This window comes from Deinococcus budaensis (assembly GCF_014201885.1).
In the GTDB taxonomy this organism is placed as follows: domain Bacteria; phylum Deinococcota; class Deinococci; order Deinococcales; family Deinococcaceae; genus Deinococcus; species Deinococcus budaensis.
Genome location: NZ_JACHFN010000010.1, coordinates 1 through 56406, shown reverse-complemented (window position 1 = coordinate 56406; position 56406 = coordinate 1). Strand labels below are relative to the sequence as shown.

Below are 56406 nucleotides of genomic sequence, written 5' to 3'. Positions count from 1 at the left end.
CTCAGCCCCAGCCCCCGCCCCTCTTCCCCCACCACCGCCAGCGACCCACCCACCACCGCCCACACCTGCACCCCGTGCGCCCGCACCGACTGGCACGCGAAAGACGCCAATGCCGCCCCGAACGCCCGCACGGTCGGCGCGGCGCTCAGCTCGGGGGGAAAGGGAGGCAGGGTCATGGGGAGGAAAGGGAAACTGGGCCGATGTTAGAGCGTTTGTGGAGCTGGGAGGGAGGCGGCAAGCGTCGGGTCGCCGCAATAGAGAGGCTGACCCTTCCCATTGGCCCTGTGACGCCCGGCCCGCTCATCCCCTCGGCTCCGCAGCTCTGCGAATCAAGAGGGAAAAACAACAACGCCGTGGCCTGAGCTTTCCCAGAAACGGGCACAGCGGACGCCGCACAGGTGAGGGCGAGTAGAGGCCGCACCGCCTTGCCCACGCCTCAATCGCAAAGCGAGACGGTGGCCACGATGGGGCCGCACCGAGATCAAACATTCCAGCTGAATACGACGCCCACCAGCGCCGCCCATCTGTCCTTGCCGAGCGCAGCGCCTTGCTCCCCTGCCTGCCCCCTCTGGGGGGACTCGCAGAGCTGCTTGCAGAGGGGCTGGGGGTGGGGGCAAACCGCCATCAAGACCCCCTGCCCCACCACGGCCACTCTGCCCCCTCACAGCAGCTTCGGATCGATCCACCCCCGCTTGATCCCGTACAGCACCGCTTCCGTGCGGCTCCCCACCCCCAGCTTGGAAAAGATGTTGGCGAGGTGAACCTGCACCGTCCGCGGACTGATGTCCAGGTCGCGCGCGATCTCCTTGTTGGTGCGCCCGGTAGCGGCGATCCGCAAGACCTCCAGTTCACGCGGGCTGAGGGCGTCCTCGGGCGGGCTGGGCGTCTGCTGGGTGCTGAAGCGCTCCAGCACCTTGCGCGCGACCGCAGGATGCAGCGCGCTCTCTCCGGCCGCCACTGCCCGCACCGCGCCCAGCAGGTCATCTTCCGAGGTGTTTTTCAGCAGGTAGCCCGCTGCCCCCGCCTCCAGCAGCGCGAAGACGTAGGCGTCGTCGTCGTAGCTGGTCAGTACCAGCACGCCCACGCCGGGCAAGAAGGCCTTGATCGCCCGGGTCGCCTCGATGCCGTTCATGCCGGGCATCGACACGTCCATCAGGATCACGTCGGGAGTGAGCTGCCGGGCCTTGGCCACCGCGTCCTCGCCGCTGTCGGCCTCGCCGATCACGTGCAGGTCCGGCTCACCCTCTAGCAGCTCGCGGGTGCCCTTGCGGACCACCGGATGGTCGTCGACCAGCAGCAGCGTGATGGGCCGCGCGGCGGCATCGGGGCGGGGGTCGGCGTCGTGCATGGGGGCAGGATACCCGCCCCGGCGCCCCAAAAAAGCCGCCTCCCCTGTGGAAGGCGGCTCTGCGCGACCAGAAGGCGGGCAGGCTCAGTTCTTGCTGAGGTCCTTCCAGAGCGTGCCGGTGATGAACGAGGTCATCGGGTTGAAGGTGTCCTCGCTGATGCCCTGGAGGCTGTCGCGGTAGGCGACGATGCCGGGGTTGCTGGGCATCAGGATGTAGTAGGCCTGGTCGCGGGCGCGCTCGGCGATCTGGGTGTACAGCTCGTTGCGGCGCTCGCTGTCGGTGGTCGTGCGGGCTTCTTGCACCCAGCCGTCGATCTGCTCGTCTTCGAAGTTGGTGCGGGAGTGATAGTAGCCGTCACTGGAGTAGAAGGTGTGCACGAAGTTGTCGGGGTCGGCGTAGTCGGGCGCCCAGCCGGTGTTGATCATGATCTCGCGGCCCGCGTTGCCGTCCTCGAGAATCTGGCTCCACTGCTTGGCCTCGATATTGACCCGGAACTTGGGGTTCAGCGACTCGATGTTGCGCTTGAGCAGCTCCATCGCGGTCTGCTGGGGAATGCTGCCCGCGCGGTAGCTGGCGTTCACCGTGAAGCCGTTTTCCCACACTTGGCCGCCCCAGGCCCGCTGGAAGGCCTCGCGGGCCGCGTCGAGGTCGAACTTGGGCGCCTCCACCGCCTCGTTGTAGCCGGGGAAGGTCTCGGGCAGCAGGAAGTTGCGCGGCTCGCCCTTGCCGTCTTGCACTTCCTCGATGTAGGTCGCCACGTCAAAGGCCGACATGAAGCCCCGGCGCACGTCCACGTCGCTGAAGAAGTTGGCGGGAATGCCCTGGCCGTCGAGCTTGCCGCTGCCCAGGCGCCCCTCGCCCTTGATGGCCTGGTTCATGGTGAACCCGAAGGCGGTGGTGTCGGGCAGGTTGTCGAGAATCGCCACGCCGGGCTTGCCCCGCAGCTGCTCTTCGATGATGGGGCGCCCGCCCGTCTCGATGATGTCGGCGTCGCCGCGCAAGAACGCCTGCTGGCGGGCAGCCTGCTCGGGCACCAGCTGGAGCAGCACGTTTTCGATGTTGGCCTTGTCGCCCCAGTAGTCCGCAAAGGCTCCGGCACGCAGGTTGTTGGCGTCCCGGCTGACGAAGCGGTAGGCCCCGGTGCCGCTGGGGTTTTGCGACAGCGGGCTGTCGGTCAGGTCCTTGCCCACGGCCTCGCGCCAGGTCGCCTCGGTGCCGTCCCACTCGCCGATTTCCTTGGCGTGGGCGCTGTCCACCACACTCTGACCGGCGTAGGCCAGCTTGGAGAGAAACGCCGGGTCGGCCTGAGGCAGCGTGAACACCAGCGTCTCGCCGTCGCAGCGCACGGCGCTGCTGATCTTGTCCCAGGTGACCGAGTCGTCGTCGTTGGCGTTGGCCCCGGTGCCCAGCAGGCTCTCGGAGAGGAACCAGTTGCCGCTGTCACTGGTGTTCGTCACCAGGTTGCGGCGGAAGGTGTACTCGGCGTCGGCGCACTTGAACGCGTTGCCGGTGTGAAACTGCACGCCGTCGCGCAGGGTGAAGCGGTACTCGGTGCCCTCATTGGCGACGTTCCACTCGGTCGCCAGCAGCGGCCGGAGTTCGGTCAGGCTGTTGCCCTGGTAGGTCACCAGCGTCTCGTAAAGGTTTTCCACGACGGCGCCCGAGGCCGTGTCGTAGGAGGTGCCGGGGTCGAGCGTCGGGATGTCGGCGCTGCTCTGGTACACTAGCACCGAGCCGGCCGCAGGGCCGCTTCCCGCCGCCCCGGTCCCCTCGGCGCTGCCGGTGCCCCCAGCGGTGCCACCCCCAGCGGTGCCAGTGCCCCCGGCCGTTCCGGTGCCCTCGGTCGTGGCCGTGGTGCCGGAAGAGGTGTCGGTGTTCGTCTCGGCGCGGTCGTCACAGGCCGCCAGGGTCAGGGCCAGGGTGGTCAGGGCCAGCAGGCCCAGCGGGCGGCGGGGGCGGACATTGAGAATCGTCATGGTGACTCCTTGAGCGGTTGAACTGCTGCTTGGTGGTGCGCAGGCAAAAAGAACCCGGTGGAGTGGCGGAGGCGGCCCGGCACACCCCTGGCTGGGCGTCGCCGGAAGGTGACCCGCAGGAGCGGTCTGCGCCAGCGGGCGCCGCGGCCACCGCTCCACGCTGAGCCGCGACACGATAGCAGGCTAGAGTCGGCGGATGAGGGTTCTGCATACAAGACGATGAGGTCTATACACCATGTGCGGAGGCGTCTGCCGTGACGGCGGTGAAAAAGAGCAGCCGGGGCGGCGAGTGCTGCATCGCCAGGGCAGAAGTATGCAGGCCGGGTCCTCCTCCCGCCGCCCCGGCCGCGCGGCCCGGCGGGAGTGAGGGCCGCGAATGAAAGACCTCCCACACCGGCCTTGAGTGTGGCTGTGTAGGATTTCCTAATGACTTCGGACGCTTTTGCGGATTCTTTCGTGCTGCGCGGCACGGCGGCGGGCGGCACCCTGCGCTTTGTGGGCATTGACGCGGCGCAGATCGTGGAGGAAGCCCGCCTGCGCCACGGCCTCAGCAAGACGGCGACGGCGGCGCTGGGGCGGGCGCTGGCGGCCTCGGCGCTGCTGGCGGTGGTGCTGGGCAAGAAGCCGGACAGCCGCGTGACCCTGCGGGTGCAGGGCGGCGGCCCGGTGGGCTGGATCGTGGCCGAGGGCAGCGCGGACGGGCGGCTGCGCGGCTACGTGCGCGAACCCGGCGCCGACCTGCCGCTGCGCGAGGCGGACGGCAAACTCGACGTGAGCGGCATCGTGGGTGTGGACGGCGAGCTGGCGGTCACCCGGTTGCTGGACAACGGCGAACCCTATACCGGCAGCGTGCAGCTGGTCAGCGGCGAGATCGCCGAGGACGTGAGCACCTACCTGGGCGTCTCCGAGCAGATTCCCAACGCCGTGCTGCTGGGTGTGTACGAGGAAGGCGGGCGGGTCCACCGGGCGGGCGGGCTGCTGGTGCAGGCCATGCCCGGCGTGACGGACGCGGCGCTGGCGCGGCTGGAGGCCAACATCCGCGCGATGGGGCAGCTCACCGACCACCTGCGGCGGGGCAGCCTGCTCGAAGCCCTGCTGACCGCCACGGAGGGCCTCGACCCTGTGCTGGCGCCGGGCGCTCAGGCCGCCCGCTTTCAGTGCCGCTGCTCACGCCAAAAGGCCCTCGACAGCCTGAAATTCTTCGAGCAGGGCGAACGCCAGGACATGATCGAGACGGGCGGGCAGGAGATCGTCTGCCACTGGTGCGGCGAGCACTACCAGATCACCCCGGGCGAGATCGCGGGCCTCGACGCGGCGCGCGAACGCGCCCGGGCCTAGGGGCCTCGGCCCGCCTCGCCGCTGGGCGGCGCCCCGGCGACTGGGGACATGGCCCGGCACGGGGTGAGACCCCCTCGCCAAAAGGCGAGCGAGATGAAGAAACTTCGTAGGCACGCGGTGAAGGGGCGGCCCCCGTCCCCCCGGGCCGACCCGAATAATGCCCCCATGAACCAACCACTTCTCGGCGCGGCGCTGGTGCTGGTGGGGATGGGACTGGGGGCCACCCTGCTGCGGGATCAGGTGCCCTCCGCCTTCGCGCAGACGGTCCCGCCCGCCGCGCCCCTGGCCGCCCCGGGAAGGGCAGGCACGGCGGGAACCAGCGCCGTGCAGGCGGAAGCGCAGGCGCGGCTCCAGAACGAGCGCAACACGGTCGAGGTGGTGCGGCGCGCCGGGCCGGGGCTGGTGTTTATCACCACCCAGCAGCGGGTGCTGCTGCCCACGCCGTTTCCCGACCTGTTCGCGGCGCAGGTGCAGCAGGGCCTGGGCAGCGGCTTTTTCGTGAACGCGCAGGGAGACATCCTGACCAACTACCACGTCGTGGCGGGGCCGGGCGGCGAGGGCACCGCCGACCGCATCCTCGTCCGGGTGCTGGGCCAGGAGGAATCGGTGCCCGCCCGCGTGATCGGGGTCGCCCCGCAGTACGACCTCGCGCTGATTCGCCCCGAGGGGCTGCGCCCGGCGCTGATCCGGCCGATTCCGCTGGGCGACAGCGGCAGCGGCGCGCTGGCCGCCGGGCAAAAGGCCATTGCGATGGGGGCGCCCTTTGGCCTGGATTTCAGCGTGTCGGAGGGCATCGTCAGCAGCGCGCGGCGGCAGGTGCCCATCGGGTTTTCGCAAAGCCCGATCGGCGAGGGCATCACCCAGAACGCGGTCCAGACCGACGCGGCGATCAACCCCGGCAACTCGGGCGGGCCTTTGCTGGACTCCTCGGGCCGGGTCATCGGCGTCAACACCCAGATCTACTCGCCCAGCGGCGCGGTGACTGGGGGGGCGCAGAGCGCGGGCGTCGGCTTCGCCATTCCCGTCAACACGGCCCGGAGCCTGTTGCCCCGGCTGCAACGGGCACAGGGCGGCGTGGTCACGGCCCCCCGGGTGGGCCTCGTCCCCGGACTGATCGTGGAGGGCCGGGGCCAGACCGCCGCCGCCGGCTTGAGCGCGCTGATCGGCGAGGTCAAACGCGACCTGGGCCTGCCCCCGGCCGGGCTGCTGGTCGGCCGGGTCGTGCCGGACTCCCCCGCCGCCCGGGCGGGCCTGCGCGGCGGCGGGCGGGCGCAGGCCATCGCGGGCGGGTGGCTGGTGCTGGGCGGCGACGTGATCGTGGGGGCGGACGGCGAGCCGGTGGACACCCTCGAAGACCTCCAGGCCGCTCTGCTCGACAAGGAGCCGGGCGACCGCGTGACCCTGCGGGCGCTGCGGGGCGGCCAGCTGCTCGACGTGCCGGTTACGCTGGATGCAGCTTCCTTCCAGTAACGGGCGGCCCGGGCCGGGGGGCCGCGGCGCTGCGGGCGCCTGGGGCAACCTCCAGCCCGGCGACCGCGCGTGGCTCATGGGCCTGGCGGCGCGGGCAGCGCCGGGAGCGCGGGTGGCCCTGGTGGGCGGCGCGGTCCGTGACGCCTTGCTGGGAGCAGCGCCCCTCGACCTCGACGTGGTGGTGGAGGGCCAAGACGCCGGGGCGCTGGCCGCCGCCTCGGGGCTGCCGCACCTGATCCATCCCGCCTTCGGCAACGCGACCGTGACCCTGCCGGACGGGCGGCGTGCCGACCTGGTGCGGGCGCGGCGCGAGAGCTACCCGGTGCCGGGGCAAAACCCCTGGCCCGTCCCCGGCACCCTGGCCGACGACCTCGCCCGGCGCGACTTCGGGCTGAACGCGCTGGCCCTGGAAGTCGGGCCGGGCGGCCCCGGAGCGCTGCTGGAGGTTCCCGGCGGGCTGGCCGACCTGGAGGCGCGCACCCTGCGGCCCCTGCACCCGCGTTCGCTGCACGAGGACGCCAGCCGCCTGGTCCGGGCGGCCCGGTTGGCGGCCCGGCTGGACCTGAGCGCCCACCCCGAGCTGCGGCGGCAGGTGCCCGCCGCCCTGGCGATGGCCGGGCGCACGCCCCGCCTGCACGCCGAGCTGCGCCTGCTGCTGCACGAACCCCGTCCGGGCCGGGCCGCCCGGAGGCTGGAGGGCTGGGGGGCGGGAGCGCTGCTGCCCGCTGGAGCGCTCCCGCGCCTCGAAGCGCTGGACGCCCGGCAGGACGCGGGACTGCCGGTGCCCCCCCAGATTTACGCCGCCGCGCTGCTCTCGGCCGCCCCCGACCCCGCCGCGCTCGCCGGTCGCCTGGGTCTGGGCGAGAAGGCTGCCGCGCTGCTCGCCCGCGCGCTGGGCGACGGTCCCGCCTCCCCCGGCAGCCCGGAAGGCGTGCTGCGCGGCCTGCTGCGGCCCCGCGCCTACCCGGCCCTGACTGGACGGGACGTGCTCGCCCTGGGCGTGCCGCCCGGCCCGGCGGTGGGGGCGGCGCTGGCCCACCTCGCGGCGCGGCGGCGATCCGGCGAGGTCCGCTCGCCGGAGGAGGAACGGGCAGCGCTGGCGGCCTACCTGTGCGGCGCGGACCTGGGGCCGTGAGGGGGCATCCGGTGAGCGGCGCGGGTACTCCGTAGAATGCTGCCCATATGCTTCTCAGTCTGCTGAGTACCAACCCCCTCGCGTTCGTGATTATCGCGCTCGCGCTGGCGCTGTCGCTGACCGTTCACGAGTTTGCGCACGCCTACACCGCCGACCGCCTCGGGGACCCCACGCCCCGGCGCTTCGGGCGCGTCACCCTCAACCCCGGCAAGCACCTCGACCCCTTCGGCACGCTGCTGCTGCTGATCGCGGGATTCGGCTTCGCGCGGCCGGTGCCGATCAATCCGAACAACCTGGGGCGCTGGGGCACCATGTGGGTGTCGGCCGCCGGACCGCTGAGCAATATCCTCATCGCGCTGCTGTGCGCTGGCCTCCTCGTCCTGCTGAAACCGGCCGCCGTTCTCGGGAGCATCCTGCTGACGGTGCTGAGCGTCAACATCGTGCTGGCCGTCTTCAACCTGATCCCGATTCCGCTGCTCGACGGCAGCCGCATCATCGGCGCGCTCATTCCCTCGCTGGGCCGCAGCCTGGCTCAGTTCGAGGCCCAGCCATTCAGCTTCGTGATCGTGATGCTCTTTATCCTGCTTGCCCAGGGACCCATCGGGAACATCATCCGCACCGTGCAGGGCTGGGTGCTGGGCGCGGTGGGGGCGTAGGCCAGGCGCCGCAACAGCGGAAACCAAACAGGCAGAGGCCCCCCACCTTCTCAGGGCGGGGGCCTCTGCCTGTTGCGAGGAGAGTGAGGTCAGTCTTTCAGCCCCGACTTCTTGTGAAGGTTGCGGGCGATTTCCATGATCTCGTCCATGGAGTACTCGGGCGAGAACTCGGCCGAGTCGTGGCCGCCGTCCACCGTTTCCCCGCCGGCCGGCAGCTCGTCGGTCACGTAGACCTCCTGGCCGTCGTCGGGGTGCGGCCCCTTCCAGATCTTGCCCAGGTCGGTGTAGTCGCTGGGACTCATGCGGTAGAGCCGCAGGTGAATGCCCTGGTCCATCAGCCGCTTGGATTCGGGGATCTTTTCGGTGGCGATGTGCGGCACCGGCAGCATCTTGGTCATCTCCACGCCGGTCAGGGTTTCCAGCGCCTTGGCGTAGGCGACCTGATGCACGCCGCCGCGCACCAGCAGGTAGCCGGTCAGGGCCTTGGCGACCGGGTCGGACACCGACTCGTACACCCGCAGTTTCTGCTGCCGCGCGCCGCTTTCCAGGAAGAAGTTGTGCAGCAGGTCCAGCACGAGGTTCCCGCTGGAAAACACGTTGTCGCCCGTCCAGGGGATGTTGCGCGAGTCCTGGACCATCGCGCCCGGCCCGCCCGCGATGAAGTTCTGGGCGTTGCGCATGTGGATGGAAAAGTCGAGCGGCGTGGTGGTGGGGTCGGCCGGGTCCTCGCGGCCCTTCACGTCCGGCCCGGCCAGCAGCGCGTTGATGGTCGCCGCGACCAGTTCGATGTGGCCCAGCTCCTCGGTGGCGATGGTGGAGATCAGGTCGTAATACGGCTTGAGTTCCTTTTTGCCCCGGAAGTTGAACGACTGCATGGTGTAGTTCATCAGGGTGGACATCTCCCCGAAGCGTCCGCCGAACAGCTCCTGCACGGTGGCGGCAGCGTTGGGGTTGCGCTCTTCGGGAAGAGGCAGGTCGAACTGTAGCTTGTCGATACGCAGGTACATGGTGACACCTCCGGCGGGGAGGACCGGCGCTGAAGGGGGACCGGGCTGCGGGTAGCGTACGGCCGCGCCGCCCCCCGGCACGTCAGGAATCCCTAAAGGAAAGGGACCCTTGACGCTCCGGCGGCCCCCCCGGCCCTAGCGCAGGTGAAACATCATCGTCAGGTGCGCGCCCGTGCCGCCCAGCACAAAGAGGTGCCAGATCTCGTGGAACCCGAACGTCCCCGGACGCGGGTTCCAGCGCCGGGTGCCGTAGACCACCGCGCCGACCGAGTACAGCACGCCGCCCGCCGCCAGCCAGAAGATCGCCGCCGGGGGCAGGTTGCGCGCGAGTTGCGGCAAAAAGGCCAGCGCCAGCCAGCCCATCCCCAGATACAGCAGCGTGCTCACCCAGCGCGGCAGGCGCATGGTGAGCAGCTTGAGCAGGATGCCGGCCCCGGCGATCCCCCAGATCAGGCCCAGCACCCCCGTCTGCCAGCGGCCCTCCAGCCCGAAATACGCGACCGGGGTGTAGCTGCCCGCGATCAGGAGAAAGATGCCCGCGTGATCGAGCTTACGCAGCCACAGCAGTCCGCGCTCGCCGGGACGAAAGGAGTGGTAGCTGGCCGACGCCGCGTACAGCCCCACCATGCTCAGCCCGAACACCACGAAGGGCCACAGCGCCAGCCCGCGCGCCCCCGCCCACCCCAGCAGCGGCCCCAGCGCGACCAGCGCGGCGATCACCCCGCCCCAGTGGGTCAGGGCGTTGACCGGTTCGCGCGGGGCCGAGAGCAGACGCTTCATGCCTCCCAGGGTAGAGGGTAGCGGAACGTGGAAGAGGGGGTTGGAACCCGGTCCGCGCGCCAGCCCGCCTCTCCCGTGCCCCCCGCGCCCCTACTTCCCGCCGTAGTTGGGCGCCTCCTGCGTGATGGTGACCCCGTGGGGGTGGCTCTCGATCAGGCTGGCCCCGGTGATGCGGACAAACTGGGCCTCGCGGCGCAGGGTATCCAGGTCGGGCGCGCCGCAGTAGCCCATGCTGCTGCGCAGGCCGCCGACAAACTGGTACAGCACCTCGCCCGCCGTGCCCCGGTAGGCGATGATCCCCTCGATGCCCTCGGGCACGAACTTACGGCTGCCCGTCTGGAAGTAGCGGTCGCTCGATCCCTGGTCCATCGCGCCCAGCGACCCCATACCCCGGTAGCTCTTGTAGCGGCGCCCGTCGCGCAGCACGACCTCGCCGGGGGCCTCGTCGGTTCCGGCGAGCATGGACCCCATCATCACCGCGCTCGCCCCCGCCGCGATGGCCTTGGGCACGTCGCCCGTCTGCTTGATGCCCCCGTCCGCGATCACCGGGATTCCGGCTTCCAGCGCGGCGGCCGAGGCCTCGAAGATCGCGGTGATCTGCGGCACGCCGACCCCCGTGACGACGCGGGTGGTGCAGATGGAGTTGTGGACAACCGCGTTGTCGGCGATGAAGCTGTGGGTCGGGCAATCCACCTCGATGTCGTAGACGGGCAGGCTGAGACCGAGTTCCCGCCGTGAGAGCGGCTTGACTGCCCCGTACTCGGGAAGTTGCCGGGCGGCGTGCGAGACATTCAGCCGGGCGCGGTAGGAGTCGAGAAGGTCGCCCTTCACGCCCTGAAGGCCACCCGGGTTGCCCGGCTCGACGGACATGTTCGGCAGACTGCCGTCGGTCAGGTGGCACAGCAGCCCGAACAGCTCCAGCAACTCGCGCGAGGAGTTCACGAAGCACTGGCGGCCATCGGCATCGATGTACCCGTCACTGTCGATCAGGCCGTCTTTCAGGCCGCGCAGGTACTCTCCGTTCCCCGCCAGATAAGCCTGAGGCAAGTTCTTGTGCTGACGCTTGCCAAACTGCGCCAGGAGCCGTGCCCACGGCAGCGAGGACAGACGCAGGTGGAGAACGTTTCCCACACGCTGCCGCGCCAGAGTCTGACCCGTGACCCCTGCAACCGCCGCGCTCAGCTTGTCGGCGATCTCCCCTTCCTCATGGGAAAAGTACCAGTCCACACGCCCGATTTCCGACCCCACGCGGGTCTCACTGCCGTTGTGGTTAAGGAAAGCGTGTCCATCGCCCAGGAAGGTGCCGAAAAGGTAGCCGAGATCATAGCTTTCCCGAATCCGCGTCGGGTACCGCCGCTCAAGCTGTCCTTGGCGGGCGGCAAAGTCGCCCAGGTTGATGTCCAGCGAGCTGGGCAACTCGAAGTGGAGCTGACGGGGCATCAGGAACACGTCGCCCTGCGTCTCCCCCACCGCCTTCCACCGGAGCTTGCCCTCGCCGAAGCGGGTCGGCTGGGCCAGTGAGCGGGCATAGCCCTTGGAACTCACGGACGCCGCGTTCACGGTCGTCAGGTCGCCTACCCAGTAACGGTGATCGGGCGTGACCAACGTCTCGCGCGGGGCGTGGACATGCCGCACCGCGACGACTTCGCGGATGCCTGTACACCACGAGTTCAGGACCGTGACAGGTTGCCCGTGCATGTTCAACACGCGGTCGCCGACCCTCACGTCCTCGATGTTCTTGTAGTATCCGCCCGCCATCAGGACGCGGGTTCCGGCGGCAAAACATCCCGGCCCGATCCCCACCTTCACCGCGTCCGCCCCCGCCGCGATCAGGTCCCGCGCTCCCGTGCGGGTCGCCACGTTCCCGGCGATCACGTCCACGTCGAAAGTCTCCTTGACCCGCGCCAGCGCGTTCAGGATGCCCTGGCTGTGGCCGTGCGCGCTGTCGAGCACCAGCACGTCGGCCCCCGCCGCGACCAGCGCGCCCGCCCGGTCCATCAGGTCGGCGCCCACGCCGATGGCCGCGCCCACCCGCAGGCGGCCCAGGTCGTCTTTGGCGGCGCGCGGATACTTCACCCGCTTGGTGAGGTCCTTGATGGTGATCAGGCCCCTCAGGAAGCCTTCCGCGTCGGTCACCAGCAGCTTCTCGATGCGGGTGCGCTTGAAGATCGCCTGCGCTTCTTCCAGGGTGGTGCCCACGGGCACAGTCACCAGCTCCTCACGGGTCATCACGTCGCGGATGGGCGTCGCCGGGTCCTCCACGAAACGCAGGTCGCGGTTGGTGATGATGCCCAGCAGCCGCCCGGCGGGATCGGTGATGGGCACGCCGCTGATGCGGTACTCGCCCATCAGGCGCTCAGCGTCCCCGACCGAAGCGCCCGGCGGCAGGGTGATGGGGTCGACGATCATGCCGCTCTCGCTGCGTTTGACCTTGCGGACCATCTCGGCCTGCGCGTCCACCGGCATGTTCTTGTGCAGGATCCCCAGGCCGCCCTCGCGGGCCATCGCCACCGCCATGGCCGTTTCGGTCACGGTGTCCATCGCCGCCGACACGAAGGGAATGTTCAGCCGCACCCGCCGGGTGAGCTGCGTCCCCACGCCGACCTCGTGCGGCAGCACCGTGGAGTGCCGGGGAAGCAGCAGCACGTCGTCGAAGGTGATGCCCTCCTGGCCGAACTTGTGGGCGAAGCGGTCCTCGTGGGCCGGCGGGGACGGCTGGGCGGGCGTCGAGGGGGCACTCATGCCCAGGAGTCTACGCGGCCCCGGTGAGGGAGGTCCCGGAGGCGGTCCCGCGCGGCTGGCCCCCCCCCCGCCCCTTGCGCGCCCGGAAGGTGCGTGCTAGATTCTGCCTCGCCCTTTTGTGAGGGGGCCAGCCGCGAAAACGTGGGGTCGTAGCTCAGCTGGGAGAGCGCGTCGTTCGCAATGACGAGGTCAGGGGTTCGATCCCCCTCGACTCCACCACCCAGAAAGCCCGCCATCACGGCGGGTTTTTTGATGGCTCCAGGGGGAACCCCCCGGAAGCAGGCAGCCTGGCCGCGCCTTTCCCTCCGGACGCGGCCAGGCTCAGGCGTCAGCGGCGCACGAGCGGCTGGTATTCGGGGGCGGCGACCAGCGGCGCCAGGGCCGGGAGGTTTACCGGGAAGGTGAGCGTGCGCCCCGCGAAGGTCAGGTTGACGCCTGCCGGGGCACGCCGGGCCGCCACGCTCACGCCGGGCAGGTCGGCCAGCGCCGCCAGCGGCACGAAGGCGACGCGGCCCACGAAACGGACCGGCAGGGTCTGGACCGCCGCCGTCGCCGCGCCCTGGGCGGGCAGGGCCAGGGTGACCGCGCGCGGCGTGAGCAGACGCACAGGCGTGCCCAGCGCCCCGGCCACCTCGGTCAGCGGGAGGTGGACCAGCCCGCCGATGTTGCGCGCGGCCTGACCGGCGGCCTGGGCGTAGCCCTCGGGCGTGCGGGTGGGCGCGGCCGGAGCGGCGGGCGCCGCCGGGCGGGAGGGGGGCGTCGTCGCCTGGGGGGGGGTCACCTGAGCGGGGGTGGGCCGGGGAGCCGTGGGCCGCGCCGCACCGTTGCCAGGAGCGTTGCCAGCGGCAGGCGCCTGCGCCAGCACGGCGGCCACCGCAGCGCGTTTGGCGGCCGTGCGGGTGGCCGCCTCAGCGACCGTCAGCGCGCGGCCCCACCCGGCGGGCACACCCCGGAAGCTGGTCCAGGGACCGTCGGCCAGCGGCGCCTGCCGGGCGACGGCGCTCAGGCCGCCGCCCTCGGTGGCGAAGTACAGCACCCCCTGGTCACTCACGGCCACGCTGGTGTCGATCTTCTTGCCGCTGGCGATCTTCCAGCGCGGCTGCCCGGCGGGACCGATGGCGTGGACGGTCCCGCTCAGGTCGGGCACGACCACGCTGCCGTCCGCGAGCTGCACCGCCGCCGCCGCGACGGGCGCTCCGGCCGCGTAGACCCACTCGTCCTCGCCGCTGGTGTTGACCGCGTACACGTTGCCGTCGTAGCTGCCCACCACCACCAGGTTGTCCCCCGTCACGATGGGGCTGGCGTTCACAAAGAGGCCGGTGGAGCGCACCCAGCGCTGTTTGCCGTCCGGCGAGAGCGAGTAGATGCGGCGGTCGCTGGAGCCGAAATAGATGTTGCCCTGGCGGTCGAGCGCCGGGCTGCTGAACACCAGCGATCCGGCCCGGAAGGCCCATTTGAGCTGGCCCTGCGGGGTGAGGGCGTGCAGCTGGTTGTTCTGGGCGCCGAAATAGATGGTGCCGTCCCCCGCGACCGCCGGGCTGCTGAACACCGGCGCCCCGACTTTGAAGGTCCACAGCACCTGCCCCTGGGGGCCGAGCGCGTAGACGCTGCCGCCCGCCGTCGCCACGACCACGCTGCCGTCGGGGCGCAGGGCGGGGCTGGCGAAGATGTCCCCGTCGAGCTTGGTGCGCCACAGCAGCTTGCCCGACCCGTCGAGCGCGTACACGTGGTCGTCGTAGGACGCCGCGATCACGCCGCCCTGGGGGGTGACCACCGGGCTGGCGCGCCCGATGTCGCCCGCCGCGTAGTTCCACTTCTCGACGCCGCGCGCGTCGGTGCGGTGAATCCGCGAGTCCGACCCCACGAAGACGAGGTCGCCACCTTCACCGATGGCGACGCTGGACATCACTTTCAGGTCCTTGAACCAGCTGATCTGGGGGGAGGCGGGGGCGCCGGGCGCCGTCTGGGCCTGGACCGAATGCAGGGCAAGCGGGGCCAGGGCAAGTGAGAGAATCAGCGTTTTTCTCATGTGAAGGTAAGCTCCTTTACAGTCCCTTTACAGGGTGTGGGGACGGATGGACGCCCGTCAGGGTAGCGTCCTAAGATGCGTTCCGATATGAAAAAGATTCTCATGCTGACCGCGTTTGCCCTGGCTGGCCTCGCTGCCGCGCAGGACACTACCCCGACGCCTCCCACGACGGACACCAGCACGACGACCACCGAGACCACCACCACGACGACCGAGACCACCACGACCCAGCAGGACACGGCGCTGCCCGCGCCCGCGACCCTCAGCGCGACTGACAACTTCGCCCGCGCCCAGGAGTACGCCGTGCAGGCCGACGTGGCCTACCCGGTCCCCTTCTACGACCGCACGCTGTGGAAGGCCGCCGTGGACCACGCCTTCTACGCGGCCAACCAGGAGACGGGCAACCGCGACTACCAGGCCTACCTGGGGCAGCTCTACACCAAGACCCAGTGGTGGATCAACGCCTACAACACCTGGAACCGCCTCGGCGAGCTGAACGACACCGAGAAGCAGTGGGCCAGCCTCAGCGCTGCCAAGCTCGCCTACCTGGCCCTCCAGCGCGGTGACCGCGCCGCCGCCCGCACCTACGTGGACAAGGGCCTGAGCTGGGCCGACAGCGCCAGCCTGCGCGCCATCCAGAGCCGCCTGTAACTCCAGCCTGCCGAGCGCGCCCTCCCGAGTGGGGGCGCGTTTGCCGTGCCTTCCCCTTAGACTCGGCGCATGCAGGTGCTGCTTCTCTCGGACACCCACGGTCTGCTGCGCCCCGAGGTGCTGGGGCTGGCGCGGCAGGCAGGCGCCGTGCTGCACGCCGGCGACGTGGGCAAAGAGGCGGTGCTGGAAGCGCTGCGGGAGGCCACCCCCGGCCCGGTCCACGCCGTGCGCGGCAACGTGGACCGCACGCCGCCGCTTTCCCGGCTGCCCACAACGCTGCTGCTCGACCTCGGCGGCGTGTGGGTGTACCTGCTGCACGACCTGCAAGACCTCGACCTCTCGCCGCAGGTGGCGGGAGTGAGCCTGGTCGTCTCGGGCCACACGCATCAGCCAGGGCTGGAGCAGCGCGGCGGCGTGACGTTCCTCAACCCCGGCTCGGCAGGACCCCGGCGCTTCCGGCTGCCGGTGGCCTGCGCGTGGCTGCGGGTGAGAAGCGGGACGTTCGAGGTCGAGCCGGTCACCCTCCAGCCCTGAGGCTTCCCGGCCCGGCGGGGCCGCCCGGCGGTGGTAGCCTCGCCGCATGACGGTCTCCGCCCTGACCCGCGTCCACGGGACGCTGCACGCCCTCCAGGTCCCGATTCCCTACCCCATGAAGACCGTCACGGTCCTGATCGACACCGCCGGCCCGGTGACGCTGATCGACACGGCCCTCGACACCCCCGAGGCCAGGGGCGCCATCGAGGGCGGTCTGGCCGAACTGGGCCTGCACTGGCCGGACGTGGAGCGGGTGATCATCACCCACCACCATCCCGACCACTACGGGCTGGCGGGGCTGGTCGAGGAGCGCAGCGGGGCGGCGGTGCAGCTGCTCGACGTGGAGATCGGGCGCGGCGAGCGCTACTGGCACCTCTGGGAAGACTGGCTGCCGGGACATGTCAAGCATATGCAGGACCACGGCCTGCCGCCCGAACTGCTCGCGACGCTGGAGCACGACAGCCGCCGCACCCGCGACCGCGTGCAGCCTGCCGCGCGCGTGCAGCCGCTGCGCGAGGGCCAGCTCGTCCCGCTGGCGGGGGGCGAGTGGGAGGTGCTGTGGCTTCCCGGCCACGCCGACGGGCACCTGGGCCTCTGGAATGCAGAAGAAAGCCTGCTGATCGCCGGGGACGCGATCTTGCCACGTATCAGCCCCAACATCGGCCTGTACGCCTACACCCGGCCCGATCCGCTGGGCGACTACCTCCAGACCCTGGGCAAGCTCGAAGCGCTCAATCCGGCGCGGGCGGTGGTCGGCCACCACGGTCCCCTGATGACGGGCGTGCAGGCGCGCGCGCGCGAGCTGCGGGGCCACCACCACGAGCGGCTGGACTTCGTGCGCGCCGAGGCGGGCCGAGAAGCCCGCAGCGCCTACGCCCTGAGCCTCGCCATGTTTCCGCGCGACCTGAACACCGCCGGGCGGCGCTTCGCCCTGGCCGAGACGCTGGCGCACGCCGAGCACCTGCGCCTGCTGGGGCAGCTCGCGCGCACCTGGCAGGAGGGGGCCTGGGTGTACCACGGGTAGCGCAGCGGCGTCGGGAGATTGGCGCCGCGCCGCCGATTCGCGGCCCGGCCCCCGGTCTATACTCCCCCCCATGACGGCCCCGCGAAACGAGTTGCAGCGCATCATGCGCGCCCTGGAGGCCAGCGGCCTCAGCGTCGAGGCGGTCGAGGACGGGGCGCTCGTCCGCGACGGCGACAGCCGGGTGGCGCTGTTCGCCGACGCCGATCACCGCGGCGGCGTGATCGTCCGCCTGCATCTCGACCTCGACCTGTACGTCGAGGAAGACGCCCTGCCCGACATCCTGATGGGCATGAACCTGCTCAACCAGGGCCTCGACTACGGCACCCTCAACCTCGACCCCGTGGACGACGAGGACCTGGGGGAGGACGCGCCACTGACCTTTGCCGTGCTGGGCCGCGCGGTGCTGTGGCTGCGCGACCTCGGCGCCGAGGAACTGGAGCGGCTGCGCGAGCACCTGCGCCGCTTCGAGGCCGAGGTGACCGAAGCCGTCGAGCGCACCCTGCACGGCGGCAAGGGCCTGAGCGCCTGAGCCAGCTCAGCCCGGCCCCATGACAGGCCACCCCACCCGCAAAGCGCACCGCCCCCAGGACCTCTGGCGCCGCGCCGGGGGTCTGTTCCTCTGGCCTCCCGGGCCGGATGCACCGGCCTCCGCGCTGCGCAAGCGGCGGGGGGAGCCAGCGTCCAGGCGGGGCCGACTTGTGTCCCGGCTCCCAGCAGCGGCGGGGAAAGCCGGAGTACCCTGGGAGTCAACCTCCAAGCTGCACCTCGCCCGCGCCGCGTTCCGCCGCCCGCCCTTCCCAGTCCGGGGCGGAGGTGTGCCGCGCTCCGGCCCAGCCTCAGGAGGCGCCCATGCCCACCCGTTCCCGTCCCGCCGCGCGGCCCGGCGCCGCGCATTTCACGCTCTTTAGCCGGGGCCGCGTCTACGGCATTTTCGGCGCGCTGGAGGACGTGCAGCAGTGCACGGCGCGGCTGCTCGCGCTGGGCCTGGGCGACCAGGACGTGCAGATGATCGTGGGCGAAGGCGGCCAGCGCGCCCTCGACGAGGACGGTGCCCACCACGGCCTGTGGGGGCGCTTCCTGCGCATGATGCAGGGCATGACCGACGAGCGCGGCCACGTCGAGCAGTATGCCCGGGCGTTGGCGCGCGGCGAGATCGTCCTGAGCGTGGACGTGAGCGGCCAGCCGGGCACGGTGGCCCAGATCGCGCAGGCCTTCCGCGACAGTCAGGCCCGCTTTGTCAACCACTACGGCCCCTGGGTGGTCGAGCCGCTGCACGCCTGAGAGAGGCGGGCAGCGAGGAGGCCAGAGCGTGCAATGCTCTGGCCTCCTCGCCGGGGCGCTCCCGGCTTACGCGCGGTCTTGCAGCGGGACGTACGTCTGGTCGCGCTCGCCCGTGTACACGGCGTCGGGGCGCAGCAGGCGGTTGTCGCGGGTGTACTCGATCACGCTGGCGCACCAGCCGCTGATGCGGGCCAGCGCAAAGATCGGCGTGAAATATTCCTTGCGGATGCCCAGGTCGGAATACACCGTGCCCGAGTAGAAGTCCACGTTGGGGTAGATGCCCTTGGCGCCCATGCGCTCGACCACGATCTTCTCGATGGTTTCGAGAATCTGGTAGTAGGTGCTCTTGCCTTCCTTGCTGGCGACGTGCTCGGCGTAGTCGCGCAGCACCCGCGAGCGCGGATCGAAGTACTTGTAGACGCGGTGGCCCACGCCCATGATCTTTTCCTTGCGGTCGAGCTTGTCGGTGATGTAGGCCTCGGCCTTCTCGGGGGTGCCGACCTCGTCGAGCATGTCCATCACGGCCTCGTTGGCGCCGCCGTGCAGGGGGCCTTTGAGGGCGCCCACCGCCGAGGTCACGCAGGAGTACATGTCGCTGAGGGTGCTCGCCGTGGCGATGGCCGTGAAGGTCGAGGCGTTCATGCCGTGGTCGGCGTGCAGCACCAGCGCGATGTCAAAAAGCCGGGCCTGCTCGGGGGACGGCTCCTTGCCGGTCAGCATGTACAGGAAGTTCCCGGCGTGGGTCAGGTCCATGCGCGGCGCGACCGCGGCCTGGCCGTCCTGGGCGCGGCTGACCGCGGCGATCACGGTGGAGAACTGCGCGATCAGGCGCACCGAGATCGCGCGGCGGGCCGCCTCGCTGGTCTCCTCGGCCTGGGGGTCGAGCAGGCCCAGGTAAGAGACGGCCGTGCGCAGCGCCTGCATGGGGTGCACGCCCCGGGGCATGGCCGCGATCACGTCCAGCAGCGCCTGCGGGACCGCGCGGTTGGCCTTGAGTTCGGCGTCGAAGGCGGCCAGCTCGGCGGCGCCGGGCAGTTTGCCGTCCAGCAGCGCGAGCGAGAGTTCCTCGAAGGTGCTGTTCTCGGCCCACTCCTGAATCGGGATGCCCAGGTGGGTCAGGATGCCCTCGGACCCGTTGATGAACGTCAGCTTGCTCTCGGTGAAGAGGACGCCTTCCAGGCCCTTGGCGACGTTGGCGGTGTTGGTCATGGTGCGCCCACCATACCACCGCGCCGCCGCGCCCCGAATCCCGCGCCCCGCCCTCACGTCCCTGGCCTGGTGACAGCGCCCCCACCGGGCCACCCTACAATGCCCGCCATGTCCGCTCCCGCCGCCCCCGTCACCCTCGCTCTGGACACCGCCACCCCCTTCCTGACCCTGGCGCTGAGCTGGCCCGGCGGCGCCCTCACCCTCTCGCAGGAGGTGGGCCGCGCCCACGCCGAGCGCCTGGCCGACGAGACCGGCGCGCTGTTTGGCCGCGCCGGACTGCCTTTCCGCGCCGACGCGCTGGTGATCGGCACCGGGCCGGGGTCCTATACCGGCGTGCGGGTGGGCGCGAGCTACGCGCTGGGGCTGGGGCGGGTGTGGGGGGCGCCCGTGCGCGGCGTAGCCACCCTGGAGGCGCTGGTGCGCGGGGTGGACGGACCTGGGCCGGAAGGCCGGGTCGCCGTCTCGCTCGACGCCCGGCGCGGCAACGTGTACGGCGCGGTCTACGAGGTGCGCGGCGGGGTGGTGGCTGGGGTGGTCCACCCGCCCCGCAAGCTGCCGCTGGAGGAGTTCGAGGCGCTGGCCTCTGGACTTCCCCACCACCGCGACCCCGCCCCCGACGGGCTGGCGCTGCTGCGCGCCGGGCAGGACCACGGGCAGGCCGACTGGGCGCTGGCGTACCTGTAACCCGCCGGGCGCCCCCGCCTGCCTACCCGCGCACCCGCAGGCCCAGCAGCAGCCCCGCCGTGAAGGCCCCCGCGAAGGGCAGCCGGGCGGTCAGGACGCGGGCCAGCCAGTCGGTGCCCAGCTCGCCGCCCTGGCGCAGCAGGGGGTCGGCCAGGGCCTGCACGCGCGGCCAGTTCACGGTGACCAGGTCGAAGGAGACCAGCAGTTGCAGGGTCAGGAACAGCAGCCCCAGCGCCAGCAGGGCCAGGCGGCCCAGCCTTTTCAGCGCGTAGCCGGTGGCAAAGCCTAGCACGGCGCCCACGCTCAGGTCGGGCAGCAGGGGGCGCAGGGCTTCACTGACGGGGGCGGTGGAGAGCGTGTCAGGGAGCAAGGGAAGGGGATGCTACTGCCAAAAGGCTGACGCGCCTCTTGCAGGCGGCGGGGTATGGTGGGAGGGACGTGACCCCCGAGCCGGACATCCTCACGCCCGAGACGCTCGCCCGCCTGACCAGTGGTGAGGAAGCGGCCTGGCACGCCTTTGTCAGCGCCCACGAGGCGCGCATGTACGCCTACCTCTACCGGCTGGAGGGCAACGCCGAGGACGCCCTGGACCTCACGCAGGAGGTCTTTTACCGCGCCTGGCGCAGCATCCGCACCTTCCGGCCCGGCGAGCGGGTGTTGCCGTGGCTGTATCAGGTGGCCCGCAACACCCAGATCGAGTCTCACCGCCGCAAGCAGCTTCAGCGCTTCAGCCTGGAAGAGGCGCGCGAGGACGTGGGCTTCGAGGTCACCAGTGCGGCGCGCTCGCCCGTGCAGGCCGCCGAGAGCGCCGACGCCCAGGACCGCGTGCAGCGCGCACTGATGCAGCTGCCCGGGGACTACCGCGAGGCGGTCGTGCTGAGATTCGTCGAGGACCTCCCCTACGACGAGATCGCCCGCATTCAGGGCGTGGCGGTGGGAACGGCCAAGAGCCGGGTCTTCCGCGCCAAGGAGCAGCTGGCCGAACTGCTGGCGGGCGCCGCCGACGTGCATTGAGCCGCGCGGGGGACGCGCCGGGAAGCGGGCCAGGCTGGGCGAAACCGGCGACGGACCTGACCCACCGGAACCTGGGACAGGGCGCAAGGCCCCGGCCGCTGGGCCAGCAAACCCGGGGACTTCCCTGGGGCAAATGCTCTAGGCTACCCCGGTGAGGACCGGGGGATGGATGCGGGCGAGCCTGCTGGCGGGCGGGGCGGTGCTGGGGGCGTGTGCGGCGCAGCCCGTGAACTTTCAGGTGAACTTCTCGATGAACGAGACGCGCCGGGCGCCGCTGACCGTCACCTTCCGGGCGCAGGCTCCGGCCGAGTACCGCGTGGTGTGGAGCTTCGGAGACGGCCGCGAGGGCCAGGGCGCCGCCACAGCCCACACGTACTACCGCCCGGGGCGCTACACGGTGCAGGCGCAGCTGCTCGACGAGCGCGGCCGGGTGCGCTCGACCGCCACCGGCGAGGTGCAGGTCGAGAGCAGCGGCCCCGAGCGCGCCGCGCTGGTCGTGCTGCTGGGGCGCGGCGAGGTCCGGCTCTCGGCGGCGGGCAGCGTGGCCTACCGTCCCGGCACACCCAGTTTCACCCTGGACGGCCGCGCGGCGGGCAGCGGCAGCGGTCCCGGGCTCGCCACCGGGCCGCTGCCGCTGACGGCGGGCGAGCACCGCGCCAGCGTGCGCCTGCCGGGAGAGGGCGGCCCGCTGGAGCGCAGCGTGGAGTTTCGCGCCGCCGCCCTTCCCGGCAGCGTGCCTTTCGAAACCGAGGTGCTGCGTCTCACCAATCAGGCGCGGGCAGAGGGCTGGAACTGCGCCACCCTGCGCGCGGGGGGTCCGGCCCGGCCGCCGCTGAGCCGTCAGCCTCAGCTGGAGGTCGCGGCCCTGGCGCAGTCGGCGGGCATGGCGCTGCACGGCTACTTCGACCACCGCAGCGGCTTGGACGGCAGCACACCGGCCCAGCGCGTCGAGGCCAGCGGGCTGGAGGTCCGCAGCAGCGCGGAGAACATCGCGGCCGGTCAGACCACCCCCGGCGCCGTCGTGGACGCCTGGCTGCGCAGCCCCGGCCACTGCCGCAACATCATGGGCGACTTTACCCGCATCGGCGTGGCCTACGTCCACCGGCCGGAGACGCCCTACCGGCACTACTGGACGCAGGTGTTCGCCACGCCCGCCGAGTAGGCCGGGGGGCAGGAAACGGCGCTGCGGGGCGCTCCCCCGGCGGGCAGGCCGGATCAGGCCTCGAAGTGCAGGAAGATCGCCTTGAGGTACTCGGCTTCCGGGAAAGAGGCGTGGTGGTCGGGCGCGTGGCGGCTGGTCCGCAGCTCGCGCCAGCGGCGGCCACTGCGCCGGGCCGCGCCGCGCACCACCTCCCAGAACTCCTCGGCGCTGACGTGGGCCGAGCAGGACGCGCTGACCAGAATCCCGCCCGGAGCGAGGCGGCGCAGGCCGTCCGCCGCAAGCTTGCCGTAGGCCCGGACCGCCCCTTCCCGCTCGGCCTCCCGCCGCGCCAGCGAGGGTGGGTCGAGCACCACGAGGTCGAACTCGCGCCGTGTCTGCCCCAGCCACTCGAACACGTCGGCCCGCACCGTCTCGTGCGCGGCGCCCAGGCCGGGATTCAGCGCGAAGTTGCGTTCGGCGCCCGCCAGCGCGTGGGCGCTGAGGTCGAGGCTGACCACCTCCCGCGCCCCGCCTCTGGCCGCGTACAGCGAAAAGCCCCCGGAAAAGGAAAAGGCGTTCAGCACCCGCCGCCCCCCCGCCAGCCCCTCCACCCGGCGGCGGTTCTCGCGCTGGTCGAGGAAAAAGCCCGTCTTCTGGCCCTTGACCACATCCGCCTCGAACCTCAGCCCCGTCTCGCGGAAGACGACCGGGCCGCCCGGCTCGCGGCCCACCACGGTCAGGCCGTCGCGCAGCCCGGCGCCCTGCGCCAGCTCCCCGATGTTGCGGCTGAGGCGCAGCACCACCCGGAAGCCGGGAAAGCGGCTTTCCAGCAGGCCCAGCAGGAGGGGCAGGTGGGGAAACCACGCCGCCGTGTAGAGCTTGAGGACCAGCGTGTCCGCGTAGCGGTCGATCACCGCACCCGGAAAGCCGTCCGACTCGCCGTTCACGACCCGGTAGCCGTCGGTGTCGGGGCCGAAGAGGGCCGCGCGGCGGTGCAGGGCGGCGTCCAGCCTCGCCCCCCACCACGCCTCGTCCACGTTCAGCGGCAGCCCGGTGTGCAGCACCCGCAACCGCAGCGGCGAATGCGGGTCGTACAGGCCGATGGCGAGAAAGCGGTCGCGGCGGTCGTAGACCACAGCCAGTTCCCCGGCCTCGCCCTCACGGTTTTGCTCGCGCACGCTGCCCTCGTAGAGCCAGGGGTGCCCGGCGCGCAGGTGCGCTTCGGCAGGGGCGGACACCCGCAGGCGCAGGCGGGGGCGAGGGGGGGCAGGGGGCTGCGACATCGGGGGGCAGGGTAGCGCAGGGGCCGCCGCGACAATGGAACGCCCGTGGCTCCTGGGCGACAATGGGACCATGCTGCGCCTCCCGTGCCTGCTCCTCGCGCTGTGCTCGGTGGCCTCCGCCCAACCGCGCGCCGAGGTCCACAAGAACACGCCGCCCGGTCAGGCCACGATGAGGCTCTACGAGGGCGGCCGGTTGCTGTTCCAGGCGACGACCCCGGGCCTGAACGCCGTGACGGAGACCAAGTTCAGCCCGGACGGGAAGTGGCTGCTGAACCTGACCGACCAGGGCTACGTGCAACTGTGGGACGTGGGGAAAGGCGTGCGGGTGAAGACCTTTCTGGCTCCTTTTGCCCGCGTGCTGAACGCCGACTTCACACCCGGCAGCCGCTCGCTCCTGCTGCCCTTCCGGGGCGAGGAGGGAGAGCGGCCCGCCGACGCCTGGGCACCGTCGTTCTGGAACCTCAGCCCGCTGCGCTGGGCCGCGCCGCTTCAGGTCGCCCGCACTTACGGGCCGAACGGTCAGTACGTCTGGCGCGAGGGAGGCTACAGCGGCCAGGTCCACTTCAGCGCGGACGGGCGGCGGATGGTCACGACCTCCTTTCGCCGTTTCGGGGGCGACCCCGCCGTGGTCTGGGACGCCCGCAGCGGGGCGCACGTCGCCACCATCCCGCGCCTGCCCTACCCCAGGGGCGCCGGACAAATCGGCGGAGCCGGAACCGTGACCGCCCGCCTTTCCCCCGACGGCAGCCGCGTCCTCGTGCTGTACGTGGACGGGCGGCTGGCCGAGTACGGCGCGGGCACCGCCAGGCTGCTGAAGCTGCGCGGCACCCCCGCCGAGGCGCCGGCACAGCTGGAGCACTTCGGGAAGACGGGGAGGTAAAGCCCGCGATCTACCTGCGCCCCTTCGCCTTTTCGTAGGCTTCCTGCAACAGGGGGCGCAGCCCCTCAAAGGTCACGGCGGCCGGATTCAGGACGCACACCCAGCCTACCGGCGCATAGACCGGGTGGGGCATCAGCACGTCCAACTGCCGGTAATCGTGGCCGGTGTCGAGGACGCCCCAGTCCGGGCGGGGCGCGGGCAGCGGCCCAAAGAGCGCCGGTAAGTCTCCGGCCTCGGCCCGATATTCAGGCGGTAGATTCCCGCCCGGCCCAGGTCCGAGGCCGCGTCGTGCTGGTCGGAAGTCACCAGCGTGGCAAAGGGCATCGGCTGGTCTTCCCTCGCCATGAAATAGAAATCTCCCGCGACGTGCTGCACCACAGCCCCAGGAAACAGGTCCCTTATCGCCTCCACCACACCTTCCACCATCAGTTCTCCCTGGCCCATACCGTCTACAGTTCCTGAGAGACGTGAGTGAAGGCCGGGGCGCGTTCTTGAGCGGGCCTTGAGCTGCGGCGAAGCAAAGAAAACCCCGCACTGGGCGGGGCTTCTCAGTAGGGAGGGCGGTTCAGTCGGCGGCCTGCTCCCCCGCGCCTTCTTCCGGGAACACCTCAATCACGCCCGCCGCGCCCATGCCGCCGCCGATGCACATGGTGATCAGCGCCTTGCCGCCGCCCCGGCGCCGCAGCTCGTAGATCGCGGTCGCCGTGAGCTTGGCGCCCGAGCAGCCCAGCGGGTGCCCCAGGGCGATGGCGCCGCCGTTCACGTTCATCTTCTCCTGGTCGAAACCCAGTTCGCGGGCCACGGCCAGGCTCTGCGCCGCGAACGCCTCGTTCAGCTCGATCAGGTCGATGTCGTCGAGGGTCAGGCCGGTCTGGGCGAGCACCTTCGGCACGGCCTTCACGGGGCCGATACCCATCAATTCCGGCTCCACGCCCGCCACCGCGAAGCCGAGGAACTTGGCGAGCGGCTTCACGCCGAGTTCCTGCGCCTTCTCGGCGCTCATCACCAGCACGGCGGCGGCCCCGTCGCTGAAGGGGCTGGAGTTGGCCGCACTCACCGAGCCGGTCGCCTTGAAGGCCGGGCGGACCTTCGCCATGTCCTCCAGGTTGGCGTCGCGGCGGATCAGCTCGTCCTTGTCGAAGTTGAGGGTCGTGCTGGTGACCTTCGTGCCCTTCACCTTGTCCACCTGCACGGGCACGGGGATGATCTCGGCGTCGAACTTGCCGGAGTCCTGGGCCGCCGCCGCGCGCTGGTGGCTGCGGAGGGCGAAGGCGTCCTGGTCCTCGCGGCTCACGCCGTACTTCTGCGCCACGTTCTCGGCGGTCAGGCCCATACCGATGTAGGCGCCGGGGCGGTCGTCCACGAGGTCGGGGTTGGGGCTGGGGTTGTGGCCGGTCATGGGCACCATGCTCATGCTCTCCACGCCCCCGGCGAGCATCACGTCCGCCTGCCCGGTCTGGATCGCCGCCGCCGCCATCGCGATGGTCTGGAGGCCGCTGGAGCAGAAGCGGTTGACGGTCACGCCGCCCACGGTGTCGGGCATCCCCGCCCGCAGGGCGGCCATCCGCGCCACGTTGAGGCCCTGCTCGGCTTCGGGGATGGCGCAGCCCAGGTATACGTCCTCCACGATGGAGGGGTCCACGCCCGCGCGCTTCACGGCTTCATTCAGCACGAGGGCGGCAAGGTCGTCGGGGCGGGTGTTGGCGAGGGTGCCTTTGACGCCGCGCCCCACAGGGGTACGAACGGCAGAAACGATAACAGCATCACGCATGAGGTTGACTCCTTTAGAGGTTGGGGAAAAAGGGCTTGTTGACGCTCTGTCTGTGAAGTTCCAAGAGAGAGGCGGATTTCAGGGTCCGACTGAGGTCGTCTAGCAACTCATCGACGATGAGGTTCAACTGTTGGAGACCTTCTACATCTACTCCAAGCTCAGCCCCGCCGAGGTCCCGGACTAGCGTTTGGTAGGGCTCATCGTAATGGGAGGCGCTAAGGTTTGCCGTGACTACCGTTACCTCATATGTTAGTCGAACATCGACGGCCCACGTTAAATCACCCCCTTCAAGCTCCATACCGACTCCGAGCGAAAGGTGTAAACCTGGGTGAGCCAGAGACGGTGTGAGAGAAAAATTGTTATTTAAACGAACGACCTTGTTCTGAACAATTTCCTCTCTACTCAGCCCCTCTACCAACCGAATAGCCTCTGACCGAAACCGGCTGAGGGCAGACAGGAACTCATAGAGGTTGACAGAAGCGCCATCAACCATGATTCGCTGCCTCACTTCCCAACACCCGCGCCACGAACCCCTCCAGCGCCGCGTCGTACCCCGCCGGGTCGATGTTCCAGCAGCGGATGTGCTTGGCTCCCTCGACCCGGTGGTACTCCACCAGATCGGGGCGGGCGGCGGCGAGGGCGTCGGCCTGCCCCACCGGAATGGTGCGGTCGCGGGTGCCGTGCCACAGGAGGATGGGCAGCCGGAAACCCGGGGCGGCCCTGATCTGGTCTACCGCGTCGAAATCCTGTCCTGAGCGGCGGGTGACGACGTATTGCACGAAGGTCGCCACATGCCGCGCCACGAAGGGCGGCAGGCCGTACCGCTGCCCCTGCCAGCGGATGGTCGCGCGCCAGTCGAGCACCGGGCAGTCGAGCATGACGCCCTGGACGGGGAGGGGAAACGGCTCGTGCTTGGGCCGCAGCACGCTCAGGACGATGTTGCCGCCCATCGAAAAGCCGTACAGCACCGCCCGCCGGTAGCCCGCCTCCCGCGCCCAGGTCAGGGCGGCGAGCACGTCCTCGGCCTCCTCGTCGCCCAGGGTGTGATAGCCGTTCCCGGAGCGCGGGGCGCCGTGGGCATTGCGGAAGGTGACGAAGAGGGACCCCGTACCTGTCCGCCGCAGCGCCGGGAGCATCCGCAAGGCCTGCGACCGCTGCCCGCCGTGCCCGTGGACGACGATCACGATGGCGTCCCGCTCGCCGGAGACCGGGGGAATGTGCCACGCGGGCATCTCGCCCAGCGGCGTGCTGATGGCTGTGTTCTCGTACGCCACGCCCAGTTGCGCCGGGGTGCCGTTGTAGACGAAGGAGGAGGCCCAGGCGAGGGCGCCGTTGGGCAGGACGCCGCGCTCCTCGCCGATCTCACGCCGCACCAGCGTTCCGGCGATCCTGGCCGGACCCAGCACCGCGTGCCCCCGGTTGGGCCGCAGGGGCACGATGCCGATGACCCCGCGCGAGAGCGTTTCCGGCGAGGCGGGCAGGTACACCGAGTTCCCGCGCCGCCCCACCGGAACGAACGCCCCCTTCACCCAGCGGGTTTTGGACCGCAGGGTGATTTCGGCGCCCACGAACGCCCCGACGCCCAGCAACGCGGCGTAGCCCAGGGCGGCCCAGGCGGCCGCGCGGCGCTTGCGGACATGCCGCAGGCGGCCCAGGAGGCGGGGACGGTCGCTCACGGCTCAGTTCCTCAGCGGCTTGCCGGTCTTGAGCATGTGCTCGATGCGCTGCTGGGTGCCCTTCTTGCCCAGCAGGGTCAGGAAGGCGTCGCGCTCCAGGTCGAGCAGGTGCTGTTCGGACACCTTCGCGGTGCGGTTGTTGCCCGTCCCGCCCGAGAGCACGCGGGCGAGCTGGGTCCCGACCTCGGCGTCGTACTTGGAGGCGTACCCGCCTTCCGTCATGCCGTAGAGGGCCAGCTTGACGGCAGCGATGGCGGCGTCGCCCATCACCGGAATGTTCTGCCGGGGGGTGGGCTGCACGTAACCGGGCGCCAGGGCCAGCACCATCCGCTTGGCTTCCTCGATGACGTGGTTCTTGTTCATCACCACGGTGTCGTGGTCGCGCAGGAAGCCGAGCTTGCGGGCTTCCAGGGCCGAGGTGCTGACCTTGGCCGTGCCGATCAGTTCGAAGGCCCGCTGCACGGCGGGCAGCAGCGGCTGGTTGGGCTGAAGCTGGTCGGTAAAGCGCAGCAGCATTTCCTTGGTGCCGCCGCCGCCGGGGATCAGGCCGACGCCGACTTCCACCAGCCCCATGTACGTCTCGGCGCTTGCGACGATGTGGTCGGCGTGGATGGAGAACTCGCAGCCGCCGCCCAGCGCCAGCCCGAAGGGGGCCGCGACGGTGGGGTGGGGAGAAAAGCGCATGGAGGTCGTGACCTGCTGGAACTGCTTGATCGCGTCGTCCAGCTCGTCCCACTCCTCGGCCTGCGCCTGCGAGAGGATCAGCGGGAGGTTGGCCCCGGCGGAGAAGTTCTCGCCCTGGTTGCCCACGACGAGGCCCGCGTAGCCCATCTCCCCCACCAGCTTGTGCGCGTCCTGCACGGCGCGCAGCTGGTCCTCGCCCAGCGCGTTCATCTTGGCGTGCCACTCCACGAGCAGCACCCCGTCGCCCAGGTCCACGATGCTCGCGCCGGGGCGCTTCTTGACGACCTTGGTGGCATCCTTTTTCAGGTCCGTCAGGATGAAGTAGGGGGCCTGGTACGGGGTCGCCTCGCCCGTCGGCGTGACGGTCGTGTCGCCCTCGTAGAAGCGCTCACGGCCGGAGTTCTTCATGGCCTGAAGCAGGGGCGGGAGGGTGCGGCCCTCGGCCTCCAGGTTGGCGATCACGGTCTGGACGCCGAGGGTATCCATCGTCTCGAAAGGGCCTTCCTCCCAGCCGAAGCCCCACTTCAGCGCGTTATCGATGTCCTGAAGGCGGTTGGATACATTCCCGGCCATCTTGGAGGCGTACCAGAAGCCGTCGTTCATCACGCCGCGCAGGAAGTCGCCTTCCTTGCCCTCCGCGCCGTACAGCGCCTTCACGCGGGCGGCGAGGGGCTGGCTCTTGACCGCTTCGACGGCAGGCACCTTGACCTTGCCCCGGTCCTCGTACTCCAGCGAGTCGAGGTTCAGCGACAGAATCTTGGTCTTGCCCTTCTCGTCCTTGGTCTTCTTGTAAAAGCCGCTGCCCGTCTTGTCGCCCAGGAACTTCTTCTCCACGATCCGCTTGAAGGTGTCGGTCAGGGTGAAGTCCTCGTCGGCGGGCGTGGCCTTATTCAGATCGTTGGCGACGTGGTAGATGATGTCCAGGCCCGAGAGGTCGGCGGTGCGGAAGGTCGCACTCTTGGCGCGGCCCAGCGCGGGGCCGGTGAGCTGGTCCACCTCGTCGGGGGTCAGGCCCGTGCGCTCCATATGCTGCATGGCGCGGACGATGCCGTACACGCCGATGCGGTTGGCGACGAAGCCCGGCACGTCGTTGGCGATGACAATGCCCTTGCCCAGCACGCTCTCCCCGAACTCGCTGAAAGCCTCCAGCACGGCCGGATCGGTTTTGGGCGTGGGAATGACCTCCAGCAGGTGGAGGTAGCGCGGCGGGTTGAAGAAGTGCGCCCCCACGAAGCGGCGCTGGAAGTCCTCCGAGCGGCCCTCGATCTGGAGGTGCATGGGGATGCCCGAGGAGTTGCTGGAGAGGATCGCCGTCTTCTTGGCGACGCCCTCCACCCGCGCCCACAGGTCGCGCTTGGCGTCGAGCTTCTCGATGATCGCCTCGAGAATCCAGTCGGCGTCCTTGAGCTTTTTCAGGTCGTCTTCGAGGTTGCCGGGGGTGATGAGCGCCGCGCGGTCCGGTTCCATGAAGGCGGCGGGGCGGGCCTTGAGCGCCCGCTGAATGCCCTGCTTGGCGAGGAAGTTGCGGTCGGGGTTGTCCGGCAGCACGATGTCGAGCAGGGTGACGGGAATCCCCGCGTTGGCGAGCTGCGCGGCGATGGCGGCGCCCATCACGCCCGCGCCGATCACGGCGGCCTTCTGGATGCGGTAAGGCTGTGTCTGCATGTGACCTCCTGCGGTGAGCAGTTTCAAATATTGAACTCGGTTCAAAGGGTAGGGGGCGGCGGGGCGTTTGTCCACCGACCATGACACACAGGGGCAGGCTTCAGCGGGCGGCCAGCCACGCCCGCGCCTCCCGCTCCAGCGCGGCGAAAGAGGCGAAACCCAGGGCGCGGGCTGCCCGGTCACGGTCCCCCGTCTGCGCGAAGGCCTGCGCGAGCCGCCAGGGGGCGTCCCGGCCCTGCTTCCCGGCCAGGAACTCCACTACGCCGAGGCCCTGACGGTAGGCGTGGTCCCAGCGATTCTCGGGGACGGCGGGGAAGTCGGCCAGCTCGGAGAGGGGCACCCATCCGGCGCGGGCGTAGGCGTTGGCGCGGGCCTGCCCCGATTGCCAGCTCGCCCCGGCGGTAAAGGCGCGGGCGGCGAAGTTTGCCAGCCCCTCGTGCAGCCACCAGGGGATGCGCTTGTCGCCCTGCGGCCCGCCTGCCCGCTGGGCCGCCACCCCCACGGCGAGGTGGGTGAACTCGTGGGTCAGCACCCGCAGCGCCGAGGCCTCGGCCTGGGCGGGGGCGCCGCCGGGCAGGGCCAGCTTGATCGCCTCGCCGGGTTCATTCCAGCCCGAGACGGGTTGCAGCGAGAGGGCGACGCTGGCGCTGAGGCGCTCGGCATCCGGGTAGACCTTGACCACGGCGTTCCCGGGCACGTCCAGCCCCAGCACGGCCCGGACCTCCCGGGCGGCGCGCGGCAGCAGCCCGGCGAGAGGCGCCACCCGCTCGGGCAGGCCGGGCACCGCCAGCGCGAGCAACGTGCCTGTCTGAGCTGTACCTGTCTGGGCCGTGCCTGTCTGGGCTGGGGCGGGGTCAGCGGGGACAGGACTGGGAGAGACCGCCAGGAACGCCTCGCCCGCGTAGCGCCACACCTCCCCCACCCGGACGAGCTGAACGGGGAGGCTGACGCGGTTGGGCTGCCCCCCGGCGCGGCTCCCGGTCTGGCCCTCCGGGACCCGCGTCCATGCCAGGGTGAGGGTCGCGGCCGCCCGCGCGCCCTCCCCCCGCAGGTCGCTGAAGGTGAACGTCACGTCGCGGGGCACCCGGCGGGCCAGGTCCGCCGCGAAGTTGGCGCCCTCGACCGCGAAGGTGCCCTCCGGCGCGAGGAGGGCGCGGTAGGCGGGGGCGTCCCCGGCACGCGCTGTCCGCTGAAGCGCGGCCGCCAGCTCCTGTGGGGTGCGCTGGGCGTGGGCGGCGGGGGGCAGCAGCGTGAGGCCCAGCAGCAGGGCGGCCCGGAAGGTCATGCCCCCAGCTTAGAGATTCTGACGCCGGGGGACGAGGTCAGCTTCCCGGCAAAAAGCCCTTGACCACAAATACGACCGCCAGCCCGCCCAGCGCGGCCAGCGCCGCGAGGCTGAGGCGGCGGTCCCGGCGCCACGCGCCCACGGCGACCCACACGGCGGCCAGGACCGGCACGGCAGCCACACCCACGACACCCAGCAGCGCGAGGCGGGGAACCAGCACCCCCAGCGCCAGCAGCGTGACCGCCACCCAGAAGCCCAGGGGATAGAGCCAGGCAGGCAACCCGGCGAGTTCGGTCGGGCGGCTGGACTCGGGCGGGGTCACACCTGCCCCCAGTACTTCCACAGCAGTTGCCCCGCCGTGAAGATCAGGAGCACGCTGAAAAACAGCTTGAGCTGCGCGGCGGGAATGCGGCTTTGCAGTCCGGCGCCCGCCCGCGCCCCGATCAACACGCCCAGCGCGACCCCGGCGGCGAGGCGCACGTCAAGCAACCCCCCTGCCTGATACACCAGCGCGTTGCCCACGGCAGTCAGCCCCATGATGAAAGTCGAGGTGGCGATGGCCTGCCGGATGGGCACACCTGCCAGCAGGTTGAGCACCGGCACCTGCACCGTGCCCCCGCCGATGCCCAGCAGACCGCTCATCACGCCCGCGAAGGTCATGGCCGGGGGCACAAGGCGGCTGGGGGGCCGCTCGACCTCCACCCGCTTCAGGCCCCGCAGCAGGTTGTACGCCGAGTACAGCAGCAGGAGGGCGAACACCGTCGCCACCGCGCGGGCAGGCAGCACCAGCCCCAGAAAACTGCCCGCCGCCCCGCCCAGGATGGTGTACGGCGAGAGCAGGTAGCCCGTCCGCGCCCGCACCAGCCCCTGTTGCAGGTAGCTGGCTGCCCCGCTGAGGCCCACCGCCAGCACCCCGATCTGCGACACCGCCACCGCCTGGCTGATGCTGATCTCGCGCCCGAAGAGCGGCAGCACGAATTCCAGCGCAGGCACGACCACCACGCCCCCGCCCAGGCCCAGGATCGCGCCCAGCACCCCGGCGAGCAGGCCGACGGCAATTACGGCGAGGGTCATTGTGGGATCACGGGAAGGAGGCTAACACGGGTGGGCGCCCCGACATGACGCTTCAATCCCCAGCCGCCCCGAAAGACGGCTGCAACCGCGCGCGGGGACTGCCGGGCGCGTAGCTGGGGTTGTTTCAATCCTCAGCCGCCCCGAAAGACGGCTGCAACAGCATGACGGACGCGCAGTTTTATGCGGCGCTCGACGTTTCAATCCTCAGCCGCCCCGAAAGACGGCTGCAACGGAGGGCATCGGCCCCACGGCCCCCATGCTGCGCGTCGTTTCAATCCTCAGCCGCCCCGAAAGACGGCTGCAACGGGCCGATGATCTCTTTCAGCAGCGTGTCATTCAGGTTTCAATCCTCAGCCGCCCCGAAAGACGGCTGCAACGCTGGGCCTGCTCTCGATGTTCTGGTCGTAGGTGTTGTTTCAATCCTCAGCCGCCCCGAAAGACGGCTGCAACGGCAGCCCCGTTCGCACCGTCCACACTCACGCCGGTTTCAATCCTCAGCCGCCCCGAAAGACGGCTGCAACCGCGACGGCCTACAACCTCGCCATTCAGGAAGAGCTGTTTCAATCCTCAGCCGCCCCGAAAGACGGCTGCAACGTGAGCACGGGCCGGGCCGGGGTCAGGGTGTAGTTTCAATCCTCAGCCGCCCCGAAAGACGGCTGCAACCCAGCCGCGCGCCCGTGGCTGTGGGCGGCGCCCAGTTTCAATCCTCAGCCGCCCCGAAAGACGGCTGCAACGGTGACGGTCAGTTTCCAGCACCCGGTTCCCCTTGTTTCAATCCTCAGCCGCCCCGAAAGACGGCTGCAACCACGTCCCAGCCGACCACCGCGCCCGGCATGGACTGGTTTCAATCCTCAGCCGCCCCGAAAGACGGCTGCAACTGATTTATGCCTTATTTCGAGGGGCTGATGCCTGAGTTTCAATCCTCAGCCGCCCCGAAAGACGGCTGCAACGTGGAGAGCATCTATCAGATGCTGTTCAAGGCGCAGGTTTCAATCCTCAGCCGCCCCGAAAGACGGCTGCAACCCTTCGATGACAGCGTATTTCGGGTCATCGGGGTGTTTCAATCCTCAGCCGCCCCGAAAGACGGCTGCAACCCGGTAGAGCGTTGCGCGGATGTGGGCCGCCGCCGCGTTTCAATCCTCAGCCGCCCCGAAAGACGGCTGCAACCCAGAACGTGACGGTGACCGAGGCGGCGCTGGATGTTTCAATCCTCAGCCGCCCCGAAAGACGGCTGCAACGCCGTGCCGCAGGGGCTGAGGCAGCGGGCGGGCGGTTTCAATCCTCAGCCGCCCCGAAAGACGGCTGCAACGGTTCGCGCGTCAGAACTGTCTGGCGCGTGTTTCGCCCCAGATTATGCGCGAACCCCTGTTCCGCCTCCAGAAGGACGCCTTGGCAGAGGGGCGTCTCCCGCGTCTGGGCAGGAATTTTTCGGCAACGCGGACCCCCCGGCTTCAGTCCGTCACGACAGGTTCGCGCGGCCCTTACAAGATCAGCGGCGCGCTGAGGTCGCGGTACCCGTCACGCCCGAAGGCCTCCACGAACTTGTCACGCGGTTGACGTAAGCGGTAGATGCGGACGCTGTCTTCCGACGGGTCCATTTCCCGCAGCAGTTGGTCGCGCAGGGCGAGCAGTTGCACGTCATTGACGCTGACTTCGAAGACACTGTTTTGCACGCGCTGGCCGTGCGCCACGCAGACTTTGGCGACGCGGCGCAGGCGTTTGCGTCCGGCGCTGGTCTCGGTGTTCACGTCGTAACAGATCAGCAGGTCGATCATCGGTGCAGGTAGGGCGGGTAGTGGGGCCGGTCGCCGCGCAGATGCTGGGCGAGGAGGCGCGCCTGGACGTGTGCAATCAGGCCCAGCGGGGTGTCGCGCCCGGTGAGCGAATGCTTGACCGTCTCCTGCTTGCGCTCCTGAAGGTGCTTGATCAGGGTGCGGCGGCCATCTTCCGAGATGGTGACGCTGCCGCCCGCGTGCAGGATGAAGTCGCGCGGCGTGAGCTGCGAGCGGTTGATCAGCGTGATGACCGCCCGGTCCGCGATCACGGCGCGCAGTTCCTCCATCAGGTCGAGGGCGAGGCTGGCGCGGCCCGGCCGGAGCGCGTGCAAGAAGCCCACCTGCGGGTCGAGACCCACCTGCTGACAGGCCCCGGCGCAGTCGCCCGCCAGCAGCGTGTAGGCGTAGTTCAGCACGGCGTTGATGGGATCGCGCGCCGGTCGCCGGGTGCGCTCGCCCAGCCAGAAGAAGTCGCGGTTGACCCGCAGGGTATGGCTGAAGGCCCCGAAATACGCGCGGGCAGCGGTGCCCTCGATGCCGCGCACCTCGTCCACGGTCCCGGCCAGGGGCAGACACCCGATCTGGCCGTTCACGTCGCGGGCGGCTTCCCGCAGGATGGGCTGGTCGGCCTCGGCGGCGTCGCGGGCCGAGCGCAGCAGGGCCGCCTTCTGGTTTTGCAACTTGCCCGCCGCGATATAGCGGGCCACGGCCAGGGTGCGGGCCGGGTCGCCCGAGGCCGCGTGCTGGGCCACCCGCAGCAGCACGTTGCCGCTCATGGGCGTCTCGGTGCGGGCGGTGAAGCGGCCCGACTCGGTGAGCCAGGTGACCGGCTTGTGCTCGCGCCCCAGCCGCTGAATCAGGTACGGACTGATCAGCACGTTGCCGAACACGACCACGCCGTCGAGGTGGTGGAGGGGCAGCATCGCCACGCGGGCGCCTTCCACGTCCACCCGCACGTTGTCATTTTCCAGACGCAGGTAGCTGCCCTGCGTCTGCACGTAGAGGGTATTGAGCAGCGTCCTCACGAGCCTCCATCCATCCGGGTCGAGAAGGGGTCGTACCCTGCCGGAAAGTCACGCGGTGCGAACGGCTCGCACTCGTCGTACAGGCTGCACAAGCGGCAGCGGTCGTCGGCGGCGGGCGCGGGCAGGACGCCGCCCCGCAGCAGGGCGCGCACCCCGTCCCGCGCGTCCAGCACAGCTCCGCGCAGCTCCAGCGTGAAGGCCACCTCCCGGCGCCCCCGGCTGGCGACGTGGTAGATGAAGCCTTCGGGGATATCGGCGCCGAACATCTCCTCCAGGCAAAGGGCCTGGGCGCAGAGCTGCACCTCGTCGGCCAGCCGGGGTTTGGCCTTGCCGGACTTGTACTCGACGGGCCGGGGCGAGCCGTCAGGCAACAGCTCGACCACATCCGCTACCCCCGCGAGGCCGTGCTGGCGGGACACCAGCGGCAGGGCGCGCAGGGTCCGCACCCCGTCGCGGACTTCCGTGCCGCCGCCGTGCGCCCGCTCGTGCGTCTGGTGGCCGCGTGCCGTCTGGCTGTTGTCCGCCCACACCCCCTCGACGTGAATCAGGGCGCACTGGCGCGGGCAGAAGACAAAATGTTGCAAGGCCGAGAGGGAAACCGGATCGTCCATGCATGCTCCAGAAGGGGGCCGGGAAGGGAGGAGGCCCGGCCCGGGAAGGAGGTCAGGCGTCCAGCCGGGTCAGCGTCACGCCCTGCGGCAGGCCGTCCGCCTCGACCGCCACGTCGTAATCCCCAAACTGGCGGGCGACGGGCACCTCGTCCTTGCGCTTCACCTTCACGCGGCCCAGCAGCTTATGGGCGGGCGCGTTCCCCAGCTTGCTGTCGTGGCTGAACACGTACAGGCCCCGGCAGGCGGTCAGGCCCCGGCTGGCGCTGCGGTCGAGGTCCCACATGTTCTCCAGCGCCTGCCAGAGCAGCCCCAGGTCGGCGTCGTCGAACTTGGTGTCCTGAGCGAAGGTCGGCACGTAGAAGCCGTGCGCCACATAGAGGCCGTAAGGGATAAAGGCTTTGCGGCCCATCGTGCCGTGGCTGGATGTGCCCTCTCCGTCCCCGTCGCGTGTTGTCTTTTCACCGGCTTTGGTTAGGGCAATTCTGGTGATCGCGAGGTCCATTCCCAGAATCGGATCAACACTTCTCGCAAAGGTGAGCTGAACTGGTCCCCTGACCTGTCCGGCGTTTGCCTCTTTACCGCTCATCACTGCCCCAAAGGTGCGTACGTCATAGAAGTTCTCGCACATCCAGGCTTTGACGCCGGGTGCTTCAACGTTCTCTTTCGGTTTGATCTTGAGTGCTGTGTAGGCTCGGAGATTGCGCTCATTGAGGATCGCGCCCTGCTGCACGTAAATTTTGAAGCGGTCCTCGTTCCCCTTCAGGGCGTCCACGTAATTCCTGATCTTGCGCTTGAGGGCCACGTCGGTCACGATGCCCAGGCCCGTTTCAGGGTCCACGCGCGGCAGGTTCCCGGCGTCCGGGTCGCCGTTGGGGTTGCCGTTGGTCACGTCGAAAATCAGGACGAACTCGTGGCGATTGGCGGCGTTGAGGTGGGGCTGGGGGGTCTGGGCGGGGTCGGTCATTGGGCGTCTCCTTCGCTGGTCTGGGTGTCGTCGTCGGGGGTGGTGCCCTGTGCCGCTTTCGCCTTCTTCGCGGCGCTGCGTTCGCGGATGTCCAGGCTGATGGCCGCCCGCTGGTGGTAGTAGCCCAGGCTGAAGAGGGCCTGCTCGGGCGTGCTGAGAGGTTTGGCGGGAATGTCTTTCAGCGATCCCATCACGTCCTCCAGCGCCCGCTGCTTGCTGAAGTAGGCGGCCTCGTTCTCCTTGCGGAGCTTTTGCAGGTGCGCCTGCGAGCCGTGCATCAATCGGCCCACCACGGCGTAAGGGGTGGTGCTCATGGAGCCGTAGAAGCGGTCTACCAGGGTCGTGTTGGCCCGCATCACGCTGCTCTGCACGTCGTCCAGCACGGCGAGGAGGCGGCCCAGGTGGTAGGCGGGTTCGGGCCTCCTGGGGTCGAGGGCTTCCAGATTTGCGTCGGTCACGTCAAACTCCTTCCAGTCTCGGGAAAGCAGCACCATCTTGGTCAGGGCGGCGCGGGGGCGGGTCACGCGGTAGGCGTCGGCGCGGTTGCGGTTAGAAAGCCGCACCAGAAACGAGCGCGGCAGCGGCGCTCCCGTCAGCGCGTGCTGGACAAGCGCGTCCACGTCGGGGGCGATGTGTTCCTTGCTGGCGTCGCGGTACATGGCTCCGACAAGCTGAAACACGCCGTAGGTCTTGCCCTCGTCCTCCTCGCGCATGGCCGCGATGGTCTGCGCCTCGAAATAGGCCGCGAGATGGTCCACCGCGTCCCCCACGGTGCTCGTCAGGTGGGTGCGGACGGCGATGCGGCTGCCACTGGGCGTCAGGCCGACCGTATAGAAGGGGGCTTCGGCCTTGAGATCGCTTTGCTGTCCGGTCAAAGCACTCCAGAGGGCGTTTCTAACTTCCTCGGTGCGCGCCTTCTTCTCACGGCGTTTTTGTGCAGGGAAACGGCCCGGCTGGCTGAGGGTCTGCCCGACCGGGGGCATCCCGCCTTCCCGCGTCCAGAAGGCGTAGGTCACGCCGCCCACGCGCAGGCTGGTCGCGGGGTCGGCCAGCAGGCGGTTGAGGCCGTTGGCGTACTTTTCCGCGACCTCCAGCCGAACGGGCGCGATCTGCGAGGCGTGGAGGCCGTAGGACTCGAAGGCTCCCGCGTTGGCGCTGATGAAGTTCATGCCGCTGGTCTGGCCGCCAGAGATGCCCTTGATCTTGACGGGTTCCATGTCCATGACAGGCCCGACCTCGCCTGTAATCAGACACTCCGCGACGAGTGCGCTCCCGGCCTCCCGCCCGAACTGCGCCGCCCAGAAGGTCCGCACAGAGGGCTGATCTATGGGCCGCACGCCTTCTACGCTGAAGGTCACGTTGGTATCAGGGGCAAAGTCGGGGAAAGCGGCGAGGTACTTCTCCCGAAAGGCGGCAGGGTCCAGTCCGTCGAGGAAACGGGCGACGGCGAGAACGCTCGACTCTTCGGTGGCCTCGGCACATACGCGCACGAGCTGCCTGAAGGCGTCGTGTCTCTTGAGGGTGTTCTTGTCTCCCTCCTTTTTGGGAATGCCCAGCGCGTACTCCGCGTTGTCCATCAGCAGGCGGGCCTTGATACCGACGGTTCGGATGAGGTTCGGCGCGGCCAGTGGCGCTCCCAGGTCCTTCCCCTTCGTCTTCCCACTGCTGAGCGGCTGCACGTCTCGCACCGTGCCGTCAGCCTTCAGCCTGACCTCCCAGCGCACGGGCTGAGCGGCGTACATGAAGGGCATCTCGTCTCCACCCGCCCCCGACTCCGACGCCTGCGCCCTGACCCGGCCCTCGGCGCGCATCCGGTCCTCGTAGCGCATCAACTGTTCGAGCAGCATGTCAGTCCTCCTCGCCGTAGAGCTGGCGCGGCACATGCAGCACACCCGCTTGCAGCCGGGCGGGGAAGAAGGCGGGCGTGGCGTTCCCGCTGGTCCAGCGCGCCCCCTCGGACGTGTGGGTGCGGTACTTCAGGCGGCCTCCCTTCTGGTCCGGCGCCCCCGTAAAGCGCAGGTCGAACAGCATCCGGCCCAGGTCGTCGGTCAGGTCTATAGGCTGCTCGCTGCCGTCCGGCAGGTCGAAAAAGGCGGTGAACTCGCGCGTGCCCAGGTACGGCTGGTGAAAGGCCTGCCCCCGGCCCGCGCGGCGAGTGAACATCTCGCGGTACTTCTGCACAGGGTCGGAGGCGTGCGGCTTCAGAACGATATCGGCCCGGATCAGGTAAGCCACGTCGCGCAGGACGAGGGCGTGGCGCTGGGCGCGGTCCTCCTCGGCGAAGTAGCCGCCGCCGTTCGCTGCCCAACCCTTCGCAGCGCGTTCGGATGCCAGCGCGTTGACCTCGTTCCGCAGGATGCTGAAACGGCGGATGGGCTTCAGGACGTGAATCTCGCGCACGCGCCACGCGAACTCGGGTTTCCAGAACACGGCTTCCAGCACGCCCCGCGCCGCCGAGGGGGTCATCACGTCGTAGGAGACGCGCTCGACCTTGTTCTCGGGCCGGGTGAAACAGGCGTAGTCACCCCAGACTTTCAGTGTCAGCACATGGATGCTCCTTTCAGAAAACTCGTCAGAAGGACGTGAAAGCGTCGTCGCTGAACCCGGCGACGAGGCCGAGCTTGTCGTGGTACAGGGCGGTGGTCGGCCACTGGTAGATGACGGGCGGCTCCACCTCCAGCCGCCGGGCACGCTCAACCAGCTCAGGAACAGGAGTCAGAAACGACGACAGGGCTTTGGCCTGATGGGCATAGATGTTGACGGTGTACTGCTGAAGCCGCCTCCAGGCTTCAAGACGTTCCCCCTTGCTGCGGCTGTCCCTGATGGTGGCAAGCAGCCTATTTACTTTTTCTGACTCATATCCACGCACCACCACCGGCACGGTGTCGTCCGCGATCATGCGGTAAGCCTGCGCAACCCGCTCGAAATCCAGGCGTTCGTGGGCGGTTTGAAAGGGGATTCGGACGGTGCGGCCCGGTTCCTGAATCTCGATCTCGGGAGCACTTTTCACGTGCCTGTAAACCTGGTGAAAGTAAGAGGTAAAGATGTTCGGGTCGTGAAGGTTCTCGCCTTCCTCAACGACTGTGAGGGCCAGCCTCTCCCTCACCTGATAGTCGCCCCGGGGCAACTTGTGGTCCTCGGGGAGAAAGACGACGACCTGCCCGCTGTCCAGCTTTCCCTCGCGGTTACAGCGGCCCGCCGCCTGCACGATGGCTTCCAGCGGCCCGAACGCCCGGTAGACGCGCGGGAAATCCACGTCGATGCCCGCCTCGATCAGTTGGGTGCTCACCACCCGGCAGGGCAGCCCCGCGCTCAGGCGCTCGCGGATGGTGGCCAGCTCGCGCCCCCGGTGCGCGGGCGGCATGTTGGTCGAGAGGTGAAAGTGTTCGTCGGGATGGGCCGCGGGGTCGTCTCCCAGCAGGGCATACAGGTCGTGGGCGTGCTGACGGGTATTCACGATGCACAGGACCTGAGCGTGGGTGCCCAGTTCGTCGGCCAGCGCGGGCCAGGGGGTCGGCTCGGCGATACGGAACTCGTACTCCACCCGGCGCAGGGCGTCGAAATAGCGGGCCGCGCCCGGCACGAGGTCACGCACGCCCCGCAGGGCCGGAAAGCCCAGCCGTTCGTCCAGCGCGGGCTGGGTGGCGGTACACAGGACGACGCTGCATCCGGCGTACCGCACCAGGAAGCTCAGGGCGTCCAGCGTGGGGGTCAGCAGGTGGGCGGGGAGACTCTGGGCCTCGTCCAGCACGATCACGCTGCCCGAGACGTTGTGCAGCCGCCGCAACTGCGCGGTGCGGGTGCCGAACAGCGTCTCCTGAAAGAGACGCACGGTGGTCGTGACGACCACGGGCGCGTCCCAGTTCTCGGTGGCGAGGTCGGGGGCGCTGGTCTGCTTTTCCTGCCCCTCGGGCCGCTCCCTGACTTCCAGGTTGCTGTGGTGCTCCAGCACCTTAAACTCGCCTTCCCGCTCCAGCACGCTCCGGAAGACGCGCGCCGTCTGGTCGATGATGGTGGTGAAGGGCACGGCGTAGATCACGCGCCGCAGGCCATGCGTCTGCGCGTGCCCCAGCCCGAAGGCCAGCGAGGTCAGCGTCTTGCCGCCCCCGGTCGGCAGCGTGAGCCGGAAAAAGCCGGGGGGCAGGCTCGCCGCTTCCAGTGCCTGGGTATACATCTCCCGGCGCAGGGCGTTGATCGGCTGCGGGTCCCGCGCGTCCTGGGCGGCGAAGCGGGCCTGCTGGGCTTCCAGGCGGGCGAGCAGCGTTCCCATCTCGTCCTGCTCGGCCTCGTGGGCTTTGCGGAGAGCTGCCTTATCGGGGCTGCCGTGTTCCTCGGTGTCCAGGCGGTCGGCGTCCACCAGCGCCCCCAGCAGGAGCCGGATGAGGAAAGCGCGTTCGGTGCCTTCCAGGGGGAGGTCGGGCAGCTCGGCCTGCAACAGCTCGCCCAGCTCGGGGCAGTCCTGCACGGCGAGGTCGACCAGGGCGTCCACCTCGGCGGGGTCACTTTCGCCCAGACGGGCAGACAGCGCGTCCACGTCCCGCAGGCGTCCGTGGTGGTTGGCGATCACGAAGGGCAACTCGCTCGCCGTCTCCCGGTCCATCTCCAGCAGGCCCTGCATGAACTTCGCCCCCGCGTCGCTGTGAGGCACGGCCTTTTCGGCGTACTCCTGCGGCCTGCCCGCCTCGGGATTCCACCCCAGGCGGTGATGCTGGAAGTCCAGGCGGTACTTGCCCAGGTCGTGCAGCAGACCCGTGAGCCGGGCATAGACCGTCACGCCGGGCACGTTCAGGTACCGGACGTGGTGGGTCAGGCGCGCGGTCACGCCGTCCACATGGGCTTTGAGCGTCTGCCACTCCGGGTTCTGGGCGCTGGGGCTATGGCCCATATAGACGGGCACCGGGGAGGTCACGCCGCTCCCCCCGCTGGGAACTGGACCGGCTCGGTCTCGGCGCCCTCGGCAGCGGCGCGCAGTTCGCTTCGCCAGTGCTCGCGCAACTCGGGGGGACCCAGCACCTGCACGCGCGGTCCCCAGCCCAGAATCCAGGGCAGCAGTTCACGCGGCAGGCCAGTCGCGTCCACCGGGGCCTGGACGGTCGTGTCGATGGTGCCGTCGGGGTTGAGGTACGGCTCGCTGAGGTGCGCGTAGCCGCCCTCCAGGATGCGGTAGGCCGCGTCGTGGCGAAAGCGCAGGTGGACGGTCATGGTGGCGTTGCCCTGGGCGCCCACCACGCCCCAGGCCAGGTTCAAGAAGTCGCCCGGGACAAAGGAGGCGGGAACCGTGTAATTCTCGCCCCGCAGGACATGCAGGTTCTGCATCCGCGAGAGCTTGAAGGTCCGCACTGCCCGGTGGTACGTGGTTTCCAGACCGATCACGTACAGGTCGAGGTTGACCGGGTGCGCCTCGATCAGGTACGTCTCCACGATGTTGGTCCGCAGCCTGCCGCTGCCGCCCGGCTTGCGGTACTCGAAGCGCAGGGGGTGCCCGCCCGCCCACGCGCTGCCCACGTGTTCGAGGTTGAGGCTCTCGCGGCTGCGGCGCTTGCCGATGTCCTCCATGCCGCGCCGGGCGACCTCCTGCACGCGCCCGGGCAGCCAGCCGGTAAGCTGGCGCAGGGCCTCCTGGTGATGCAGCCGGTTGCCGGGGGCGCGGTGGTACAGCAGCCGGGCCGCCGCGTGCAGCGCGAGCAGGCTCACCGGATGCAGCGTGGTGCGGTGGGTGTCCAGCGTGTAGCGCGGCGGCCTGCCCGGCAGGCGACGGAAATCCTGCGGTTCCAGCCGCTCCAGCATCAGCAGGTCGCGCTGCAAGGCGCGCTCGATGCCGGGCCAGCCCTCGCCGCCGACGCTGGCCTGCGGAAACAGCCGCCCGGCCAGATCGCGGACCGTGAGGTGCCCCTCGCGCAGCAGCCCCGCGACCCGGAAAAGACGCTCGACCTGATGAAGCTCCGTGGATGCCATGTCCGCATGATGAAACCCGGGTGTCGCGCCCTTGTCGCGGTATCTGGCGCGCGCGCCAACTAGAGAGATCCGGTGAGTGCTGTTCGCTCAAGGCGCCAGTCGTGGACCCAGGGGTCGAAACGGCCCTCGCAAAAGAGGTCGGCCCGCTCCGGGGGCGGCGGGCGGTGGGTCCAGCGCAGGTCGGGCGAGAGGCTGACCGTATTGCCGGTCGCCTGCACGGCCTGCGGCCAGCCCAGCACCGCGCGCAGCGAGGCGACGGCGCGGCTGAGTTCCTTGCGCCGGGCGTTCTCGCTCTGGCCGGGTAGGTCCAGGGCGTCTTGCAGGCGCTCGCGGCCCAGGTGGCCGCCCTGGCTGACCAGCAGGGCCAGCAGGGCGGCCTCGGGCCTCGACGGGCGCAGGGGCAAGGGCTGGCCGTGCATGGTGACGCTGACCGGGCCGTCGGTGCTGACCACGGCCTCCCAGGCGGGCAACTGCGGCGCCTGCACACCGATCAAGCCCAGCAGCGCCGGAAAGAGCCGCGCGTGTTCCTGCGCCCAGAGGGGCCTGGGGGCCAGGGCTTCCAGCGCGGCGCGTGCCCTGGCCTCCTGCCCCTCGCGGCGCAGCAGCTCGGCGCGCACCACCTCGGCCAGCAGATGGTCGTCTTGCCGCAGCGCTCCGGCCCGGGCCAGCGCCTCCCGCGCGCCCACCGGGTCGCCCAGCAGGGCGCGCAGCGCGGCCACCTCCACGAAGAGGCGGTGGGGAGGACCGCCCGGCTCCAGCGCCCCCGCCTGCCCCGCCGCGTCGTACATCACGGCCAGGGCCTCGTCCACCCGGCCCCACAGCGCCAGGGTCCGCGCCTCCCCGGTGAGGGCGACCACCCGGTCCTCGGCGCGGACCGCGAGGCGCGCGGCCTCCTGAAAGGCGTGGCGAGCACGCGGATACTCGCCGTGGCCCCGGTAGACCCCGCCCAGGCCCAGCTGCACGGCGACGAGATGCTGCCCGGTCGTCTCCTTGCGGGCGGCCACCTGCGCCCGCGCGAGCGCCCGCTCTGCCCCGGCCAGGTCGCCCAGCCGCAGGCACACGATGCCCAGACTCGACCACGCAAAGGCCGCCCCCCACAGGTCGCCCCCCAGTTCGGCCGCCGCCGCTGCGAATTCCGGCCGGGCCGCCACGTCGTCACTCACCGAGGTCAGGGCCACCGCGTAGTCGAGCTGAACCAGCGCCCGGTCGCGCCCCCGGGCCGCCTGAAGCGCGGCGGCGTAGGCCTCGTGCCAGCCGGGCGCCCCGCTGCGCAGCAGGGCCTGCGCCCGGTACCGCGCCGCGACCGCCGGGTCTGGCCCCTGCATCCCCGCCTGCGCCCACGGCAGCGCCTCGGCCGGGCGGCCCTCGGTGCAGGCGAGAAAGGCCCGGAACGCTTCCAGGCCCTCCGGTTGACTTGCCAGCACCGCCCTGAGCAGCGGCAGGTCCGCCGCGCGGTAGGCCGCCCAGGCCAGCGCCCGCGCCCAGCCAGGTTCGGTCCACAACCGGGTCGGCACCTCCCACGCCACCCGGCCCAGCAACGTCCCGTCCGAACGCGACCGGACCGCCTGCGCCCCGGCTTGCAGGTGCAGCCGCGCGGCTTCCCACGCCCCCGCAGCCAGCAGGCTCTGAAGGTGCGCGGCCAGCTCCGGCGTTCTCACGGCGCACGTCCCTGCACATCGGGCCTGGGGACGGTGGGCGCCGCAGTGCCGGGGCGCGGGCCTGCCTCCTGGCGTTGCGGAGGCCCGGACCTGCACCCGGCGCGGTGGTTGTCGGCCTTCACCCCCCGATTGTAGAAGCCGGCGCGGCGAGAGGCCGCCTGGGGCCGCGCCGCCTAGCCACCGACGGGCCAGATCACCTCGTTGAGCGGACGTTCTTCCCCGGATCCCCCGGCCAGTGCCCCCGGGGTCGGGGGCCATCCTGCACCCAGGATCAGCAGCACCAGCAACACCCATTTGCCCATCGCACCCTCCATGCCAGGCACGGAAAAATCCGCCCTGGGACGCTGTGAACGCGACCGCCGCGTTCTGGGCCGGAGCATGGGGGGCCAGCCCGACACCTCATGTCGGCGTCGGGAACGTGCGCGAAGGCCCGGCGACCTGAACTTCGCCGGGCGATCCGCGCGAGGCGCCAAAGGCTGTTTTGCGCGGCAAAAGCCTTGAGGCGAGGCCGCAGGTGGTGAGGGCCGCGCCCCCGTCAGCGAGTGGGTTCGCGCCTCGCGGCCATCAGGTTGCGTGCCACACGCGAAACAAGCACACTACCGTTGCAGCCTGCCTTCGGGTGGGCTGGGGATTGAAACACGACCCTGGCCCGGACTTTTGACAGGCTTCGCCCGTTGCAGCCTGCCTTCGGGTGGGCTGGGGATTGAAACCTCCTCCAGTCCCCACGCCTCATCAGGCCGCAGAGTTGCAGCCTGCCTTCGGGTGGGCTGGGGATTGAAACCTGCGGCGCTCGGGCATACGGCTGGGCAGCATCAAGGTTGCAGCCTGCCTTCGGGTGGGGATTGAAACTCCTCAGGGTGGGCTTTGACCTCGCTGGGGCTGCTTGTTCCGGAGGCACCCACCCGCGCCTCCCTCCCCCCCATCCCGTACACTGGCGGAGTTGCCGCGCCGCACCGGAAGCCGAGCGCGGAAAGAGGTGGAGTATGGGCCTGGGAATTGGAATCGTTGGCTTGCCCAACGTCGGAAAAAGCACGCTGTTCAACGCCATCACGCGCGCGGGGGCGCTCGCCGCGAACTATCCTTTCGCCACCATCGAACCCAACGTGGGGCGGGTCACGGTGCCCGACGAGCGCCTCACGGCCCTGGCCAGGGTCTTTACCAAGGGCGAGCGGGTGCCGCCGATCATCCCCACCTTCGTCGAGTTCGTGGACATCGCCGGGCTGGTCAAGGGCGCCTCGCAGGGTGAGGGCCTGGGCAACCAGTTTCTCGCCAACATCCGCGAGGTGGACGCCATCGCCCACGTCGTGCGGTGCTTCGAGGACCCCAACGTGGTTCACGTGGCCGGGCAGGTGGACCCCCTGGACGACATCGAGACGATCAACACCGAGCTGATCCTGGCCGACCTCGCCGGGCTGGAAAAGCGTCTCACCAACCTCCAGAAAAAGGCCAAGGGCGGCGACAAGGACGCCCGCGAGCAGGCCGAACTGGCCGAGCAGCTGCTGGCCGTGCTGGGCGAGGGCAAACCCGCCCGCGCCGGAAGCTACGCGGCCCCTATCCCCAAGGATTTCGGCCTGATCACCACCAAGCCCGTGATCTACGTGGCGAACGTGGGCGAGGACGACTTGCAAGAGGACAACGAGTTCGTGCGCCGGGTGCGCGAGTACGCCGCGCAGGAGGGCGCGCAGGTCGTCAAGATCAGCGCCCAGATCGAGGGCGAACTTGCCGAGATGCCCGAAGACGAGGCGCGCGAATTTCTCGCGGACCTCGGCGTGCAGGAAAGCGGCCTCGACCAGCTGGTCAAGGTCGGGTACGAGACGCTGGGGCTGATCACCTTCATCACCTCGGGCGAGAAGGAGGTCCGTGCCTGGACCATCCGCCGGGGCGAGAAGGCGCCCGAGGCCGCCGGGGAGATCCACTCGGACCTCGAACGGGGCTTTATCCGCGCCGAAGTGATCGAGTGGCAGAAGATGGTCGAGGCCGGAGGCTGGGCCGCCGCCAAGGCCAAGGGCTGGGTCCGCACCGAGGGCAAGGAGTACGTCATGGCGGACGGCGACATCATGAACGTGCTGCACAGCAGCTGAGCGCCTGAACGCTGGAGCGGAGAGCCGGGGGGAAGAAGGCCGACCCCCCCGGCTCTCCGTCACGTTTCCGGGGGCAGCGCGCACCCGGCGGCCGGTTTTCTCCTCCCGGCCCGCCGCGCTACAGTGTCCGCTCCATGACGGACCTCTCCCCCGCTCCTGCCCCCCCCACGCCCCCGGACGGCACCACGCTGGTGGTCACCGAACTCGTGCGGCGCTCAAGGGTCCCGCAGTACGAGGCCTGGGCGCGCGAGCTGCACGCCACGCTGGCGCGGCAGCCGGGTTTCGTGGGGGTGCACGTGCTGCGCGGCGAGAGCGCGGGCGGGCCGGAATACGTGACGCTGCTGCGTTTCGCGTCGCCGGAAGCCCTGGCCCGCTGGCGCGCCTCGCCCGAGTACGCCTCGGCGCTGGCCCGGCTGCCCGAGTTCACGGCGGCCGAGGTGGATTACCGGGAGGCGGCGGGCCTCGAAGCGTGGTTCGACCGCCCCACCCGCGCGGCCCCCGCGCCGCCCTTCTGGAAAAACGTGGTGGTCGGGGTGGTCGGCGTCTATCCGCTGATTCTGGTGTTCAGCCTGCTGTTCGGGCCGTTCACGCGGGAGTGGCCCTGGTATCTGGCGATCCTGTCCACGGTCATTCCCGCCACCATCTTTCTGAACTGGCCGGTGTTGCCGCTGCTCTCGCGCTGGTGGCGGCGCTGGCTGTACCCGGAGAGGTAAGACCCGGAGAGGTAAAGGCCGCGCCAAAAGTCCTGGCCCCGGCGCGCGTTCGCCGGGGCCAGGGTGAGGGGAGGGGCGGGTCAGTCGGTCGCCACCCGGCCGGAAACCGGCATCAGGTCGGGCGCCGCCTCCCCGGCGGGAAGCTGGGAGCGCACCTCGCGCATGGCGCTGTGGATGACGCCCAGGGCCAGACTCATGGTGAGCATGGAGGAAAAGCCGTAGCTCACCAGGGGCAGCGGCACGCCGGTCACCGGAAAGAGGCCCGCCGCCACGGCGAGGTTGACAAAGGCCTGCCCGACGACCATGAACATCGCGCCGGTCGCCAGGATGGTCGCGCCGTGAATCTCGGCGGTCATGGGCCGCACGCGGGTGGCGAGCTGCGAGACCTGAAGGGCGGTGGACACGATCAGCCAGTAGGCAAACAGCAGCATGGCGACGCCCAGCAGCCCGGTCGAGAAGCCCACCGACGCCACGATCATGTCGGTGTGCGCCGCGAAGTACTGGTAGCGCGGGCCGTCGGGACCCTGGCCCCACAGCCCGCCGAAATTCAGGTCGCGGTGCGCCATGCCGATCTGGTCGAGGCCCACCTCCAGGGTCTCGCCCCGGTTCACGTGCCCGAAAAAGCGTTCGAGAATGTAGCTGTGGGTCTCCAGGTAGCGGCCCACGAAGGGAATGGCGATCAATCCCAGCGCGAGCAGAAAGCCGCTGATGTTGGTGATGCGGACCCCTGCGGCGTACATCAGGATCAGGCCCAGCCCGAAGGTCAGCACCGAGGTGCCCAGGTCGGGTTCGAGCAGGATCAGCCCGGTCGTGACCACGATCATCCCGGTGGCGCTGATCAATTTATGCTGCACGCCCCGGCGCGAGAAAAAGGACGCCAGTTGCAGCACCAGCCCCAGCTTGGCGAGTTCGGACGGCTGAAAGCGCAGCGGGCCGAATTCCAGCCAGCGCTTGACCCCCTCGCTGCCCGCCGCCCCCTGCCCGATAAAGAGGGTCAGCACCAGCAGCGCCAGCGTGAGGCCCCAGAAGTACGGCGCAATTTTCAAAAAGGCTTTGGGCCGCAGCCGGGCCACCAGAAAGGTCACCAGCAGCGCCAGCAGCGCCTTGCTGCCGTGGTCCAGGATCTTTTCCGGCGCGGCGGTGGCGACCCCGATCAGCCCCAGCGTGAGCAGCAGCACCTGCGCGATGACGAGTTGCAGGCTCATACCTTCACCTCCGGAGCGGGCTGCCCGGCGAGGGGCGGCGCCGCCAGCGCGCGGGCCGCGCGGGCAAAGCTCTCGCCGCGCGCCCGGTAGTCGCGGAACAGGTCGAAGCTCGTGCCGATGGGGGCCAGCAGCACCGTGCCCGCGCCGCCGGGGCCGCCCAGCGCCTCCAGCCCGGCGCAGGCGGCAGCGTGCATCACCGCGTCGGGGTCGGCGCCCGTTACCGTCGCATACGGCAGCTCCAGGCCCCGCGCGAGCGCCTCGCCGTCCTCCCCGAAAGCGATCACGCGGGTCACCCGGCCCCGCGCGGCCTCACGCAAGGGGGCGAGGTCGGCCCCCTTGTCGCGCCCGCCGACCAGCCAGGCGACCGGGGCCACCGAGCGGGTCAGCGCCGCCTCGACCGCCAGGGTCCGGGTGGCGATGGAGTCGTCCACGAAGCGCACGCCCCCCACCCGCGCGACCGTCTCGAAGCGTCCGGCGACCGGGCGGGCGGCCCTGAGCGCCCCGGCGAGCGCGCCCGGGTCCAGCGGGCGCCCCAGCCGCGAGAGCAGCGCCTCCACGGCGAGCACGGCGGCGGCAGCGTTGGCGGGGTGAATTCCTTCGGGCAGCTCGGCGGCGGGCAGCACCTCCTGGCCGTCCGCCAGGGCGACGCGGTCAGGCTGGAAGGGCCGCACCTGCGCCCGGGTGGGCACCGTCAGCCCCGCCGGGACCACCAGCACGTCTTCCGCCGTCTGGCCCGCCGTGATGTTCAGCTTGGCGGCGTGATAGGCCTCCACCGTGCGGTGACGGTCGAGGTGGTCCACGCCCAGGTTGGTGATCACCGCCACCGGCAGGCGCAGGCCCGGCACCCGCTCCAGCTGGAAGCTCGACAGCTCGGCCACCGCCACCTCGGCCCGGTCCACCACATCGAGCAGCGGCGGGTCGATGTTGCCGCCCTCCAGCGCCCGGACCCCGCAGGCCCGCAGCAACTCGGCAATGAGGACGGTGGTGCCGCCCTTGCCTGCCGTCCCCGTCACCCCGACCAGCGGCAGCCCGGGGCGCGCGCGGGCCGCCAGGACCACCTCACCGACGATCTCGGCGCCGCGCGCCGCCAGCGCCCGCAGGTCGGGATGGTCGATGGGCACGCCCGGCGCCGCGACGACCGTGCGGTAGGTCCCGTCCACACCGCCGCGCGCAAAGCCCAGCTCCGCCATCAACGCCCCGTCCTCGGCCCCCGGCTGGGCGTCGTGCCACTCGGCGGCCACCCCCTCGCGGGCCAGGAACCGGGCCACCCCGCGCCCGCTGCGCCCCAGCCCGTAGATCAGCACCCCGCGCCCCCCGCTCCCCGCTCCCCCACTCGGCTCTGTCACGCCCCCAACCATACGGGAATGCGCGGGCCAGGGGCTGAAAAGCCCGGCGGGACCGCACCGAACCCGGCCCGCTTCCAGAAGCCGGACGGGCGCGGGGTCAGCGTACGGAGGTCAGCGCAAGACGGGCACCTCGTCCGCCGCGTGCTCGGGTACGGCCGGCGGCGTCACCGGCAGGCCCGCCTCGTCCTGCGCCCAGGCCATAAACGCGCTCAGGCCCCGGCGGAACATCGGCGGCCGTTTCTCGCGCTTGCCCAGCTTGCGAACCTTGCCGCTTGGCCCCGGCTCCGGCGCGGGCAGCTCGGGGACCAGCGCCCAGTTCACGTTCATAGGTTGGAAGCCCTGCGGGTTGGCGGAAGCGAGGTAGCGCACCAGGCCGCCCAGCATCGACTCGGCGGGCGGGGTCAGGGGCGCCAGACCCAGGGCCAGCCGCGCGGCGTTGGTGCCTGCCAGCCAGCCGGTCGCCGCCGATTCGAGGTAGCCCTCGGTCCCGGCCAGCACGCCCGCGACGAACTTCGCAGGGTCGGCGCGCAGGGCCAGGGTGGCGTCGAGCACCTCGGGCGCGTTGAGGTAGGTGTTGCGGTGCATCACCCCGTAGCGGACGATCTCGGCGTTTTCCAGCCCCGGAATCAGGGAGACGACCGCCTTCTGGTCGCCCCACTTCAGGCCGGTCTGAAAGCCGACCAGCGACCACATCCGGCCTTCCCGGTCCTCCTGGCGCAGCTGGGCGACCGCGTAGGGCCAGCGCCCGGTGCGCGGGTCGTCCAGGCCCTTGGGCGACATCGGGCCGAAGCGCGGCGTGTCCACGCCCCGGCGCGCGATCTCCTCGATGGGCATGCAGCCCTCGAAAAATTCGAGCTTCTCCCAGTCGTGCGGCGTGTGCGCCCGGGCCTGCTCCAGCGCCGCGAAAAAGGCCAGGTACTCGTCTTTGGTAAAGGGGCAGTTGATGTAGTCCGCACTCTGGTCGTAGCGCCCGGCCCGCCAGGCCTTGTCCAGGTCGATGCTCTCGAAGGCGATCACGGGCGCGGCGGCGTCGTAGAAGCTCAATCTCTCGCTGCCGGTGAGCCGGGCGAGGTCGGCGGCGAGCGCGTCCGAGGTCAGCGGCCCGGAGGCGATCACGGCGATGCCCTCAGGCACGGCCTCGACCTCGCCCCCGACCACCTCGATCAGGGGGTGCCCCCGCACGGCGCGGGTCACGCGGGCGCTGAACTCGTCGCGGTCCACGGCCAGGGCGTTGCCTGCCGGAACCCGGCTCTGATCGGCGGCGCCCACGATGGCCCCCCCGACCGAGCGCAGTTCGGCCTGGAGGAGGCCCTTGGACTGCATCTCGCCCTCGCCGCCGAGGCTGGTCGAGCAGACGAGTTCGGCAAAGTTCCCGGTCCGGTGCGCCGGGGTCATCTTCACGGGGCGCATCTCAAAGAGGCGCACCCGCACGCCCAGGCGGGCCGCCGCCAGCGCCGCCTCCGACCCCGCCAGCCCTGCGCCGACTACCGTGATTGCCGCTTCTGATGCGCTCATCGGGGGGCAGTGTAGGGGAAGGGCGGGGAGCGGTTTGTGGTGAGTGGAGAAGAACCGGCCCCCGCCCACTGACCCCTCACCTCTCCGGCGTGCCCCCCAGCGCCGCCTTCACCCGGCTCAGGCCCTCGTAGAGCAGCACCCGCGCGGCGGCGAGGCGGTCGTGGGGCAGCGGCAGCGTGGCGTCGAACCGCGTCTCCCCGGCGGGCACGCTGAGCACCGTCAGGCCCGGCGCCGTGACCGCGAGCAGGCGGGCGGCGCGGCGCGAGTGGCTGGGCGAGGTGACCAGCAGGACGCGGGTCCAGCCGCGCGTGCGGGCGAGGTCGCGGACCCGGGCGGCCTCGTCGCGGGTGGTGGTGACCCGGCGCAGGGTGAGGACCTCGGGACCCCCCTGCGGGTACAGCGCCCGGATGTGGGCGCGCTGCACCTCGCTGAGCTTCACGCAGTCTGGAGGCCCCAGCAGGCCCGACTGTTCGGAGACCGTCAGAGTGGGCGCGTACCCGGCCCGCCACAGCTCCAGCCCGCGCACCAGCCGCGCCAGGCTGTGCGTGTCCAGCGTGCGGGTCCCGCACTGCACCCCGGCCCCCAGCACCACGATGGCGTCGGCGCGGGCGGGCGGCTGCGCCAGCGTCAAGGCCGCCAGGGGCGCGCGCAAGGCGGGCGTGAGCAGCGCGGCGGCGAGCAGGGCGGCGGCCAGTCCCGAACCGGCGGCCAGCACGCGGCGCGTCCGCAGGGAGGCGCCCAGTCCCGCCCCCAGGCCGATCAAGGCGAGCAGCAGCGCCGGGGTGGCCCGCACCTCGCCCAGCAGGGCGGCGAGGACGGCCCAGGCGCAGCCCAGCGCGGCGCCCTGCACGGCTCCGGAGAACATGCCGCGCCCGCCGGAAGGGCGCCGGGGGGGCCTGGGGGTCGCGGTGTCCGTCTCTCCTCCCGCCTGCTCGGTCGGCAAGATGCCTGCATCCGTCGGGGCAGGTTCGGCCTTCAGTTCAGCCCCCCGCACGCGGCCCCGCCTCTTCCCCGGGAGGCCCGAGCTGCACGCGCATCTGGGGGTAGGGCACCTCCAGCCCCGCCGCCGTCAGCGCCTCGCGGGCGGCCTCCAGTACCCCCATGCGGGTCACGGGATAGCCCGCCACACCCTGGGCGTCCACCCAGAAGCGCAGCAGCAAGCGCACGCGGCTTTCCTCCAGCTCCTCGACCAGAACCTGGGGGGCGGGGTCGGGCAGCACGCCGGGAAAGTTGCCCAGCACCGGCAGCAGCGCCGCGCGGGCCTGCGCCACGTCGTCGCGGTAGGAGAGGCCCACCTTCACGCTGACGCGCAGGGTGCCGCCCTTGCTGAGGTTTTCCACGACCGCGCCCGCCACGTCCTTGTTGGGGATGCTGACATGCTCGTTGTCGCGGGTGCGGATGCGGGTGGTCCGCAGGGTCAGGCGGGTGACCTGGCCCTCGTGGTCCTGGGTGCGAATCCAGTCCCCGATGCGAAAGGGCCGGTCGAGCAGCAGGGTCACGCCGCTGATCAGGTTGGCCAGGATGTCCTGCGCCGCGAAGCCCACCGCCAGCCCGACCACGCCCAGCCCGCCCAGGATGGGCAGCAGGTTGATGCCGAACTGCGCCGAGACGAGGTACACGCCCAGCAGCACCCAGACGGTGCGGACGGCGTTGTACAGCAGCACGCTCAGGCTGGCGTCCAGCTCCCAGTGATCGGCCTGCACGTGCAAGAAGCGCACGATCACGCCCCACCCCACGTACAGCACCAGCAGCAGCAGGTACACCCGGAAGATGGCCGCGCTCCAGACGCTCAGCGGCTCGAACAGCGCCGTGATCGACAGCAGCACCAGCAGCGCGAAGGTCAGGCGCAGCACGGTCCGCAGCACCCGCCGCGCGATGGGGTGGACGTCCACGTGAATCAGGCGGCCCAGCAGCGCGAAGGCCACCCGCGACACCCCCACGAACAGCAGCGCGTACAGCAGGGTGAGGCCGGCGGCCAGCAGGGCGTTCGGGCCGTACTCGCCCGCCACGCCCTGCACGTCGCGCCAGGTCGTGAGCAGCGCGTCCCGCAGGGCGTCGAGGCCCAGCAGGCGCGAGGTGTTCACGTCCCCGGTCACGGGCGTCAGTCTAGCGGGGGCCAGCCTGCCCGCCCTGAATTCCTCTCACGCCCCGGCTCCCTATACTCCGGCCATGACCCGCCGCCCCGCATTGATCGCCGTGCTGGCGCTGGCCGCCGCCCTCCTGATCGCCGCCGCGCTGGCGCTGGCGCCCCGGCTGGGCACGCCCGGCGCGCAAAGCGTGGAGGTCCGCTTCGTGCGCGAGATGATCCAGCACCACGCCCAGGCGGTCGACATGGCGACCCGCATCCGCGACCGCTCCGAGGAGCGCACCCTGCGCAGCGTGGCGCTGGACATCCAGCTCTCGCAGCAAGAACAGATCGGGCAGATGCGCGGCTGGCTGACCCTCTGGAACCTGCCCTGGGGCGGCCCCGGCATGACCGCCGAGCACGCCCGCATGATGGGCATGGCGACCCCGGCGGAACTCAGTCGCCTGGACACCCTGCCCCCCGCCGACGCCGAGCGCCTTTTTTTGCAACTGATGATTCGCCACCACCAGGGCGCGCTGGCGATGGTCAAACCCGCGCTGGCGCCGGGCGTGCGCCCCGAGGTGCGGACCCTGGCCCGCCAGATCGACGCGGCCCAGGGGGGCGAGATCCGGCTGATGACCGCCATGCTCGCCGCGCGCGGGGCTGGGCCGCTGCCCGCCCCGGCAGCCGTGACCGGCGACCTGGACCACGCCGGGATGGAAGGCGAACACGCGCACTGAGGAGCAGAGAAAGGCGGGCCGGAAGGATTGATCTCTTCCGGCCCGCCCTTTTCTCTGCTGTTGCTGGCGCCTAACCCTCGTCGTCCCAGTCGCTGACCTTTCCGGCCCGGCGCTCGCGGCGGCGCTCGGTCTTGCCATTCTTTTTCTTCGGGCGGGGCGGCAGCAGCAAGTCGTAGGTGCGGCCCGGGTCGCAGGGGGCCGCCTGCTCACCCAGCCGCTCGCCGGGGTCGGCGGTGCGCAGGTTTCCGGCCGGGTGGACGTGGCGCCCGCCGCAGTAGGGACAGGCGTCCACCACCCAGAACATGAGCTGGGTGCCGGGCAGGTCCCGCAGGGTCACGAAGGCGGACTGGGGGCCGGAGCGGTCGCGTTTGCCCATGGGGCGAAGCTAACGCGCGGGGGCGGGGGGGATTGTGCCGCCCGCGCCCTCTCCCCCGGCTCGCCCTCCCTCGCCCCCGCTTCCCCTACGCCTCGCCTTCGGTGTCGTCGCGCAGGTAGGTCACGACCGCGCGGCAGTGGGTCAGGCCCGCGCGGGCGTACAGGGCGCGGGCGGCGCGGGCGTGGTCGTGGGCGCGGGCGCGCAGGTCGCGAATCTCGGGGTGGGCGGCGGCCTCGGCGGCGGCCAGGGCCAGCAGGATGCGGCCGTAGCCCTGCCCGCGCTCGGCGGGGTGGACCGCCAGGTAGGTCAGGTCGGCGCGCGAGGCCTCGGCGTTCAGCTCCAGTTCGGCAAAGCCCACCGGCTGCCCGCCGCGCGAGAGCACCACCAGTTCCACGTCGTCGCGGGCAAAATGGGCCTCGATCTCGGCGTCGGTCCAGTCCAGGCGGCCCGCCCAGCTCTCCTCGCTGGCGCGGTACAGGGCGCGGTAGGCCGCCGCCGCCAGCGTTCCGGCGACCGCGTGGTCCCCCGGCACCCGCGCCGCGCGGGCCAGCGCCGCCACCCGCGCCGTGTAAAAGTCGGTGGTGTGCATCGGCGTGAAGCCCTCGGCCTCCAGCGCCGCCCGCGCGGCGAGGTTGTCGCGGGCCGAAAAGGCGTAGATCGGCAGCCCGTCGGCGCGCTCGACCGCGCGGGCCAGCAGCCCGTGCAGGTCGCCGGTGCCCAGCGGGCCTTCCAGCGCCAGGCCGTCGCGGAAAGGGGCCAGCGCGCAGTAGCCGCGAATCTCGCCGTCCACCCCCTCGGCCACCAGGCAGACCCGGTCCTCGCACTCGCCCTGCAACTCAGCGGCCTCGCGGGCGTCGGGCGCGAAGACCTCGCGTTCGGGGGCGTCGTCCATCCAGTGGAGCAGGGCCAGCACGTCGGGCGCATCGGTCGCTTGCATGGGGCGGATCATGAAGGGCACCTCCGAAGTCGGGAGAGAGGCGAAGGGGGAAAGCCGCGCCGCGCCGCCCGGCAAAGCAAGCGGCCAGGCAAAAAGCAGCGCCCCCACCTGCAAAAACCTGGCTCCAGCGTAGGAAGGCGGCGGCCCCGGCGTCTGCCCGGCACGTCACCTCGCGCGCCGGCCCGCACGTGCTACACTCCGCCTATGCCCTGAACAGGGTACGCCGCCTCCTTTCCCCCAGAGACACGAAGCCGTGTCGCAGGGGACTTTTTCTTTTTGGAAAAGGGGGGAGCCGCGCCCGCGTACCTGCCCCCACCCCCACAAGAGAGAGCCGGGGAGGGGCATCCGATGGGAGGCCCGCCGTGACGAAAGCAGCCACGTCCAGCATCACCGACGACCGCCGCCAGCGCCGCCCCGCCGCGCAGGGCACCGACCTGCTGACCCTGCGTGCCCAGCTCGCCCGCGCCGAGAAAGAAGCCCGCCGCGCACCCACGCCCCTGCCGGCCCGGCCCGAGAACCTGCGCCTGAAGCCCGTGGCCCCCCAGCGCGAGGCCGACCTGGCGGGCGTGGACACCAGCGACCACTCGCTGGCCCGCGCCCACGCCCGGCTGCGCGACGCCGTGTACGGGGGCCACTACCACCTGTGTCCCCACGCGGTCGGCCACGCCCGCGCCGAGGGCTTTTTGGAACACGACATCATCCAGGTCCTGGTCGCCGGGCGGGTGCGCGCGGTCTACCCCGAGGACCGCCGCTGGCTGGTGTGCGGCTTTTTCGAGGCCTGCGGGGTGGCGCTCCCCCTACACGTGGTCGTCGAACATGCGCGGGACGGCCACCTCGACGTGGTCACCGCCTTCGTGCCCAAGCAGCCGCACCACATCCTCTCGCGCGCCCGACTCGCCGTGATGCTGCGCTATGACGACGAGAAGATCCGGACCCGCACCGCGACGCCGGGCAACAAGCCGGGAAACCGCAGCAAGGGGAAGTGGAAGAAGGGGGCGTAGGCTAGTGCTCTCTAGGGGTCAAAAGTCAGGGTGAGGTATGAGAAGTCGGCTCCTGTACGGTGTTTTCTGCGATGAAGAACACCCGGAGCCGACCCCCTCAA

The 56406-nt window shown here is 70.6% G+C and carries 49 protein-coding genes, 1 tRNA gene, 1 pseudogene and 1 CRISPR repeat array (1 of these 52 only partly in view); of the genes and pseudogenes, 18 read left to right on the top strand and 33 right to left on the bottom strand.

From position 1 onward, the window contains the following. The 3 genes from HNQ09_RS13190 to HNQ09_RS13180 all read right to left on the bottom strand — a co-directional run. Window positions 1-176 carry the 5' end (the start) of a GAF domain-containing sensor histidine kinase gene (locus HNQ09_RS13190; RefSeq protein WP_184030139.1) on the bottom strand. The gene continues 2752 nt to the left of window position 1, outside the view, so only the first 176 of its 2928 coding nucleotides appear in the window; it begins with the start codon at window positions 174-176; the stop codon falls past the left edge of the window. A 485-nt stretch (window positions 177-661) separates the two neighbouring features. After that, window positions 662-1348, bottom strand: a complete 687-nt coding sequence (locus HNQ09_RS13185) for a response regulator (protein WP_184030136.1) — start codon at window positions 1346-1348, stop codon at window positions 662-664. Window positions 1349-1432: 84 nt separating this feature from the next. Beyond that, on the bottom strand, window positions 1433-3325 hold the full coding sequence (locus tag HNQ09_RS13180) for an ABC transporter substrate-binding protein (RefSeq protein ID WP_184030133.1): 1893 nt from the start codon (window positions 3323-3325) through the stop codon (window positions 1433-1435). Window positions 3326-3751: 426 nt separating this feature from the next. Here HNQ09_RS13180 and hslO point away from each other — a divergent pair, with 426 nt between their 5' ends. The 4 genes from hslO (at window position 3752) to HNQ09_RS13160 (ending at window position 7924) form a co-directional block, all read left to right on the top strand. Further along, entirely contained in the window at window positions 3752-4663 is a 912-nt protein-coding gene (hslO, locus tag HNQ09_RS13175; protein WP_184030130.1) for an Hsp33 family molecular chaperone HslO, read from the top strand. Window positions 4664-4828: 165 nt separating this feature from the next. Continuing rightward, on the top strand, window positions 4829-6133 hold the full coding sequence (locus tag HNQ09_RS13170) for a S1C family serine protease (RefSeq protein WP_184030127.1): 1305 nt from the start codon (window positions 4829-4831) through the stop codon (window positions 6131-6133). After that, complete coding sequence (locus tag HNQ09_RS13165) at window positions 6114-7268, top strand: tRNA nucleotidyltransferase/poly(A) polymerase family protein (RefSeq protein ID WP_184030124.1); 1155 nt, start codon at window positions 6114-6116, stop codon at window positions 7266-7268. The genes HNQ09_RS13170 and HNQ09_RS13165 overlap by 20 nt, the downstream gene beginning before the upstream one ends. A gap of 47 nt (window positions 7269-7315) precedes the next feature. After that, on the top strand, window positions 7316-7924 hold the full coding sequence (locus tag HNQ09_RS13160; protein ID WP_184030121.1) for a site-2 protease family protein: 609 nt from the start codon (window positions 7316-7318) through the stop codon (window positions 7922-7924). Between the two features lie 89 nt (window positions 7925-8013). Here the strand turns inward: HNQ09_RS13160 and HNQ09_RS13155 are convergent, their stop codons facing one another. From HNQ09_RS13155 to HNQ09_RS18960, 3 genes are all read right to left on the bottom strand, one after another. Continuing rightward, entirely contained in the window at window positions 8014-8931 is a 918-nt protein-coding gene (locus tag HNQ09_RS13155) for a manganese catalase family protein (protein WP_184030118.1), read from the bottom strand. 135 nt (window positions 8932-9066) lie between these two features. Continuing rightward, the gene (trhA, locus tag HNQ09_RS13150) at window positions 9067-9711 is read right to left on the bottom strand and encodes a PAQR family membrane homeostasis protein TrhA (protein ID WP_184030115.1); all 645 of its coding nucleotides are present in this window, start codon (window positions 9709-9711) and stop codon (window positions 9067-9069) included. A gap of 90 nt (window positions 9712-9801) precedes the next feature. Next, window positions 9802-12453, bottom strand: coding sequence for an IMP dehydrogenase (locus HNQ09_RS18960; RefSeq protein WP_246363352.1), 2652 nt, complete (start codon window positions 12451-12453; stop codon window positions 9802-9804). A 143-nt stretch (window positions 12454-12596) separates the two neighbouring features. On the opposite strand from HNQ09_RS18960, the gene HNQ09_RS13130 reads away from it, so the two are divergent. Then, window positions 12597-12672 (top strand) — tRNA-Ala (locus tag HNQ09_RS13130). Between the two features lie 109 nt (window positions 12673-12781). On the opposite strand, the gene HNQ09_RS13125 is transcribed toward HNQ09_RS13130, so the two are convergent. After that, window positions 12782-14482 (bottom strand): outer membrane protein assembly factor BamB family protein, encoded by a 1701-nt coding sequence (locus tag HNQ09_RS13125; protein ID WP_184030112.1) that lies wholly within the window; start codon window positions 14480-14482, stop codon window positions 12782-12784. A gap of 87 nt (window positions 14483-14569) precedes the next feature. On the opposite strand from HNQ09_RS13125, the gene HNQ09_RS13120 reads away from it, so the two are divergent. The 5 genes from HNQ09_RS13120 (at window position 14570) to HNQ09_RS13100 (ending at window position 17972) form a co-directional block, all read left to right on the top strand. Beyond that, the gene (locus HNQ09_RS13120) at window positions 14570-15133 is read left to right on the top strand and encodes a hypothetical protein (protein WP_246363351.1); all 564 of its coding nucleotides are present in this window, start codon (window positions 14570-14572) and stop codon (window positions 15131-15133) included. A gap of 69 nt (window positions 15134-15202) precedes the next feature. Then, window positions 15203-15667: a metallophosphoesterase family protein gene (locus HNQ09_RS13115; protein WP_184030106.1), complete on the top strand. Its 465-nt coding sequence runs from the start codon at window positions 15203-15205 to the stop codon at window positions 15665-15667. A 46-nt stretch (window positions 15668-15713) separates the two neighbouring features. Beyond that, entirely contained in the window at window positions 15714-16691 is a 978-nt protein-coding gene (locus HNQ09_RS13110) for an MBL fold metallo-hydrolase (protein ID WP_184030103.1), read from the top strand. Between the two features lie 70 nt (window positions 16692-16761). Beyond that, window positions 16762-17220, top strand: coding sequence for a hypothetical protein (locus HNQ09_RS13105; RefSeq protein ID WP_184030100.1), 459 nt, complete (start codon window positions 16762-16764; stop codon window positions 17218-17220). Between the two features lie 320 nt (window positions 17221-17540). Next, the gene (locus HNQ09_RS13100) at window positions 17541-17972 is read left to right on the top strand and encodes a hypothetical protein (RefSeq protein ID WP_184030098.1); all 432 of its coding nucleotides are present in this window, start codon (window positions 17541-17543) and stop codon (window positions 17970-17972) included. Window positions 17973-18038: 66 nt separating this feature from the next. Here the strand turns inward: HNQ09_RS13100 and HNQ09_RS13095 are convergent, their stop codons facing one another. After that, window positions 18039-19181, bottom strand: coding sequence for a citrate/2-methylcitrate synthase (locus HNQ09_RS13095; protein WP_184030095.1), 1143 nt, complete (start codon window positions 19179-19181; stop codon window positions 18039-18041). Window positions 19182-19289: 108 nt separating this feature from the next. Between HNQ09_RS13095 and tsaB the strand changes: the two genes are divergently transcribed. Next, window positions 19290-19865 carry a tRNA (adenosine(37)-N6)-threonylcarbamoyltransferase complex dimerization subunit type 1 TsaB gene (tsaB, locus tag HNQ09_RS13090; RefSeq protein ID WP_246363350.1) on the top strand — a complete coding sequence of 192 codons (576 nt, stop codon included), beginning with the start codon at window positions 19290-19292 and terminating at the stop codon, window positions 19863-19865. Between the two features lie 22 nt (window positions 19866-19887). Here the strand turns inward: tsaB and HNQ09_RS13085 are convergent, their stop codons facing one another. Then, a complete protein-coding gene (locus HNQ09_RS13085) occupies window positions 19888-20235 on the bottom strand; it encodes an FUN14 domain-containing protein (RefSeq protein WP_184030088.1) in 348 nt (115 codons plus the stop codon). Window positions 20236-20303: 68 nt separating this feature from the next. Between HNQ09_RS13085 and HNQ09_RS13080 the strand changes: the two genes are divergently transcribed. Continuing rightward, a complete protein-coding gene (locus HNQ09_RS13080; RefSeq protein WP_184030085.1) occupies window positions 20304-20879 on the top strand; it encodes a sigma-70 family RNA polymerase sigma factor in 576 nt (191 codons plus the stop codon). A 151-nt stretch (window positions 20880-21030) separates the two neighbouring features. Further along, complete coding sequence (locus HNQ09_RS13075) at window positions 21031-22041, top strand: CAP domain-containing protein (RefSeq protein WP_343057803.1); 1011 nt, start codon at window positions 21031-21033, stop codon at window positions 22039-22041. Window positions 22042-22094: 53 nt separating this feature from the next. Here the strand turns inward: HNQ09_RS13075 and HNQ09_RS13070 are convergent, their stop codons facing one another. Further along, a complete protein-coding gene (locus tag HNQ09_RS13070) occupies window positions 22095-23303 on the bottom strand; it encodes a 23S rRNA (cytosine(2499)-C(5))-methyltransferase (RefSeq protein WP_184030082.1) in 1209 nt (402 codons plus the stop codon). A 70-nt stretch (window positions 23304-23373) separates the two neighbouring features. On the opposite strand from HNQ09_RS13070, the gene HNQ09_RS13065 reads away from it, so the two are divergent. After that, window positions 23374-24183, top strand: a complete 810-nt coding sequence (locus HNQ09_RS13065; RefSeq protein WP_184030079.1) for a WD40 repeat domain-containing protein — start codon at window positions 23374-23376, stop codon at window positions 24181-24183. A 10-nt stretch (window positions 24184-24193) separates the two neighbouring features. Here HNQ09_RS13065 and HNQ09_RS13060 read toward each other — a convergent pair. The 16 genes and pseudogenes from HNQ09_RS13060 to HNQ09_RS18955 form a co-directional block, all read right to left on the bottom strand. Beyond that, window positions 24194-24609, bottom strand: a pseudogene (locus HNQ09_RS13060) (DUF6194 family protein). Between the two features lie 139 nt (window positions 24610-24748). Continuing rightward, entirely contained in the window at window positions 24749-25954 is a 1206-nt protein-coding gene (locus tag HNQ09_RS13055; protein WP_184030073.1) for a thiolase family protein, read from the bottom strand. A gap of 485 nt (window positions 25955-26439) precedes the next feature. Then, window positions 26440-27630: an alpha/beta fold hydrolase gene (locus tag HNQ09_RS13050; protein WP_184030071.1), complete on the bottom strand. Its 1191-nt coding sequence runs from the start codon at window positions 27628-27630 to the stop codon at window positions 26440-26442. A 3-nt stretch (window positions 27631-27633) separates the two neighbouring features. After that, entirely contained in the window at window positions 27634-29979 is a 2346-nt protein-coding gene (locus HNQ09_RS13045; protein WP_184030068.1) for a 3-hydroxyacyl-CoA dehydrogenase/enoyl-CoA hydratase family protein, read from the bottom strand. A 100-nt stretch (window positions 29980-30079) separates the two neighbouring features. Then, window positions 30080-31264, bottom strand: a complete 1185-nt coding sequence (locus HNQ09_RS13040) for a hypothetical protein (RefSeq protein ID WP_184030065.1) — start codon at window positions 31262-31264, stop codon at window positions 30080-30082. Between the two features lie 37 nt (window positions 31265-31301). Then, window positions 31302-31586, bottom strand: coding sequence for a hypothetical protein (locus tag HNQ09_RS13035; RefSeq protein WP_343057802.1), 285 nt, complete (start codon window positions 31584-31586; stop codon window positions 31302-31304). Beyond that, window positions 31583-32338 carry a sulfite exporter TauE/SafE family protein gene (locus HNQ09_RS13030; RefSeq protein WP_184030062.1) on the bottom strand — a complete coding sequence of 252 codons (756 nt, stop codon included), beginning with the start codon at window positions 32336-32338 and terminating at the stop codon, window positions 31583-31585. Before HNQ09_RS13030 ends, HNQ09_RS13035 begins: the two co-directional genes overlap by 4 nt. Window positions 32339-32387: 49 nt before the next feature. Next, window positions 32388-33647: direct repeats of the CRISPR family, unit length 37 nt; unit sequence GTTTCAATCCTCAGCCGCCCCGAAAGACGGCTGCAAC. A gap of 172 nt (window positions 33648-33819) precedes the next feature. Beyond that, complete coding sequence (gene cas2, locus HNQ09_RS13025) at window positions 33820-34113, bottom strand: CRISPR-associated endonuclease Cas2 (RefSeq protein WP_184030059.1); 294 nt, start codon at window positions 34111-34113, stop codon at window positions 33820-33822. Next, on the bottom strand, window positions 34110-35138 hold the full coding sequence (gene cas1c, locus HNQ09_RS13020; RefSeq protein WP_184030056.1) for a type I-C CRISPR-associated endonuclease Cas1c: 1029 nt from the start codon (window positions 35136-35138) through the stop codon (window positions 34110-34112). The genes cas2 and cas1c overlap by 4 nt, the downstream gene beginning before the upstream one ends. Further along, a complete protein-coding gene (gene cas4, locus HNQ09_RS13015) occupies window positions 35135-35749 on the bottom strand; it encodes a CRISPR-associated protein Cas4 (protein WP_184030053.1) in 615 nt (204 codons plus the stop codon). Before cas4 ends, cas1c begins: the two co-directional genes overlap by 4 nt. A 52-nt stretch (window positions 35750-35801) precedes the next feature. Next, window positions 35802-36713 (bottom strand): type I-C CRISPR-associated protein Cas7/Csd2, encoded by a 912-nt coding sequence (cas7c, locus tag HNQ09_RS13010; RefSeq protein ID WP_184030050.1) that lies wholly within the window; start codon window positions 36711-36713, stop codon window positions 35802-35804. Further along, window positions 36710-38560, bottom strand: a complete 1851-nt coding sequence (cas8c, locus tag HNQ09_RS13005) for a type I-C CRISPR-associated protein Cas8c/Csd1 (RefSeq protein ID WP_184030048.1) — start codon at window positions 38558-38560, stop codon at window positions 36710-36712. The genes cas7c and cas8c overlap by 4 nt, the downstream gene beginning before the upstream one ends. Before the next feature lies 1 nt (window position 38561). After that, entirely contained in the window at window positions 38562-39260 is a 699-nt protein-coding gene (cas5c, locus tag HNQ09_RS13000) for a type I-C CRISPR-associated protein Cas5c (RefSeq protein WP_184030046.1), read from the bottom strand. A 25-nt stretch (window positions 39261-39285) separates the two neighbouring features. After that, complete coding sequence (locus tag HNQ09_RS12995; RefSeq protein WP_184030043.1) at window positions 39286-41622, bottom strand: CRISPR-associated endonuclease Cas3''; 2337 nt, start codon at window positions 41620-41622, stop codon at window positions 39286-39288. Beyond that, window positions 41619-42668 carry a helix-turn-helix transcriptional regulator gene (locus tag HNQ09_RS12990; protein WP_184030041.1) on the bottom strand — a complete coding sequence of 350 codons (1050 nt, stop codon included), beginning with the start codon at window positions 42666-42668 and terminating at the stop codon, window positions 41619-41621. The genes HNQ09_RS12995 and HNQ09_RS12990 overlap by 4 nt, the downstream gene beginning before the upstream one ends. Before the next feature lie 59 nt (window positions 42669-42727). Beyond that, window positions 42728-44326, bottom strand: coding sequence for a tetratricopeptide repeat protein (locus HNQ09_RS18955; protein ID WP_184030039.1), 1599 nt, complete (start codon window positions 44324-44326; stop codon window positions 42728-42730). A 983-nt stretch (window positions 44327-45309) separates the two neighbouring features. Between HNQ09_RS18955 and ychF the strand changes: the two genes are divergently transcribed. Together ychF and HNQ09_RS12975 are read left to right on the top strand one after the other, a co-directional pair. Next, entirely contained in the window at window positions 45310-46407 is a 1098-nt protein-coding gene (gene ychF / locus HNQ09_RS12980) for a redox-regulated ATPase YchF (protein ID WP_184030037.1), read from the top strand. A gap of 134 nt (window positions 46408-46541) precedes the next feature. After that, window positions 46542-47120, top strand: coding sequence for an antibiotic biosynthesis monooxygenase (locus tag HNQ09_RS12975; RefSeq protein ID WP_184030035.1), 579 nt, complete (start codon window positions 46542-46544; stop codon window positions 47118-47120). An 80-nt stretch (window positions 47121-47200) separates the two neighbouring features. Here HNQ09_RS12975 and HNQ09_RS12970 read toward each other — a convergent pair whose 3' ends face one another. From HNQ09_RS12970 to HNQ09_RS12950, 5 genes are all read right to left on the bottom strand, one after another. After that, on the bottom strand, window positions 47201-48325 hold the full coding sequence (locus tag HNQ09_RS12970) for an FtsW/RodA/SpoVE family cell cycle protein (protein WP_184030033.1): 1125 nt from the start codon (window positions 48323-48325) through the stop codon (window positions 47201-47203). Further along, the gene (gene murD, locus HNQ09_RS12965; protein WP_343057798.1) at window positions 48322-49671 is read right to left on the bottom strand and encodes a UDP-N-acetylmuramoyl-L-alanine--D-glutamate ligase; all 1350 of its coding nucleotides are present in this window, start codon (window positions 49669-49671) and stop codon (window positions 48322-48324) included. The genes HNQ09_RS12970 and murD overlap by 4 nt, the downstream gene beginning before the upstream one ends. Before the next feature lie 111 nt (window positions 49672-49782). Next, window positions 49783-51186: a methylenetetrahydrofolate--tRNA-(uracil(54)-C(5))-methyltransferase (FADH(2)-oxidizing) TrmFO gene (trmFO, locus tag HNQ09_RS12960; protein WP_184030029.1), complete on the bottom strand. Its 1404-nt coding sequence runs from the start codon at window positions 51184-51186 to the stop codon at window positions 49783-49785. Between the two features lie 76 nt (window positions 51187-51262). Then, entirely contained in the window at window positions 51263-52051 is a 789-nt protein-coding gene (locus HNQ09_RS12955; protein WP_184030027.1) for a YdcF family protein, read from the bottom strand. 115 nt (window positions 52052-52166) lie between these two features. Next, window positions 52167-53282 (bottom strand): mechanosensitive ion channel domain-containing protein, encoded by a 1116-nt coding sequence (locus tag HNQ09_RS12950; protein WP_184030024.1) that lies wholly within the window; start codon window positions 53280-53282, stop codon window positions 52167-52169. 73 nt (window positions 53283-53355) lie between these two features. On the opposite strand from HNQ09_RS12950, the gene HNQ09_RS12945 reads away from it, so the two are divergent. Then, on the top strand, window positions 53356-53991 hold the full coding sequence (locus HNQ09_RS12945) for a DUF305 domain-containing protein (RefSeq protein ID WP_184030022.1): 636 nt from the start codon (window positions 53356-53358) through the stop codon (window positions 53989-53991). A 70-nt stretch (window positions 53992-54061) separates the two neighbouring features. Here HNQ09_RS12945 and HNQ09_RS12940 read toward each other — a convergent pair whose 3' ends face one another. Continuing rightward, the gene (locus HNQ09_RS12940) at window positions 54062-54367 is read right to left on the bottom strand and encodes a hypothetical protein (protein WP_184030019.1); all 306 of its coding nucleotides are present in this window, start codon (window positions 54365-54367) and stop codon (window positions 54062-54064) included. A gap of 85 nt (window positions 54368-54452) precedes the next feature. Beyond that, window positions 54453-55304, bottom strand: coding sequence for a GNAT family N-acetyltransferase (locus HNQ09_RS12935; protein ID WP_246363349.1), 852 nt, complete (start codon window positions 55302-55304; stop codon window positions 54453-54455). Between the two features lie 362 nt (window positions 55305-55666). Here HNQ09_RS12935 and HNQ09_RS12930 point away from each other — a divergent pair, with 362 nt between their 5' ends. Then, on the top strand, window positions 55667-56305 hold the full coding sequence (locus tag HNQ09_RS12930) for a DUF4258 domain-containing protein (RefSeq protein ID WP_184030015.1): 639 nt from the start codon (window positions 55667-55669) through the stop codon (window positions 56303-56305). Window positions 56306-56406 lie beyond the last annotated feature (101 nt).

Excerpts from the sequence above, each read along its gene's own strand:
- HNQ09_RS13185 (WP_184030136.1), bottom strand. The coding sequence starts at position 1,348 with ATGCACGACGCCGACCCCCGCCCCGATGCCGCCGCGCGGCCCATCACG.
- HNQ09_RS18960 (WP_246363352.1), bottom strand. The coding sequence starts at position 12,453 with ATGAGTGCCCCCTCGACGCCCGCCCAGCCGTCCCCGCCGGCCCACGAG.
- HNQ09_RS13160 (WP_184030121.1), top strand. The coding sequence starts at position 7,316 with ATGCTTCTCAGTCTGCTGAGTACCAACCCCCTCGCGTTCGTGATTATC.
- trhA (WP_184030115.1), bottom strand. The coding sequence starts at position 9,711 with ATGAAGCGTCTGCTCTCGGCCCCGCGCGAACCGGTCAACGCCCTGACC.
- cas7c (WP_184030050.1), bottom strand. The coding sequence starts at position 36,713 with ATGACCGACCCCGCCCAGACCCCCCAGCCCCACCTCAACGCCGCCAAT.
- HNQ09_RS12940 (WP_184030019.1), bottom strand. The coding sequence starts at position 54,367 with ATGGGCAAACGCGACCGCTCCGGCCCCCAGTCCGCCTTCGTGACCCTG.
- HNQ09_RS13110 (WP_184030103.1), top strand. The coding sequence starts at position 15,714 with ATGACGGTCTCCGCCCTGACCCGCGTCCACGGGACGCTGCACGCCCTC.
- HNQ09_RS12975 (WP_184030035.1), top strand. The coding sequence starts at position 46,542 with ATGACGGACCTCTCCCCCGCTCCTGCCCCCCCCACGCCCCCGGACGGC.
- tsaB (WP_246363350.1), top strand. The coding sequence starts at position 19,290 with ATGTCCGCTCCCGCCGCCCCCGTCACCCTCGCTCTGGACACCGCCACC.
- HNQ09_RS13120 (WP_246363351.1), top strand. The coding sequence starts at position 14,570 with ATGAAAAAGATTCTCATGCTGACCGCGTTTGCCCTGGCTGGCCTCGCT.
- HNQ09_RS13155 (WP_184030118.1), bottom strand. The coding sequence starts at position 8,931 with ATGTACCTGCGTATCGACAAGCTACAGTTCGACCTGCCTCTTCCCGAA.
- ychF (WP_184030037.1), top strand. The coding sequence starts at position 45,310 with ATGGGCCTGGGAATTGGAATCGTTGGCTTGCCCAACGTCGGAAAAAGC.
- cas4 (WP_184030053.1), bottom strand. The coding sequence starts at position 35,749 with ATGGACGATCCGGTTTCCCTCTCGGCCTTGCAACATTTTGTCTTCTGC.
- HNQ09_RS13165 (WP_184030124.1), top strand. The coding sequence starts at position 6,114 with ATGCAGCTTCCTTCCAGTAACGGGCGGCCCGGGCCGGGGGGCCGCGGC.
- HNQ09_RS13055 (WP_184030073.1), bottom strand. The coding sequence starts at position 25,954 with ATGCGTGATGCTGTTATCGTTTCTGCCGTTCGTACCCCTGTGGGGCGC.
- HNQ09_RS13070 (WP_184030082.1), bottom strand. The coding sequence starts at position 23,303 with ATGTCGCAGCCCCCTGCCCCCCCTCGCCCCCGCCTGCGCCTGCGGGTG.
- HNQ09_RS12955 (WP_184030027.1), bottom strand. The coding sequence starts at position 52,051 with ATGTTCTCCGGAGCCGTGCAGGGCGCCGCGCTGGGCTGCGCCTGGGCC.
- HNQ09_RS13125 (WP_184030112.1), bottom strand. The coding sequence starts at position 14,482 with ATGAGAAAAACGCTGATTCTCTCACTTGCCCTGGCCCCGCTTGCCCTG.
- cas2 (WP_184030059.1), bottom strand. The coding sequence starts at position 34,113 with ATGATCGACCTGCTGATCTGTTACGACGTGAACACCGAGACCAGCGCC.
- HNQ09_RS12970 (WP_184030033.1), bottom strand. The coding sequence starts at position 48,325 with ATGAGCCTGCAACTCGTCATCGCGCAGGTGCTGCTGCTCACGCTGGGG.
- HNQ09_RS12935 (WP_246363349.1), bottom strand. The coding sequence starts at position 55,304 with ATGCAAGCGACCGATGCGCCCGACGTGCTGGCCCTGCTCCACTGGATG.
- HNQ09_RS13180 (WP_184030133.1), bottom strand. The coding sequence starts at position 3,325 with ATGACGATTCTCAATGTCCGCCCCCGCCGCCCGCTGGGCCTGCTGGCC.
- HNQ09_RS13065 (WP_184030079.1), top strand. The coding sequence starts at position 23,374 with ATGCTGCGCCTCCCGTGCCTGCTCCTCGCGCTGTGCTCGGTGGCCTCC.
- HNQ09_RS13105 (WP_184030100.1), top strand. The coding sequence starts at position 16,762 with ATGACGGCCCCGCGAAACGAGTTGCAGCGCATCATGCGCGCCCTGGAG.
- hslO (WP_184030130.1), top strand. The coding sequence starts at position 3,752 with ATGACTTCGGACGCTTTTGCGGATTCTTTCGTGCTGCGCGGCACGGCG.
- HNQ09_RS13100 (WP_184030098.1), top strand. The coding sequence starts at position 17,541 with ATGCCCACCCGTTCCCGTCCCGCCGCGCGGCCCGGCGCCGCGCATTTC.
- HNQ09_RS13045 (WP_184030068.1), bottom strand. The coding sequence starts at position 29,979 with ATGCAGACACAGCCTTACCGCATCCAGAAGGCCGCCGTGATCGGCGCG.
- trmFO (WP_184030029.1), bottom strand. The coding sequence starts at position 51,186 with ATGAGCGCATCAGAAGCGGCAATCACGGTAGTCGGCGCAGGGCTGGCG.
- HNQ09_RS12945 (WP_184030022.1), top strand. The coding sequence starts at position 53,356 with ATGACCCGCCGCCCCGCATTGATCGCCGTGCTGGCGCTGGCCGCCGCC.
- HNQ09_RS13115 (WP_184030106.1), top strand. The coding sequence starts at position 15,203 with ATGCAGGTGCTGCTTCTCTCGGACACCCACGGTCTGCTGCGCCCCGAG.
- cas8c (WP_184030048.1), bottom strand. The coding sequence starts at position 38,560 with ATGCTGCTCGAACAGTTGATGCGCTACGAGGACCGGATGCGCGCCGAG.
- HNQ09_RS13095 (WP_184030095.1), bottom strand. The coding sequence starts at position 19,181 with ATGACCAACACCGCCAACGTCGCCAAGGGCCTGGAAGGCGTCCTCTTC.
- HNQ09_RS13040 (WP_184030065.1), bottom strand. The coding sequence starts at position 31,264 with ATGACCTTCCGGGCCGCCCTGCTGCTGGGCCTCACGCTGCTGCCCCCC.
- HNQ09_RS13030 (WP_184030062.1), bottom strand. The coding sequence starts at position 32,338 with ATGACCCTCGCCGTAATTGCCGTCGGCCTGCTCGCCGGGGTGCTGGGC.
- HNQ09_RS12990 (WP_184030041.1), bottom strand. The coding sequence starts at position 42,668 with ATGGCATCCACGGAGCTTCATCAGGTCGAGCGTCTTTTCCGGGTCGCG.
- HNQ09_RS13170 (WP_184030127.1), top strand. The coding sequence starts at position 4,829 with ATGAACCAACCACTTCTCGGCGCGGCGCTGGTGCTGGTGGGGATGGGA.